Source organism: Acinetobacter sp. YH01008 (genome assembly GCF_013420435.1).
GTDB classification, from domain to species: domain Bacteria; phylum Pseudomonadota; class Gammaproteobacteria; order Pseudomonadales; family Moraxellaceae; genus Acinetobacter; species Acinetobacter pseudolwoffii.
The window spans coordinates 1-57,248 of the sequence record NZ_VOYD01000013.1 but is presented as its reverse complement, the minus strand read 5'-3'; the positions used below and the strand labels follow the sequence as shown (position 1 = coordinate 57,248).

At 43.5% G+C, this 57,248-nt stretch carries 59 protein-coding genes, 7 tRNA genes and 1 pseudogene (1 of these 67 running past the window's edge); 24 read left to right on the top strand and 43 right to left on the bottom strand.

Annotation, left to right across the window (positions count from 1 at the left end):
- Both FTT75_RS15980 and gloB read left to right on the top strand, forming a co-directional pair.
- Window positions 1–289, top strand: a pseudogene (locus tag FTT75_RS15980) (flavin reductase); its annotated part reaches 54 nt to the left of the window's first position; the annotation flags it as partial.
- 115 nt (window positions 290–404) lie between these two features.
- On the top strand, window positions 405–1,139 hold the full coding sequence (gloB, locus tag FTT75_RS09125; RefSeq protein ID WP_100329732.1) for a hydroxyacylglutathione hydrolase: 735 nt from the start codon (window positions 405–407) through the stop codon (window positions 1,137–1,139).
- A gap of 15 nt (window positions 1,140–1,154) precedes the next feature.
- Here the strand turns inward: gloB and FTT75_RS09120 are convergent, their stop codons facing one another.
- Window positions 1,155–1,427 (bottom strand): hypothetical protein, encoded by a 273-nt coding sequence (locus tag FTT75_RS09120; RefSeq protein WP_074383176.1) that lies wholly within the window; start codon window positions 1,425–1,427, stop codon window positions 1,155–1,157.
- Between the two features lie 437 nt (window positions 1,428–1,864).
- Here FTT75_RS09120 and FTT75_RS09115 point away from each other — a divergent pair, with 437 nt between their 5' ends.
- Complete coding sequence (locus tag FTT75_RS09115) at window positions 1,865–2,068, top strand: hypothetical protein (protein ID WP_005096596.1); 204 nt, start codon at window positions 1,865–1,867, stop codon at window positions 2,066–2,068.
- 159 nt (window positions 2,069–2,227) lie between these two features.
- On the opposite strand, the gene FTT75_RS09110 is transcribed toward FTT75_RS09115, so the two are convergent.
- The 9 genes from FTT75_RS09110 to FTT75_RS09070 form a co-directional block, all read right to left on the bottom strand.
- Window positions 2,228–2,312 (bottom strand) — tRNA-Leu (locus FTT75_RS09110).
- 38 nt (window positions 2,313–2,350) lie between these two features.
- Window positions 2,351–2,424: transfer RNA gene (locus tag FTT75_RS09105), tRNA-Trp, on the bottom strand.
- Between the two features lie 33 nt (window positions 2,425–2,457).
- A tRNA-Leu gene (locus FTT75_RS09100) sits at window positions 2,458–2,542 on the bottom strand.
- A 405-nt stretch (window positions 2,543–2,947) separates the two neighbouring features.
- Window positions 2,948–3,033 (bottom strand) — tRNA-Leu (locus tag FTT75_RS09095).
- Between the two features lie 402 nt (window positions 3,034–3,435).
- Window positions 3,436–3,520: transfer RNA gene (locus FTT75_RS09090), tRNA-Leu, on the bottom strand.
- Window positions 3,521–3,558: 38 nt separating this feature from the next.
- Window positions 3,559–3,632, bottom strand: a tRNA-Trp gene (locus tag FTT75_RS09085).
- Between the two features lie 33 nt (window positions 3,633–3,665).
- Window positions 3,666–3,750: transfer RNA gene (locus FTT75_RS09080), tRNA-Leu, on the bottom strand.
- A 107-nt stretch (window positions 3,751–3,857) separates the two neighbouring features.
- Window positions 3,858–4,682: a protein kinase gene (locus FTT75_RS09075; RefSeq protein ID WP_180186283.1), complete on the bottom strand. Its 825-nt coding sequence runs from the start codon at window positions 4,680–4,682 to the stop codon at window positions 3,858–3,860.
- Complete coding sequence (locus FTT75_RS09070; protein ID WP_180072554.1) at window positions 4,669–6,180, bottom strand: DUF3336 domain-containing protein; 1,512 nt, start codon at window positions 6,178–6,180, stop codon at window positions 4,669–4,671. Before FTT75_RS09070 ends, FTT75_RS09075 begins: the two co-directional genes overlap by 14 nt.
- Window positions 6,181–6,368: 188 nt before the next feature.
- Here FTT75_RS09070 and FTT75_RS09065 point away from each other — a divergent pair, with 188 nt between their 5' ends.
- On the top strand, window positions 6,369–7,247 hold the full coding sequence (locus FTT75_RS09065; RefSeq protein WP_100329777.1) for an ATP-binding protein: 879 nt from the start codon (window positions 6,369–6,371) through the stop codon (window positions 7,245–7,247).
- Between the two features lie 389 nt (window positions 7,248–7,636).
- Here FTT75_RS09065 and FTT75_RS15855 read toward each other — a convergent pair whose 3' ends face one another.
- The 3 genes from FTT75_RS15855 to FTT75_RS09055 form a co-directional block, all read right to left on the bottom strand.
- Window positions 7,637–7,771, bottom strand: coding sequence for a hypothetical protein (locus tag FTT75_RS15855; protein WP_257222781.1), 135 nt, complete (start codon window positions 7,769–7,771; stop codon window positions 7,637–7,639).
- 6 nt (window positions 7,772–7,777) lie between these two features.
- The gene (locus tag FTT75_RS09060) at window positions 7,778–7,915 is read right to left on the bottom strand and encodes a hypothetical protein (protein WP_157797501.1); all 138 of its coding nucleotides are present in this window, start codon (window positions 7,913–7,915) and stop codon (window positions 7,778–7,780) included.
- A gap of 166 nt (window positions 7,916–8,081) precedes the next feature.
- A complete protein-coding gene (locus FTT75_RS09055; RefSeq protein ID WP_100329778.1) occupies window positions 8,082–8,717 on the bottom strand; it encodes a hypothetical protein in 636 nt (211 codons plus the stop codon).
- A 199-nt stretch (window positions 8,718–8,916) separates the two neighbouring features.
- Here FTT75_RS09055 and FTT75_RS09050 point away from each other — a divergent pair, with 199 nt between their 5' ends.
- The gene (locus FTT75_RS09050) at window positions 8,917–9,456 is read left to right on the top strand and encodes a hypothetical protein (protein WP_074382963.1); all 540 of its coding nucleotides are present in this window, start codon (window positions 8,917–8,919) and stop codon (window positions 9,454–9,456) included.
- Window positions 9,457–9,495: 39 nt separating this feature from the next.
- Here FTT75_RS09050 and FTT75_RS09045 read toward each other — a convergent pair whose 3' ends face one another.
- Together FTT75_RS09045 and tsaD are read right to left on the bottom strand one after the other, a co-directional pair.
- A complete protein-coding gene (locus FTT75_RS09045) occupies window positions 9,496–9,810 on the bottom strand; it encodes a hypothetical protein (RefSeq protein WP_141667071.1) in 315 nt (104 codons plus the stop codon).
- 336 nt (window positions 9,811–10,146) lie between these two features.
- The gene (tsaD, locus tag FTT75_RS09040; RefSeq protein WP_074382964.1) at window positions 10,147–11,163 is read right to left on the bottom strand and encodes a tRNA (adenosine(37)-N6)-threonylcarbamoyltransferase complex transferase subunit TsaD; all 1,017 of its coding nucleotides are present in this window, start codon (window positions 11,161–11,163) and stop codon (window positions 10,147–10,149) included.
- Window positions 11,164–11,309: 146 nt separating this feature from the next.
- On the opposite strand from tsaD, the gene rpsU reads away from it, so the two are divergent.
- Together rpsU and FTT75_RS09030 are read left to right on the top strand one after the other, a co-directional pair.
- A complete protein-coding gene (gene rpsU / locus FTT75_RS09035; RefSeq protein ID WP_001136722.1) occupies window positions 11,310–11,525 on the top strand; it encodes a 30S ribosomal protein S21 in 216 nt (71 codons plus the stop codon).
- A gap of 33 nt (window positions 11,526–11,558) precedes the next feature.
- Window positions 11,559–12,005, top strand: coding sequence for a GatB/YqeY domain-containing protein (locus FTT75_RS09030; RefSeq protein ID WP_004729943.1), 447 nt, complete (start codon window positions 11,559–11,561; stop codon window positions 12,003–12,005).
- Window positions 12,006–12,075: 70 nt separating this feature from the next.
- Here the strand turns inward: FTT75_RS09030 and FTT75_RS09025 are convergent, their stop codons facing one another.
- The 13 genes from FTT75_RS09025 to FTT75_RS08965 all read right to left on the bottom strand — a co-directional run bounded on the left by FTT75_RS09025 (window position 12,076) and on the right by FTT75_RS08965 (window position 25,027).
- Window positions 12,076–12,435: a hypothetical protein gene (locus FTT75_RS09025; RefSeq protein WP_180186282.1), complete on the bottom strand. Its 360-nt coding sequence runs from the start codon at window positions 12,433–12,435 to the stop codon at window positions 12,076–12,078.
- A gap of 107 nt (window positions 12,436–12,542) precedes the next feature.
- Entirely contained in the window at window positions 12,543–13,985 is a 1,443-nt protein-coding gene (locus FTT75_RS09020; protein WP_218954455.1) for a M48 family metalloprotease, read from the bottom strand.
- Between the two features lie 116 nt (window positions 13,986–14,101).
- Window positions 14,102–15,067, bottom strand: coding sequence for a D-glycerate dehydrogenase (locus tag FTT75_RS09015; protein WP_180186281.1), 966 nt, complete (start codon window positions 15,065–15,067; stop codon window positions 14,102–14,104).
- Between the two features lie 21 nt (window positions 15,068–15,088).
- Window positions 15,089–15,733 carry a hypothetical protein gene (locus FTT75_RS09010; protein ID WP_180186280.1) on the bottom strand — a complete coding sequence of 215 codons (645 nt, stop codon included), beginning with the start codon at window positions 15,731–15,733 and terminating at the stop codon, window positions 15,089–15,091.
- A gap of 204 nt (window positions 15,734–15,937) precedes the next feature.
- On the bottom strand, window positions 15,938–17,827 hold the full coding sequence (locus tag FTT75_RS09005; RefSeq protein ID WP_180186279.1) for a M48 family metalloprotease: 1,890 nt from the start codon (window positions 17,825–17,827) through the stop codon (window positions 15,938–15,940).
- A 90-nt stretch (window positions 17,828–17,917) separates the two neighbouring features.
- Complete coding sequence (gene purF / locus FTT75_RS09000) at window positions 17,918–19,453, bottom strand: amidophosphoribosyltransferase (protein ID WP_005096582.1); 1,536 nt, start codon at window positions 19,451–19,453, stop codon at window positions 17,918–17,920.
- Window positions 19,454–19,477: 24 nt separating this feature from the next.
- Window positions 19,478–20,059, bottom strand: coding sequence for a CvpA family protein (locus FTT75_RS08995; protein ID WP_005096581.1), 582 nt, complete (start codon window positions 20,057–20,059; stop codon window positions 19,478–19,480).
- A gap of 5 nt (window positions 20,060–20,064) precedes the next feature.
- Entirely contained in the window at window positions 20,065–21,066 is a 1,002-nt protein-coding gene (locus tag FTT75_RS08990) for a quinone-dependent dihydroorotate dehydrogenase (RefSeq protein ID WP_180049987.1), read from the bottom strand.
- 90 nt (window positions 21,067–21,156) lie between these two features.
- Complete coding sequence (gene gspM / locus FTT75_RS08985; protein ID WP_100355082.1) at window positions 21,157–21,636, bottom strand: type II secretion system protein GspM; 480 nt, start codon at window positions 21,634–21,636, stop codon at window positions 21,157–21,159.
- The gene (gspL, locus tag FTT75_RS08980) at window positions 21,636–22,775 is read right to left on the bottom strand and encodes a type II secretion system protein GspL (protein WP_180186278.1); all 1,140 of its coding nucleotides are present in this window, start codon (window positions 22,773–22,775) and stop codon (window positions 21,636–21,638) included. The genes gspM and gspL overlap by 1 nt, the downstream gene beginning before the upstream one ends.
- Window positions 22,776–22,804: 29 nt before the next feature.
- Window positions 22,805–23,260 carry a phosphohistidine phosphatase SixA gene (gene sixA / locus FTT75_RS08975; RefSeq protein ID WP_005096577.1) on the bottom strand — a complete coding sequence of 152 codons (456 nt, stop codon included), beginning with the start codon at window positions 23,258–23,260 and terminating at the stop codon, window positions 22,805–22,807.
- Window positions 23,261–23,338: 78 nt separating this feature from the next.
- A complete protein-coding gene (locus FTT75_RS08970; protein ID WP_074382969.1) occupies window positions 23,339–24,412 on the bottom strand; it encodes an NAD(P)H-dependent glycerol-3-phosphate dehydrogenase in 1,074 nt (357 codons plus the stop codon).
- A gap of 33 nt (window positions 24,413–24,445) precedes the next feature.
- Window positions 24,446–25,027 carry a nitroreductase family protein gene (locus FTT75_RS08965; RefSeq protein WP_005096574.1) on the bottom strand — a complete coding sequence of 194 codons (582 nt, stop codon included), beginning with the start codon at window positions 25,025–25,027 and terminating at the stop codon, window positions 24,446–24,448.
- Window positions 25,028–25,291: 264 nt separating this feature from the next.
- On the opposite strand from FTT75_RS08965, the gene FTT75_RS08960 reads away from it, so the two are divergent.
- Window positions 25,292–25,669, top strand: coding sequence for a hypothetical protein (locus FTT75_RS08960; protein WP_005171568.1), 378 nt, complete (start codon window positions 25,292–25,294; stop codon window positions 25,667–25,669).
- Window positions 25,670–25,727: 58 nt separating this feature from the next.
- Here the strand turns inward: FTT75_RS08960 and rhlB are convergent, their stop codons facing one another.
- Both rhlB and FTT75_RS08950 read right to left on the bottom strand, forming a co-directional pair.
- Window positions 25,728–26,879 (bottom strand): ATP-dependent RNA helicase RhlB, encoded by a 1,152-nt coding sequence (gene rhlB, locus FTT75_RS08955; RefSeq protein ID WP_005096570.1) that lies wholly within the window; start codon window positions 26,877–26,879, stop codon window positions 25,728–25,730.
- A 101-nt stretch (window positions 26,880–26,980) separates the two neighbouring features.
- Window positions 26,981–27,196 (bottom strand): cold-shock protein, encoded by a 216-nt coding sequence (locus FTT75_RS08950; protein WP_004280099.1) that lies wholly within the window; start codon window positions 27,194–27,196, stop codon window positions 26,981–26,983.
- A gap of 385 nt (window positions 27,197–27,581) precedes the next feature.
- Between FTT75_RS08950 and FTT75_RS08945 the strand changes: the two genes are divergently transcribed.
- From FTT75_RS08945 to FTT75_RS08925, 5 genes are all read left to right on the top strand, one after another.
- Window positions 27,582–27,815, top strand: a complete 234-nt coding sequence (locus FTT75_RS08945; RefSeq protein ID WP_227523618.1) for a sulfurtransferase TusA family protein — start codon at window positions 27,582–27,584, stop codon at window positions 27,813–27,815.
- A 136-nt stretch (window positions 27,816–27,951) separates the two neighbouring features.
- Window positions 27,952–28,821, top strand: a complete 870-nt coding sequence (gene rpoH / locus FTT75_RS08940; RefSeq protein WP_005096567.1) for an RNA polymerase sigma factor RpoH — start codon at window positions 27,952–27,954, stop codon at window positions 28,819–28,821.
- A gap of 119 nt (window positions 28,822–28,940) precedes the next feature.
- Window positions 28,941–29,306: a DUF423 domain-containing protein gene (locus tag FTT75_RS08935; protein ID WP_180186277.1), complete on the top strand. Its 366-nt coding sequence runs from the start codon at window positions 28,941–28,943 to the stop codon at window positions 29,304–29,306.
- A gap of 35 nt (window positions 29,307–29,341) precedes the next feature.
- Complete coding sequence (gene thiS, locus FTT75_RS08930) at window positions 29,342–29,539, top strand: sulfur carrier protein ThiS (protein ID WP_100329788.1); 198 nt, start codon at window positions 29,342–29,344, stop codon at window positions 29,537–29,539.
- A 14-nt stretch (window positions 29,540–29,553) separates the two neighbouring features.
- Window positions 29,554–30,336 carry a thiazole synthase gene (locus FTT75_RS08925; RefSeq protein WP_180186276.1) on the top strand — a complete coding sequence of 261 codons (783 nt, stop codon included), beginning with the start codon at window positions 29,554–29,556 and terminating at the stop codon, window positions 30,334–30,336.
- A 64-nt stretch (window positions 30,337–30,400) separates the two neighbouring features.
- Here the strand turns inward: FTT75_RS08925 and FTT75_RS08920 are convergent, their stop codons facing one another.
- From FTT75_RS08920 to FTT75_RS08910, 3 genes are all read right to left on the bottom strand, one after another.
- Window positions 30,401–30,988 (bottom strand): YiiX/YebB-like N1pC/P60 family cysteine hydrolase, encoded by a 588-nt coding sequence (locus tag FTT75_RS08920; RefSeq protein WP_180186275.1) that lies wholly within the window; start codon window positions 30,986–30,988, stop codon window positions 30,401–30,403.
- Between the two features lie 16 nt (window positions 30,989–31,004).
- The gene (locus tag FTT75_RS08915) at window positions 31,005–31,415 is read right to left on the bottom strand and encodes a DUF4878 domain-containing protein (protein ID WP_100329791.1); all 411 of its coding nucleotides are present in this window, start codon (window positions 31,413–31,415) and stop codon (window positions 31,005–31,007) included.
- 73 nt (window positions 31,416–31,488) lie between these two features.
- Window positions 31,489–32,100, bottom strand: coding sequence for a glutathione binding-like protein (locus FTT75_RS08910; RefSeq protein ID WP_005171574.1), 612 nt, complete (start codon window positions 32,098–32,100; stop codon window positions 31,489–31,491).
- A 215-nt stretch (window positions 32,101–32,315) separates the two neighbouring features.
- Here FTT75_RS08910 and FTT75_RS08905 point away from each other — a divergent pair, with 215 nt between their 5' ends.
- Window positions 32,316–33,761: a SulP family inorganic anion transporter gene (locus FTT75_RS08905; RefSeq protein ID WP_180186274.1), complete on the top strand. Its 1,446-nt coding sequence runs from the start codon at window positions 32,316–32,318 to the stop codon at window positions 33,759–33,761.
- Between the two features lie 151 nt (window positions 33,762–33,912).
- On the top strand, window positions 33,913–34,629 hold the full coding sequence (trmB, locus tag FTT75_RS08900) for a tRNA (guanosine(46)-N7)-methyltransferase TrmB (protein WP_005096556.1): 717 nt from the start codon (window positions 33,913–33,915) through the stop codon (window positions 34,627–34,629).
- 174 nt (window positions 34,630–34,803) lie between these two features.
- Here trmB and FTT75_RS08895 read toward each other — a convergent pair whose 3' ends face one another.
- The 5 genes from FTT75_RS08895 to FTT75_RS08875 all read right to left on the bottom strand — a co-directional run bounded on the left by FTT75_RS08895 (window position 34,804) and on the right by FTT75_RS08875 (window position 39,982).
- Window positions 34,804–35,577, bottom strand: a complete 774-nt coding sequence (locus FTT75_RS08895; RefSeq protein WP_180075855.1) for a Rossmann-like and DUF2520 domain-containing protein — start codon at window positions 35,575–35,577, stop codon at window positions 34,804–34,806.
- An 82-nt stretch (window positions 35,578–35,659) separates the two neighbouring features.
- Window positions 35,660–36,457, bottom strand: a complete 798-nt coding sequence (locus FTT75_RS08890; protein ID WP_180101220.1) for a thioesterase family protein — start codon at window positions 36,455–36,457, stop codon at window positions 35,660–35,662.
- Window positions 36,458–36,520: 63 nt separating this feature from the next.
- On the bottom strand, window positions 36,521–37,192 hold the full coding sequence (locus FTT75_RS08885) for a class I SAM-dependent methyltransferase (RefSeq protein WP_180186273.1): 672 nt from the start codon (window positions 37,190–37,192) through the stop codon (window positions 36,521–36,523).
- A 369-nt stretch (window positions 37,193–37,561) separates the two neighbouring features.
- The gene (locus FTT75_RS08880) at window positions 37,562–39,250 is read right to left on the bottom strand and encodes an AMP-binding protein (protein ID WP_005171582.1); all 1,689 of its coding nucleotides are present in this window, start codon (window positions 39,248–39,250) and stop codon (window positions 37,562–37,564) included.
- Between the two features lie 96 nt (window positions 39,251–39,346).
- Window positions 39,347–39,982, bottom strand: coding sequence for a TetR/AcrR family transcriptional regulator (locus tag FTT75_RS08875; protein ID WP_035337915.1), 636 nt, complete (start codon window positions 39,980–39,982; stop codon window positions 39,347–39,349).
- A 148-nt stretch (window positions 39,983–40,130) separates the two neighbouring features.
- On the opposite strand from FTT75_RS08875, the gene FTT75_RS08870 reads away from it, so the two are divergent.
- From FTT75_RS08870 to FTT75_RS08835, 8 genes are all read left to right on the top strand, one after another.
- A complete protein-coding gene (locus FTT75_RS08870; protein ID WP_005096545.1) occupies window positions 40,131–41,303 on the top strand; it encodes an isovaleryl-CoA dehydrogenase in 1,173 nt (390 codons plus the stop codon).
- 35 nt (window positions 41,304–41,338) lie between these two features.
- Window positions 41,339–42,940, top strand: coding sequence for a carboxyl transferase domain-containing protein (locus tag FTT75_RS08865; RefSeq protein WP_179999576.1), 1,602 nt, complete (start codon window positions 41,339–41,341; stop codon window positions 42,938–42,940).
- A gap of 12 nt (window positions 42,941–42,952) precedes the next feature.
- Window positions 42,953–43,747: an enoyl-CoA hydratase/isomerase family protein gene (locus FTT75_RS08860; protein WP_180186272.1), complete on the top strand. Its 795-nt coding sequence runs from the start codon at window positions 42,953–42,955 to the stop codon at window positions 43,745–43,747.
- A 19-nt stretch (window positions 43,748–43,766) separates the two neighbouring features.
- Window positions 43,767–45,761: an acetyl/propionyl/methylcrotonyl-CoA carboxylase subunit alpha gene (locus FTT75_RS08855; RefSeq protein WP_180186271.1), complete on the top strand. Its 1,995-nt coding sequence runs from the start codon at window positions 43,767–43,769 to the stop codon at window positions 45,759–45,761.
- On the top strand, window positions 45,758–46,660 hold the full coding sequence (locus tag FTT75_RS08850; protein WP_005171595.1) for a hydroxymethylglutaryl-CoA lyase: 903 nt from the start codon (window positions 45,758–45,760) through the stop codon (window positions 46,658–46,660). The genes FTT75_RS08855 and FTT75_RS08850 overlap by 4 nt, the downstream gene beginning before the upstream one ends.
- Window positions 46,661–46,761: 101 nt before the next feature.
- A complete protein-coding gene (locus tag FTT75_RS08845; protein WP_180096480.1) occupies window positions 46,762–47,466 on the top strand; it encodes a CoA transferase subunit A in 705 nt (234 codons plus the stop codon).
- Window positions 47,467–47,468: 2 nt separating this feature from the next.
- Window positions 47,469–48,107: a CoA transferase subunit B gene (locus tag FTT75_RS08840; RefSeq protein ID WP_100358076.1), complete on the top strand. Its 639-nt coding sequence runs from the start codon at window positions 47,469–47,471 to the stop codon at window positions 48,105–48,107.
- Between the two features lie 97 nt (window positions 48,108–48,204).
- A complete protein-coding gene (locus tag FTT75_RS08835; protein WP_005171604.1) occupies window positions 48,205–49,617 on the top strand; it encodes a short-chain fatty acid transporter in 1,413 nt (470 codons plus the stop codon).
- A gap of 55 nt (window positions 49,618–49,672) precedes the next feature.
- Here FTT75_RS08835 and FTT75_RS08830 read toward each other — a convergent pair whose 3' ends face one another.
- The 4 genes from FTT75_RS08830 to FTT75_RS08815 form a co-directional block, all read right to left on the bottom strand.
- Entirely contained in the window at window positions 49,673–51,157 is a 1,485-nt protein-coding gene (locus FTT75_RS08830; protein ID WP_180072102.1) for an OmpA family protein, read from the bottom strand.
- A 192-nt stretch (window positions 51,158–51,349) separates the two neighbouring features.
- The gene (locus FTT75_RS08825; RefSeq protein WP_180186270.1) at window positions 51,350–52,585 is read right to left on the bottom strand and encodes a dihydroorotase; all 1,236 of its coding nucleotides are present in this window, start codon (window positions 52,583–52,585) and stop codon (window positions 51,350–51,352) included.
- Between the two features lie 10 nt (window positions 52,586–52,595).
- Window positions 52,596–53,612, bottom strand: coding sequence for an aspartate carbamoyltransferase catalytic subunit (locus FTT75_RS08820; RefSeq protein ID WP_005171612.1), 1,017 nt, complete (start codon window positions 53,610–53,612; stop codon window positions 52,596–52,598).
- 219 nt (window positions 53,613–53,831) lie between these two features.
- Complete coding sequence (locus FTT75_RS08815; RefSeq protein WP_159137940.1) at window positions 53,832–54,176, bottom strand: hypothetical protein; 345 nt, start codon at window positions 54,174–54,176, stop codon at window positions 53,832–53,834.
- 232 nt (window positions 54,177–54,408) lie between these two features.
- On the opposite strand from FTT75_RS08815, the gene rlmKL reads away from it, so the two are divergent.
- A complete protein-coding gene (gene rlmKL, locus FTT75_RS08810; protein ID WP_005096529.1) occupies window positions 54,409–56,613 on the top strand; it encodes a bifunctional 23S rRNA (guanine(2069)-N(7))-methyltransferase RlmK/23S rRNA (guanine(2445)-N(2))-methyltransferase RlmL in 2,205 nt (734 codons plus the stop codon).
- Between the two features lie 90 nt (window positions 56,614–56,703).
- Here rlmKL and FTT75_RS08805 read toward each other — a convergent pair whose 3' ends face one another.
- Entirely contained in the window at window positions 56,704–57,135 is a 432-nt protein-coding gene (locus FTT75_RS08805) for a YdgA family protein (protein WP_257230352.1), read from the bottom strand.
- Window positions 57,136–57,248: the final 113 nt, after the last annotated feature.

The window sequence follows — 57,248 nt, the reverse complement described above, 5'->3', positions numbered from 1 at the left end:
TTGGCACCATCTGGCCTAAGGTTATTTAAATTCTCTGGTTTTGATATTTCTCTGGGCAAGGCTGTGCTGCATAAATACTCTGCGAGCTGATTCCCGGGCCGCATAACCAGCAAATGCATGATCTGTTTATTGGCAAGCTGATTGCGGCCTATGCCGATGATCAGTCTTCCGCGACAGTCACTGGCATTATCATGTAGTGAGTGAAGAATGGAAAAGTACTCATCATGTGACTGGTGTACAATTTTATAGCATTGGCAAGGCGGTAAGCGTTGATGATTCGGACTTATGATTTTTTAAATGGGACATAAACAAAAATTATCCCGGATGAGCAGATAATATCTGCAAGCCCAGAGCATCTGAAATTATGCTACTTTATTCTCAATCTTCATTTGGTCTGATGCGCTATGATGCCTTTTAAAATTCACTGTATTGATGTCCAGAACTCGCTGCAAAATTATATCTGGTTGCTGGAACATACGGCTTCTCATCAGGTCGTAGTCATTGACCCGACCGAAGCAGGATTGGTGCAAGATTATTGTGCCGAACACGGTTTAATCTTAAGTCAAATCTGGTTAACGCACTGGCATAAAGACCATATTGGCGGTGTGCCCGGCTTAATTCAGGGACAAAATCTGCCTGTTTATGGCCCGCGTGCAGAACTCAGTAAAATTCCGTTTATCACGCATCCACTTGAGCATGAAGAACAGTTCAGCTTTCATGGGGCAGATGTTCAAGTGATCGCAGTACCAGGCCATACATTAGGCCATATCGTTTACTTCATTGATGCGATTGATGTGCTGTTCTGTGGCGATACTTTATTTGCCATGGGCTGTGGCCGGGTTTTTGAAGGTACTTATTCACAGATGTATCATTCACTGTCACGTCTGGCAGCCTTACCGCCGCGTACGCAGGTCTATTGCACACATGAATACACCCTCTCGAATGCCCAGTTTGCCAAACATGTCGAACCGGACAATCAGGCAATTCTGGAACGCTTCGAGCATATCGAACGCTTGCGTATGTTAGGCCAGTGCACGCTGCCAAGCAGCATTGAAGATGAATTACAAACCAATCCTTTCCTGCGTGCGGATAGTGTGGAAGAGTTTCAGCGCTTGAGAACCCTGAAGGATCAGTTCTAGAGTTAAAGATCCATATTAAAGAATCTGGTGACTTTGCGCATAAGCATCCAGTTCGTCTTGAGTGACGACACGCACTGCCTGCATTTCGTCAACACGTACCAGCAGCAAACCAGCTAAGGCCGGTTGATAACGACGTGCACTACCAAACGGCGTATAGGCTACTTTCGATTGCACTGTAAAATTCAACCAGTCCTCATGTCCCAGCATCACAGCAACCGGATCTAAGCCCTGTTGCTGCATCCATTCAATTTTCTGATTCACATTGTGTTCAATCGTCAGTTCAGTCATGGCAATCGTATTTAATTCAAGAATTACATTTTTGATAGTATAGGGCATGCATCTCAAACGATAGCTCAGAAAACCAGCAGCTGCTAATGATCCGATTAAATAATCAATGCAAGCTTAATATGCCGATGCTTCGGCATTCCCTTATTCTTACATTTTATGGCGTTGATAAAGTTCAAATTTAGATCAATAGCAAAATAAGCCTTTGAAATTAAAGTATAATTAAGTTTATTTACATGCTATAAAAACTTAATATTTAGTTACAACCTATTCAATATGATAAAAATCATTTACTTAAGTCATAAACTGCTTCTTTAGCGAGCATACGATGTTCACTAAACATTCAAATTAGATTAAATTAATTAAATATGGGAATTTGCCCTTTAAAACAAAATTTCTCACCCTTATTTAAGATAGAACAATGATGAAGGAGTGATCTCGTGAAAAAAGTGGTTAAAGCTAAAAATCTGATTGCATTTCGACTATGGTTAGAAAAATTAGGATATTCCGTACGCACCCTGGCTGATGATCGTGGTTTCAGTTTCAGTTTCAAAAAAGAATACGGTCTGGTCACCTGTGATCTGGCCGGCAATGCACTCGCGATCCAGCTGGGTGAGGAATTTGAAGATCATTTAAAAGCCTGATTCAGGTTATTTTCAATCAGAAAAATAAATAAATTATTCCACTGATTTAGCAACTCTATTCTCCAATCTTTAGTCCGTTTCGACGGACTTTTCTTTTTATCTTGATTAAATAAATTTCAGGCAATAAAAAAGCAAGGCATCAGCCTTGCTTTAATATGATGGTGGGGACGGAGAGACTCGAACTCTCACACCTCGCGGCGCTGGAACCTAAATCCAGTGCGTCTACCAATTTCGCCACGTCCCCATCGGGGTACCAACTTAGCGTTGGATTTTTTCAAACTTTGGCAGAGGATCAAGGACTCGAACCTTGACGAACGGTTTTGGAGACCGTCATGCTACCATTACACCAATCCTCTACTCGGCCAGTTTACTCAATTGCTTAAGTAAATTGGTGGGGACGGAGAGACTCGAACTCTCACACCTCGCGGCGCTGGAACCTAAATCCAGTGCGTCTACCAATTTCGCCACGTCCCCAATGGCTGTGTATATTATAGAGATAGACCGTCATTGACAAGCGATTTTACAAGCAATCACATTCTATTCCGCTAGAAATTAAACAGTTAATTATATTTTTTTACTTTTGATAAAATTTATCAAGACAATTTGACTCTTTGAAGACGAAACCACAAATTCAGTATTTTAAAAGGTCTCAGCTTTATTTTGTGTCATAAAAACCAAAATGTATAAAAAACAAACTACAGATCAAGCCTTATATTTTATGGCCTCGGCATTCAAAATAATGCAACCATGCTTTTTATATAACTTCCGTCACACACGTTCTATCAAGCAAAATAAGGATTTAAGAATAAGATCAATGAAAATTGCTGTATAAAATTTCAGGCAATAAAAAAGCAAGGCATTAGCCTTGCTTCAATATAATGGTGGGGATAGAGAGACTCGAACTCTCACGCCCAGAAGGCGCTGCGACCTGAACACAGTGCGTCTACCAATTCCGCCATATCCCCATGGCTGTGTATATTATAGCGATCAGACCCGATTCACAAGCAATTCTGTAGCAGGAAAATACTTTTATATCAAAATTTAAACAATTAATTCAGTGTTGCGTAAATACTGACCTATTTGCACTGTTGTCGCCTAGTTTCATCGAAACAGATAAGATCAATACGCACCACAGGAGAATCACATATTCAAATTTAGACTTTAGCTGACTTGGATAATATCAATTATTGCATCTAATAAAACAAAGTTTCCTGAAGTTCTGCCCTTTCCTGAGCATTGACCCGTTTTCTAACGTTCTTTAACAGACTAAACCTATGCGTAAAAGACAGCAAAATTTTACAGCTTAAAAAAGCTGGTATAAATTTCAGGCAATAAAAAAGCAAGGCACCAGCCTTGCTTTAATATGATGGTGGGGACGGAGAGACTCGAACTCTCACACCTCGCGGCGCTGGAACCTAAATCCAGTGCGTCTACCAATTTCGCCACGTCCCCATCGGGGTACCAACTTAGCGTTGGATTTTTTCAAACTTTGGCAGAGGATCAAGGACTCGAACCTTGACGAACGGTTTTGGAGACCGTCATGCTACCATTACACCAATCCTCTACTCGGCCAGTTTACTCAATTGCTTAAGTAAATTGGTGGGGACGGAGAGACTCGAACTCTCACACCTCGCGGCGCTGGAACCTAAATCCAGTGCGTCTACCAATTTCGCCACGTCCCCAATGGCTGTGTATATTATAGAGATCATTTCCAGCTGACAAGCCGTTTATAAGAAAAAAACACTCGTTTGATTAAATAAGAAACAATCCCGATTTTATTGTATTTTTCTCATTCGATTTCAGTCACTAAGTAGTGTTTAACCGCTTTAAAATCTGCCAACCGATGCTGTTTTTGCTTGCCTAGCATCAGCGCTAACAACTTTTCAAAAATCTGAATTTGTTCAGGCAACTCAACTTTTAGGCGCTGACAATGTAAAAACGCCCAATCCAGATAGTCAGTTGCCTGCAAGCGCTGTCCACTCAGCCATTCATAAAAAATCACGCCCAAAGCATAAACTTCGCTCTGCAAGCTTTTGGCTTTTCCTTGGAATAATTCCGGTGCCATATAACGTGGTGTCGCATTAAGCTTATGAACTTCAAGCTGATCCAGAGCTTGCACTTGTTCAAAATCAAGCAGACATACCCTGCCCTGAGCATCAACAAAATGCTCGCGCTTTAAATCCGCATGCAAATAACCCAGCTGTTGCAGGCAGATTAAAGGTTCTACCGCTTGCAGCAAATGTTGTCGAATCTGCGTTACAGAAAGTTGATCTGGCATGATCTGAAAATGTGCTGGTGCATCGACCAGAATCAAAGCCTGTTCAAATTGTTCATGTTGAATGGTGAATGGCTGTTGAATGATTTGATGCGGAAGGAAAAAGTTCAGATCACTCGAACGGCTATGCGTTTGATAAAAATTCAGCTCCTGCTGCCAGCCCAGCTCTGCATGCGGAGATGATATTGAGCTGTCAGATTTAGTCGACACTTGAGTTTTTAGCCAGAATGCGGGCTGACCCGCAGCATAATACAGGCGCCGGCCAAAACCCAGACTGCGGGTTTTGGTTCTTGGTTGAAAATCGAAAGTATCAAGATGATCTAAATTAAGTGGTTGCAATATATTCAGGCTTTGGATCAGCAGTATATTGATAATTTAGCAGTTCCAGACAATGCTGAATAGTTTTCCCCACCCGTTCCTGAGTCTCGATTAAGGAAATTTTTGGCCAAGTGGCCCGTTCGCCTTCGCGCTGCAAGATTTTAAAGAGATAGGGCCGTGGATTTTGCAGCATATAGCTATAGTGGCGCAGGCTATATTTACCGACAATATTCACATCGCCATAATAACGCTGATCGACCACCCCATAGCCGTGATCGAGTATACGGCGTACAGGTGGCAAGCTTCCGGCATGTTCCCGGGCAAAATCCATCATTCCTTTGGTAATCACCGCACCCTGACGGCGTACAATCCGTTGTGGCCAGCTTAAGGTACCTTTGCGGAAACGTGCAACATCATCTTGCATAAATGGCACGATATGCGGATTGACCTGGCTGGCAATGGTGTAATTGATATTGTATAACCGGGCCATTTTTTCCTGCGGGAAATCACTGCGTACACTGCCATCGACCCAACGTGTTGCTCCCATATAAGGGGTATATTCACCATCATAACGCTTACTGGTCAGGCGTACTGGCGGAAACAGAATAGGGACTGCACAAGAGGCCAATACCGCACTCCAGACCAGCACATCCGGAGAAGTATAGGCATTTAAAATACGGGCATCCTGCGCCGAATCATAGGGGGCAACAGCAATATTGATATGCAGACCTGAGGTTTTGAGTGCTTCTTCAAAGGTCAGATCGCCTAAATTTTCGACCAGAAATTTTTTCAGGTATTTGACATCTGCCAGACCTCCATTGCCTTTCAGCAATTCACCCATGGTTCGGAAATGAAAAGCCTCATGAAAAAAATTATGCCCCTTCAAAAGATCGACATACTGCGAGGGTTTGGATACACCCAACATTGCCGTCATGATGGCACCTGCACTAGAACCTGACATGACCTTTGGCAATAAATCCTGCTCCATCATAGCCTTACAAACGCCGGTATGAAACAGACCCAAGGTCGAGCCACCGGAAAACATCAGGGCCGGCTGACCATAGGCACGCTGACAGCCTTTAAAAAATTCAATTTTTTCTTCAATATTTAAACAGCTACAGTCTGTTGAAGCGATATGTGCCAGCCCCTGACTAACCTGCTCCACATAATCTTCAATAATTCTTTTGGTGCCGACATAGGCTTCGGTGAACAATAAAGGATGGGCAATATTGGCGATATCGTAGCTTAGACCTTCGCGCAGAATATACATCAGGTCGTGGGTACGTTTCTGTTGTCTATAGCGTCTTAATTTACCCAAACGATGCGCAATAACTTCTGCATCAAAATAGGGAGAACTATTGTCGAATTTCCATTCTTGCGCCCCGGATTCTTCATCTATTTTTAGCGCAATATATTTCCATTCCTCATAGGACTCAGCTTGTTGCAGCTGCTGCTTGAGTTTTTTAATACGATAGGCCTGATGTGGATTAATGTCCTGAGTAAAATCTTTAAACAGCATCTGCCTTCTTCCCTATATTGTATTTTTCATTCATCTTGCACTGCGTAGAAAATATGCACCGATCTGTTCATAACAACAATAGCGAAAATTCTCTGCTTTAAGCAAATTATCACACTTTTCAGGCTTTGACTGTGAATTTTAGGGTGATAGTATCCTAGACATAATTTTAAATCTGTAATGCTGAGATCATGGCGAAAATTGAGTTACCTGACAATATCTTGAATACCCTTTCGACTGTTCTGCTGCAACTTCAGCAAAGCCTACCCGAGCTGAAACATGCTCCTGATTTTTCTGCACATGCCTATAAATGGCAACAGGGTGAACTCAAGCCCATTCATCAGCTTAGACAGATGGAACTGGCCGATTTAAAAGGGATTGAGCGACAAAAAGAAAAAGTCATCCAGAATACTTTACAGTTCTTAAATGGCTTGCCTGCCAATGATGTCTTGCTGACTGGTTCGCGTGGTACCGGTAAATCCTCTATCGTTCGTGCTCTGCTGACCGAATACGCAGCGCAAGGTTTACGCCTGATTGAGATTGAACGCGATGACTTGTCAGAACTTCCGGAAATTCAGAAACTGATTGCAGACCGTCCTGAAAAGTTTATTGTCTATTGTGATGATCTGGCCTTTAATGCAGAAGATGAAAATTATCGCAGTTTAAAAAGTGTATTAGATGGTTCATTGCAATCGGGTTCGAGTAATTTTGTGATTTATGCGACCAGTAACCGCCGCCATTTACTGCCAGAATTTATGCATGAAAATACGCCTGTCACCCGGGTCGATGTTCCGCAATATACTGAGCTACATCCTCAGGAAGCAATTGAAGAGAAGATTTCGCTATCTGACCGTTTCGGCTTATGGCTGTCTTTTTATCCAATGGATCAGAATTTATATCTGGAAATTGTAGAGCATTATCTTAAAAAGGCTGAGATGGAATTGACCCCGGAAACCCGAGCCGAAGCCTTGCGCTGGTGTCAGGCACGCGGTCAACGCTCAGGCCGTGCCGCTTATCAGTTCTCGAAACACTGGATTGGGGCAACTCAGTTGAATAATCTGGAACAATAGAAAATTCAAAAGATCAGGCTCAACGTAAATATCGCTTTGGGCCTTCTTAGATTCGCATTTGAAGTGCAACACCATGTTGTTGCCATAATACCTGACTCGGACTTTTAAAGCCGAGTCTTTTATCTTGTGTATCATGCAATTTTTACTCTGAATCTACTAAATCAAACCATCTAAATCAGCAAATGCATCGCGGTCCCATAGATATGTAGAACCTTGAGATTTTTACCTTCATTGCTAACATCTTCAGCAGTAATGCATTTTGCTCTCATATGTTCATCAAACTGACAGACTGGGTTCTGATCATAAACATTGAGTAAAATCTATGGATATTGCATTGGGTGAATATCTTTTAATGCCTCTTTAAACAAGACTCGACCAATCCTACGCTTTTATGCAGCTTTCAATACATATAACGCTATAATTTTGGCAATGCCTTTTGCTTCACTTAGCGAAACATCAATAAAGCCCTGAATATGCCCTGCTCCTTCTGTAACCAATAGAATATGGTTATTGAGCTTGAGCACCTGCAATCATAAAGCAAGCCGTGTATCTAGCTTATATTCCGCCAAAATAGGTAGATAGAGCATCTGCTGACAGGTTTCTTGCCCGCTCTGCACATGCGCTTGTGCAATAACTGCCACATCTTCAATTGTCGCAGGACGAATCATTCTTGATCCCTTTATCATTCATTTTATTTTTAAATTCTCCAATACTTCTTTGAAAAACACTATCTTATTAATCAAAACCTTGAAACTAAACATGATACATAGATTTGCCATTCCTCATAAAATGAGTTGACAGATAAAAGCTGAATATTGTGCTACTGGATATAACTTAGTGAATATCACAGCTAAATTGTGTTGGTCGCACTTCAACTTGTTCAGCATCACAGTGAACATTTACTATTACGTCATCACCAATACCAATACATGCATTACTTAAGACCCATAAATTATTTGTATAAAATTGCCAATTTCCTTCACCACGACAACGATACTGTACCTGCTTCAAACGGCAATCCGAATACACGTGATCTGGTCGTGTTGCACGTCCAACTACACCCACCAAATGCACACGTGGACGCCCTGAACTCCCACAACGAAGTACACCTACACTGGTTCCATTACGTACTGCATTACGATATTGTAATAACTCAATTTTCTTTCTTGCTTCTTGCTCTTCTTTCTCGACTTGAGCCAGTTTACGTTTAAGCTCCTTTTCTTTTTCACTTAAACTTAACTGTTCTTTTTTAATTTCTGATTTTTTTTGATCATTATTTTTAATTACTGAATCAGTATTCTCACCTCTTGCCTTACGCGCTGCGTCTGCAAGATCCACCATTTTTTGAGCTTCTGCTGTCCGGTGTTTACCCAACAAATCGACCTGTTTTTGAATTTCTTTTTGTTTTACCGAGTTTTGATAAGTTTCACCATAGGTTCGCCCCCACTCTCCAGAAGGAGGTCCAATCATTACATATTCTGCAGAAAGACCTGTGGTGGTAAAGAACGATATATAAATTAAATATTTCTTCATTTGAAAATCAAAAAATCAAGCTTTTAAGTTGTATTTATATATTACCTAATACTGCTAAAAAAAGAAAAATACTAATCTTTAAAGTAGAGGAGTTTTATTTTAAAATAAAACGATTTATTTATTTGGCTTTTTATACATGAATTACCTAAAGTCTCTGACTATTATGTCCAGCTGTTTTTTATTTACAACACCACTTATAGCAGCAGAGCAAACTGTAGCAAATGCACAAAAATTTTTAACGATTATATTACCAGACAAAGGTATCCAATCTGGAGATTTAAAAAAATATTTTTCAGATATGGCTGATGAGCATGATGGATCAGCACGACTCGAAGGCTATAGTAAAATTACCAACGTAACTACTATTGATCGTTGTATTAGCAAAATAAATTATGATAATAATAGCTTATCTTTGAGAGTTTATCATGGTGGTTCAATGGTTGAACCGGTAGTATCCCTAAGACCTGACTTACGACTAGGGAGTACCGAAAATGGAATTGATTGGGGAAAGGTTTTAGAAGTTAAACAATCTAAAGAACTTGTTTCTATACGCTTAAAAAATAATGAACCATACACTATTTTTTCATTAGGAAGTGAAGATATAGCGACACGTGTAAACTATGCCATGACATTTCTTAAGCAAAAATGTGATCCAGCGAATGGAACAGGTTTTTAAGTTTAAAAGGCACTATGTTAAACATAGTGCCTTTTTTACTTATAACACACCTGGTGCACTGAAATTATATGAGCGTCGTGTAGGAGCAGGTGCTTGATAAATCGGAGGTGCAGTATATACAACTGGCTTAGGCTTATCATAGTTTATTTTACAAACCCAATAGGTTTGTTGAATATTTGAACATATACAACCTGAAGTAGTCGAACCACGTTGAATTTTCTCATCAGCTTGATTACATGCTTTACTTCTGTCTGCACCCACCCCTTTTGATGTATAATTGTATGCTTGGGTTTCAAAGCTAACAATAGCAGACAAACCAAGACCTAAAATAAAAAAATATTTAGATATATTCATTTAAACTACTCTAATCTTTGCTTAAAAGCGAAGATAACCAATAAAAACACTCACTCTCCCTATTTTAATTTTATTCTATTTATTTAAAACCATAAATGATCAAAAATAAGACAAATAAAAAATATTTTTTATTTGTACACTTTTATAAAAAATTAAATTTATTCTTAATTCCGCCTATCATAGAGCGGGATTCCTATATGATTAAACCATTTTACGGTATCTGTAAGAAAACACTTACTATGGCAGAGTCAAAATAATTTATTATTTGTTGAAAATTTCTACTCAATAAAACCAAGACAATAAAAAAGAGGCTTTCCGCCCCTTTCCTATCTATCTTTAAACCGCTTCAGGATTTTTTAACTCCGTCATCGGCCAACGTGGCGTTGTGGTTACCGCCAAGCCATCCTGCTGCCCTGCTTTCAGACGCTGATAACCTGCAAATGCAATCATCGCACCATTATCGGTACACAGTGCTGGCTCAGCGTAGTAAACCGTTGCCTTGATTTTTGCCAAATCTGCTTCCAGACGTTCGCGTAAACGTTTATTGGCACTGACACCACCTGCAATCACCAGACGTTTTAAGCCAGTCTGCTTCAATGCCTTCACGGATTTTTTTACCAAGGTATCGACAATCGCTTCCTGGAAACTTGCTGCGATATCTGCATCACGGTTTTCATCACCCAGTTTTTTCATTTGAACGGAAACTGCAGTTTTTAAACCGCTGAATGAAAACTCTAGGCCTTGATGCAGCATTGGACGTGGGAAAGCAAAAGCAGCAGGATTGCCTTGTTCAGCCAGTTTGGAAATGTTTGGCCCACCTGGATAGGGCAGACCCATCATTTTCGCCACTTTATCGAATGCTTCTCCGGCTGCATCATCAATCGATTCACCCAGCAATTCATACTGGCCAATGCCATAGGCTGCCATCAGTTGTGAATGCCCACCAGAGACCAACAGCGCCACAAATGGAAATTCTGGCGCTGTTTCAGACAACAATGGTGCGAGCATATGCCCCTCCATATGATGAACACCAATTGCCGGTTTGTTCAATGCAAAGGCCAAAGTTCGACCAAACAACGCACCTGTCATTAATGCGCCCATTAAACCTGGCCCACGTGTATAGGCAATGGCATCAATTTCCGATTTTTTGACGTCAGTTTGCTCCAATAATTCATTCATTAATGGAATTAGTTTACGCACATGATCACGTGACGCCAGCTCTGGAACCACACCGCCATATTCTGCATGCAGTTTAATCTGGCTATAAAGCACCTGCCCGCGTAAACCCAACTCGCTGTCATACAGCGCAAGTCCTGTTTCATCACACGACGTTTCCAAGCCTAAAACGATCATTAAACTGCCTATAACCTGTATCAATTCTATTGCAGTCACTATTATATGCTTGTGGTATGAGATGTAAATGAGTAAAATACTGACCTTCACTTGTGATCACAGGCATTCGGCCTGCGATCTTATCCATAACTTTATGAGGATTCTTCATGCCACAAGTTAAATTGAAAGAAGGCGAACCAGTAGACGTAGCTATCCGTCGTTTCAAACGTTCATGCGAAAAAGCGGGTGTTCTAGCTGACGTACGTAAGCGTGAATTCTACGAGAAACCAACTCAAGAACGTAAGCGCAAAAAAGCTGCTGCTGTTAAACGCTACCAAAAGAAATTGGCACGTGAATCAGTACGTACGACTCGCCTTTACTAAGATTAATTTGTGATTGACTGCCTGGATTAAATAATGACGACTTTAAAAGACCAAATCACGGATGTTTTGAAAGCAACAATGCGTGCAAAAGAAATGTCCAAGCTGACGGTCATACGTGGTCTACAGGCGGCAATTAAGCAAATAGAAGTCGATGAGCGCAAAGAACTTGACGACGCTCAAGTTCTTGCGGTCATTGAAAAACAAATTAAACAACGTAAAGAATCGATCAAGGCCTTTGATGGTGCTGGTCGAGAAGATTTAGCTAGTAAGGAACAAGCCGAGGTTGAGGTGTTATCTCAATTTCTACCAGAAGCTATGACTGAGGAAGAACTTGATTCCATCATTGCGCAAACGATTGCAGCGCAAGAAGCTACTAGCATGAAAGATATGGGTAAGGTGATGAATTCTCTGCGTCCGCTCATAGCCGGGCGCGCCGATCCTGCACAAGTTTCAGCTAAAATTAAAGCGAAACTTGCTTAATCCCACTTCTCTAATATTCGATCTTTAACGTTGAACTGACTTTTTATAAAAGACAGTTCTTAACGTATTCTTATTGCAAATAACAGTCAACCTGATAACGTTTCAGCAATTGCATCTCTTTTGAAGATTTCACTTCTATAATCACATCCTGTTTAGTTATCTTCTGAAACTGACGATCCAGATAAGCACGATTTTGGTCAGCGGCTTGATATAAACGATCAACATAGCGTCCTACAATTCCACAAAATTTTGCATTCTGCTCAGGACTAAATCCCTGTTGCTGCGGATTTAAACCACTTAAAAACTGACGCGATTCCTTTTTATAATCCGCATTAATTCGTTCTATCGTTTCCACATATTCAACTGCACTCGCAGCAAAAACCCCATAACTCCACCCCAGTAGACACACGCCCAATAGTATTTTTTTCATATTATGCTTCAATTTGATTCACGCTGATCTTTCAAAAATATTGTAGCCTGATTGAATATATTCTTGCTATATCATCCTGATACAAAAACTTAAAACCCAGTTCAGCTTTAAATCTTATATTGATGTGCCTGCTGCATCTGTTTCAGACGTTGGCGAATAGTTGACGACAAAGATTGATTATTTTTCACGCTACGCTGAGCATGTAATAATGATTTGATCGCAGTTTCTTCATATCCCGACCAGTATTCTACTTCTGCACGATAGCGCAGCACATTAGCAGCCTTGATCGGCGAATCTGGCTCTGCATTAGCAGCCACTTGCATTAGTCGCCAGCCACTGACATCACGTGAATTGGCATTTAGAAATCGCTGTACCAAGACTTTTGCCTGATCCGGTTGCTTGGCACGAATTAACACTTCTGCATATTTATAATTGAGCGCTCGATTCTCCGGCATGATCCGCGCTGCTGACGCTACACTTTTCAAAGCTGCATCAAGCTGGTTCTGAGCTAAATAAATATCAGTCTGGAATAAAACCTGCAAAGGATGCATCTGATTATGCTTTTTTGCTCGATCTAAAGTAGCCTGCGCGGCCTGAAAATCGCTCTGCTGTATTTGATAGGCAGTTAAGGCAAGCTGGCCTGCAAAATTATTTTGCCGGTCCATCAGGATAAGCTGCTCTGCATTGGTCTGACCAGACAATACCCTGCTATACCATTTGATAATTTCAAAGTCTTGGTCATTGAGATTGCGTTTTACTGCAGGAAGCTGGTTGGCACGTAAACGTGCTTCACTCATACGCTCGGTGGTCAGCGGATGTGTAAACCAGAAATCCGGCAGAAAGCTTAATCGGCTGGTCGAGCGATGCATGACCTCAAAGAAATCTGCCATACTATGTGGGTTATAGCCGGAACGATACATATATTGCATACCAATCCGGTCTGCCTCACGTTCCTGATTACGACTATAAGTGAGCTGTTTATCCAGAAGTGCTGCCTGTGAACCCATCATGACCGCTGTGCCGACATCACCATCTGCCTGAGAAGCGACCAAAGCACCGACGAGAATTCCGGCTAGCGCCAGTAAACCTTGCCCTTTAAAGGCATCTTGAGAGCGACTGTAATGACGTTGTGTGACATGTGCAATTTCATGTGCCATGACTCCTGCCACTTCATCCATGTTTCGGGCTGAATTAATCAGACCGGCATTAAGTGCAAAGAGACCACCCGGTACAGCAAACGCATTAATTTGCGGATCATTAATGACCAGCAAACCGATCGGCTGTTGTAACTGAGTCTGACTCAGGATATGAGAAAATACTGAAAGCAGCTGATCTTCAAGCCATGGATTTTGCATCACTGGCATTTGTTTATGCACTTCACGATAGACTTTTTCACCGATCATTTTTTCTTTTTGTTGATCGAGTAAGCCGACGCCTGTACCAATATCAGGCACAGAAAATTGTACATTTGCTTGATTAAAATCATGGTTAGAGCCGTGCCCTGCCACCATACACAGACTTAAGCCACACGCCAGCGCCAATCGTTTCAATGAAAAATCTCTAATCCTGCCAATCTAATCTCTCTTGAATATAGCATTGAACAATGAGCAGAGACGCAAGAAAATGTTATTTTTTAACACTATTTAAACGACGAATGAGATGCTTTTTAAAATTCTGGATTGACCACATAACGGGGCACTCGTCCCTCTAAAGCATCGACCAGATTCTGATAGGCCAGTTCTGCCATTTTTTTACGGGTGGCAGCCGTCGCAGAACCCACATGTGGCAATGTAACCACATTGTCCAACTGAAATAATTCCGATTCCTTTAACGGCTCTTTCTGATACACGTCCAGACCCGCAGCAAAAATTTGCTTGGCTTTTAAAGCTTCAATCAATGCCTGTTCATCAATGACCGAGCCACGTGAAATATTGATCAATACTGCATGGGGTTGCATTTTTGCCAATTCCGCTGCTGCAATCAGCGCTTTGGAATCCGCATTCAAATCTACCGCAACGACCACAAAGTCAGAACGCTGTAACAGTTCCTCAAGCTGGCAATATTGCGCACTCAACCCTTGAGCGAGTTCTGGCTTTTCCCGGCGATTATGATACAGAATATTCATATTAAAACCGTAAAAACCACGACGTGCGATTGCCGCTCCAATATGACCGAGACCAATAATTCCCAGAGTTTTTCCAAAAATATCCATGCCAAATTGTGCTTCACCCACGGTACGCTGCCATTGTCCCTGCTTTGTCCATTGATCCAGGTAAGCCACTTTGCGTGCTGCTGACATCAGTAAAGTAAAAGCCAGATCAGCAGTGGTTTCAGTCAGCACATGCGGCGTATTGCTCAGATAAATTTTCTTTTCATTTAAATAACCCAGATCATAGTTGTCATAACCGACACTGACACTGGAGATAATTTTTAATCGGGTGGCACTAGCCAGATTATCACGATTCAGCAAACGCCCTGCGCCAATCATGCCATCAGCATCTTGAACCTGCTGCAAAAGCTGTTGATTCACATCGCCCAGCTTGGGTTGTATATAACTAACCTGATAATTTTGTTCCAGCTTGTTTTGAATATCAGCATCAATTTGACTAAATACAACCACTTTTTGTTTCATCTATTTTATTCCACAGCAAGATTATTCCAGACTGGCAGTCCTATTTTGCATAAACTGCCATAAACGTTTTTTTAGAATTGGTTGATCCAGCATTTCTTGTAAAGATGCCAACTGGATCATTTTCGTATTTGATATATGCGCTACAGGCCCGAGGAAAATAATATTTTTCTCTGCACTCATCCCATCCAGAAAACCCTGAATATAGGATTCTACACCACGTCCATCCTGAACATTGGCCCATGGAAATGGCCAGTTCAGCTCATGAAATTCTCTCGGGACTGCACGCTGGATATTGCCCCATAAATTCTGGGTGTCTTCGGTCATTGCAGTTGCATCAATCACGATACTGCAATGCGCCAGACTTAAGGCTTGCAAACTGAATGGCGGGATCTGTACGATTTCACGCTGTTCCTGAATAGGTGCAATGTGAGTCGGTGCCGCAGGTGGTGTATCAACCTTAAGCGTAACAATTGGCTCTAGCTCAGGAATCGGTATATCAGCCAACGCCTCTATTGAAGAAGGCTGAGGCAAGACGATATCGGTGTGAAATTCAGGTGCAGCCTGATCACGCCAGATCGAAACCTGATGCGGCTGACATGCGCTGTCCCTAGGAATCCAGAGATCGATCCCTAATGTTGCCAGTATGTCACGCTGATGCCCAATCATCTTTTCATCATCACCAATTTCAGGCTGAACATTTTAGCCGGATTGCCTGTGCTTTGCCGAACTTTTTCAGCTTTTCTTTTTTATCCTGATGGATTCTAGTACAAAGTTTAGCTGCGTGCTAAAAACCGTGTTTTTAATACACAATTAAACCATCCCTGCTGTTATAACAGATTCAGACTAAAGCTGCGCATTCTCATTTATTTTCTATAAAATGGTTAAACTGTTCTTCTTTAACATTTGCTGAACGACCTGCTCTGCTTCAAAACCCAAGCGCCAATACAACAGCTCCATCACATCCAGCTCATCCTGAGTCACGATACGGTCACTCCACAAACAGGCCTCTGCAATACCTAAAATACTAAGGCGATCACGTAACAACAGCCCCGCAATATCATTCAGGATTTCTGCAAGATCAATCGGCTCATCTGAAATTTCATTATATACGTCTAGTTCCTGAGCCGTCAGAATCCGGTTTAAAATCCGCTCCCGTACCTCAAGCTGGTTGCCGCTATTAATCTGCTGTACATGCAGCAAGGCATCAATCAAACGCACAATCTGTGGTTTGACTTCATCGAGTGCGGTAGGCGTATGTGCAGGAAGCAGATTTAACTCATATTTCACACATTCCAGTAATAATGCATCCAGCAGGCCAATTTCGCCATCTTCCTGAATAATCCGTGCCAGCTTCATCAAAAACTGCCGTGCGACAGTTGTCGGCATGCCACCAATATTGTTACAGGCTTGCTGGAAAATCGAAATATGCACACGCCCGTCCAGATTGAGCAATGAATCTACAATGGCACGGCTGACTTCAGCCTCAGTCGGAATAAATTCACGATATTGACGAATCATTAAAATGGCGACCATCACTTCACGAGAGCCGGTTGCCGTTTGTAATGCACGCTCAATCAGTTCCGGACGTGGCATCTTGAGCCGAAGTTCCGGATTCAGTGGCTTGATCGCATCTTTAATCGCAAAACTGATCGGAGATAGCCGCAATAATGGCAAAGGTTGTGGCGAGCTCCAGCTCATTGCAGTTTCAGGCACAACCTCTTCCAAAGAACGAAACAAACTAAATAAAGGCTGATTTTTGAGTTTTTTCAGATTCTCAAGCTGTAAATCCTGAATCAAGGCAGGATTTAATTCATAAATCCGCTGATTGATATTTGGATGAATATTCAGCCAGTTTTGTGGGCTCAAAGAATTGGCAAAGCACATATGTGAAATCGATTCAGCATATTCACTATAAATCTGGGATCCGGAATGATGCACATGAATTCTCAGTAAAGTCTGGATATTGGCATCATTTTGAATCAGGCGACGGGTCTTCTGATCATTTTTATAGGTTCGGCCACCCAGTGAAATATATTTAATAAAGCGAGAAATCAATACACCCAAACTACCAATCAGCCAGATCACCGCGCCAACTGCCACATAGAAGGTTTCGAACTTGTTTTCACGGGAACTACCCGCTCGATAAAAACCGGACTTGGCAATCTTACTGCCACACTGACTAAAAGTGGTTAAACTGCTATACAGGATTTTCAAACGGGTATTTTCCGCAGCTTCACCAGACAGGATTTTATTGAATTCATGGCTGAGCAAGCCATACAGCTCGACTTTATCCAGTGTTTGTATTGCACCCCAAGTCAGAATAATCGCGGTATCTCGCGGGCTAAAACCCGCCGTCAGCGTATTAACTCCAACTTCATCGGGCAGTACATACACCGCCGGAGGTTCAATTAAAAAGGTATCGGCCAGCTGCTGGGTAATTTGCAGTGCCGCACTTTCCTCAGGAATACTTTCCATCGGGCTGAGACGGCGCGCACCCATCTGTTTTGCCAGCGAATAACCGCCATTCCGGAAAAGATAAAATTCATAGATGACCGAGATCATCATGGCACATAACAGCAAAGCAATCAGATAAGGACTGAGCATATGCCAGAAAATAGACTGGGTAGAATCAACATAAAAAACGAATAGACCAACAACGGTATTGATAATAAAAATAGTTAACAGCACAGCAATCAAGCAGAAGCTTACAGGCAATACGATATTCTTGTTTTTTATAAAATCATATCCTACGTTGCGCAATGTAGAACCCTAGTTAAGATTATTTTCAATGGGTTCATCATAAAACAAAAAAGCGGGAAATTCCCGCTTTTTCATGATGATTTTAAGCGCTTAGACTTCACGTACGCCAGTTAAATCCACAGAAGCTGCATCGATATTCACATCGATGTAATTCCCTTCTTTCATGGCACTGTCACTACGTTTTTGCTGTAGATCATCCAGATACTGCGCATCAATACCACCCGCGACATAAACGCCGTCAAATACCGAACAGTCAAAATCTTTCAGATCTGGCACTTTGGTGGTTCGAACTGCATCTTTTAAATCTTCCAGATCCTGGAACACCAAACGGTCTGCACCAATAATTTCACGAATTTCTTCAACGCTACGATCTGAGGCAATTAGCTCTGATTTTGCCGGCATATCGATACCGTACACGTTTGGATATTTCACCATCGGTGCTGCGGAAGCAAAGAAGACTTTTTTCGCACCAGAATCACGTGCCATCTGGATAATTTCATTACAGGTCGTACCACGCACAATCGAGTCATCGACCAATAGTACGTTTTTACCCTTAAATTCAAGCTCAACCGGGTTCAGTTTTTGACGTACCGATTTTTTACGTAGTTGCTGACCTGGCATAATAAAAGTACGACCGATATAACGGTTTTTCATGAAACCTTCACGGAATTTCACACCCAGCATATTGGCAAGTTCCAATGCAGAAGTACGTGAAGTATCCGGAATCGGAATCACCACATCGATATCATGCTCTTCACCCCACTCGCGCAGAATTTTTTGCGCCAGCTTCTCACCCATTTTCAGACGTGCTTTATACACCGAGATTCCATCAATAATGGCATCCGGACGGGCAAAATACACATATTCAAAAATACATGGACGATATTCAGGATTGCTCGCACATTGCTTGGTAAAGAAATTACCTTGTAAATCGATAAATACCGCTTCACCTGGCTGAATATCACGCTCAACTTTGAAGCCCAGCGCAGTAATCGCAACCGATTCAGAAGCTATGATATATTCCATGCCCTGTTCAGTTTCACGTGAACCGTAAATCAGTGGACGGATACCATTCGGATCACGGAAGCCCACCAGACCTTGTCCGGTAATCATTGCTACCACACCATAAGCGCCTTTACAACGCTCATGCACACGTGTTACCGCATGGAAAATATCTTCCGAAGTCGGCACCAATTTGCCATGTTTTTGCAATTCATGCGCTAGCACGTTTAGCAGCACTTCTGAATCAGAATCCGTGTTCATATGACGCAAGTCAGTTTTGAACAGGTCATCGTGAATTTCTTCGGCATTGGTCAAATTACCGTTATGCGCCAAGGTAATTCCATACGGCGAGTTCACATAAAATGGCTGTGCTTCTGCACTGCTCGATGAACCGGCTGTTGGATAACGCACATGACCAATCCCGTAATTTCCTTTCAAGGCACGCATATGACGGGTATGAAATACATCACGCACCATCCCATTGTCTTTACGAAGGAACAGACGCCCTTCATCACATGTCACGATCCCAGCTGCATCTTGTCCACGATGTTGTAACATCGTTAATGCATCAAACAACATTTGGTTAACGGGTGATTTACCAGCTATACCAACTACTCCACACATAGCAACCTCGCAGACAAGCTAGGATTAATAAAAAGGATTATTTGTAGACTCATCTGCAGCTCCAGATTTGGACGATGTTTCAGATGATACAGCTGAAGGTTTCGATGTCCCTTCAGGCTTGATATGTTGTAGTGCGCCATTCGCGGCGTCTTTCGACATTTGAGTCGCCCAAGGCGCATAAGGCAATAAGGCTTGAATAAACTTGGACTGTTTCCAGTGCGGTGAGCTTTCTACCCATGGGCCAATGCCTTGCATGGTAATCAGTACAATCAGCAAGCCTTTCAGGCTACCAAAGACACCACCTGCCAGACGGTTAAGCGGACCCAGTTTAAGACTCTTTAAAATACGGTTTAAAAGCGCAGTGACGATCCAGGTCAGAACCACAATTAACAGGACGATAAAGGCGAAGGCTGCTATCTTTTGTACGACTGGATCTGTACTCAGAGCAACCATAGACGGCGCAAGTAGCGTTGAATATTTTGCCGCAACAATCAGGGCAAAGATCCATCCCACTAAGTTCGCAAAGGCTTTAATAAATCCTTGACGCAAACCGTTGAGCCCTCCAATGAGCAAGATAATCAGCAGAAAGATATCAATGGCATTCATAGGATTTAAAGTGCGTCTACACAATCTTTTACAAGTTCAGGTCCAGTATAGATGAGGCCACTATAAACTTGTACAAGGCTGGCACCTGCCTGTTTCTTGGCAACAGCATCTGCGCCTGAAAGAATACCACCCACACCAATCAAGGGAATTTGTCCTTTTAACACCTGAGCAAATGCAGCCAGACATGCGGTACTTTTCTCAAAGACTGGCGCGCCAGATAGACCACCTGCCTCCTCTGCATGCGCCAGACCTTCCACCCCTTCACGTGACAGTGTGGTATTGGTCACGATCAGACCATCAATCTTGAATTGCAGTAACTGCTTGGCAATAAAGGCAATATCGGTTTCGTCCAGATCAGGCGCTACTTTAAGGACCAAAGGTACATAATGCTGGTATTCCTGCGCCAATTCAAGCTGACGGTTTTTCAATGTTTCAAGCAGTTCGGTCAGTGCATCACCACTTTGCAGGCTGCGCAGGTTTTTGGTATTGGGAGAAGAAATGTTGACGGTAATATAAGAAGCATAATTATAGACTTTTTCTAAACAGATGAGGTAATCATCTACTGCTTTTTCTACCGGAGTATCAGCGTTTTTACCGATATTGATACCGAGAATGCCTTTAAATTTGGCCGCTTTGACATTTTCAACCAGCTGATCCACGCCATCATTGTTAAAGCCCATACGGTTAATAATAGCTTTGGCCTGCGGCAGACGGAACAAACGCGGATGAGGGTTGCCTGCTTGCGGTCGCGGCGTAATGGTACCAATTTCAATAAAACCAAAACCTTGACCAGCAAGGGCATCAATATAAGCACCATTTTTGTCTAAACCTGCCGCAAGCCCTACTGGATTGGGAAATTCGATTCCCATACAGGTTACAGGTTTTGCAGTAACATTTTGACGCATCAAGCCCATTTTATGGGATGATTTTAATAGTGATAGTGTCAGCTCATGTGCACGCTCTGGTGCTAAAGAAAACAACAAAGGGCGGGCTAGAGAATACAACATATCTAGAAAAGTCTACTGCTTTTTAAGTCGGCATATTATAGGCATAGGCTGACAAAAAAACCATGCTTTGCAAATCTTTATTTTTACCGTTTATTGCACGGTCGCGGTTAATTTAATCTGTCCTGCTTCATTATTTAGTTCCATTTTCTCAACACTTAGACCCATTTGTGCCAGTTGAGTCAGGAAGTTTGCCAAAACTGCATAATTTTCATGCATGACCGCCAATTGAATTTTTCCATCTATTTGCTGGGATGCAACCGAAAGACCTTGTTGCTGTGCCACCCGCTGTACTTTCTCTGCGGCATCCAGCTGCATGTCTCCAGCAGGCTTTATGGTGACTGCATTACTTTGCATCCAGACAATGGTATCTTTCAGCTGATTTAAACGTTTCTGCTGGGTGTCTGCTGCCTGATGCATATACCAGAGTGCTGAACTGACCGCAGCCACAACTACAAAAATAGTGGTAAAAATCACCAATACCCGTTCACGTGCCGAGAGACTGTCCAGATAATCCCTCAGTTTTTCAAAAGATTGATCCATGCGATTTTGTAGCGCTTCGATGGCTTTCATTATTGCACCCTCACCAGCCCAATGGCACCTGTTCCGCTGGCCTGAATATTCCCCAGCTCCACTTTAAAGCCTTGCTGACTCAATTGCTTGGTCAATGCATTTAGCATATCTGATGAATTGGCTTTAAGCTCCATACTCAACACAGACGCATCATAATTGATCCGTTGTGCCACAATCTGGTTCTGCATCAAGACTGGTCCAATCCGACTAATCAGCTGTAATGCCTGTGTATCGGCGATCTGGCTTTGACGCAACTGCCCTTCAAACTGGCTTTTGATATTCTGCTCAGTGACCGGATAATTTTGCCCAAACCAGTACTTGAACTGATCAACGGCCTGTGCAGTGGTCTGATTTGCCACTTTTTTATATTGATACCAGCGCACCGCATCATAACTAAACTGTAAGACTAATATGCCCAGAAATACAGCTGCGCATGCTTTCCAGTAACCGGAAATGGCACCTTCAGATTTAGCTTTGGGCAATACATTAAACGCATGTTGTTTGGGTTTTTTCAATACAGGAAGGACATACTGAAAAGATTCTAACTGCTCCTGTGTGACCAGTGCTTCTAGGCTACTTAACTGATCCTGATTCAGATTACTAACTTTATAATGCAAATCTTTGGGCTGATAATCCAGATACAGACTCAGATCATCCAATGACTGGCCGATATATTCTGCCTCTCGTACCAACAAGCGCCCACCAATTTGGGTAATCACCCGCTGATTGGCTTCAGGAACCGGCAGCACCAAAAAGTCTGGCAGCAAAGCCGCCAGCTTGACGGGAATCAGGTTGAGAGAATACTGCAAGGTCTCGAGGGTAGAATTCGCAATCCCCATAATACTGACCTGATCAGGCTGCTGAAAATAATGCAGCACTTTCATGGCATCGACGGGCAGCACCACATATTCTTCAAGCAGATACTTGATGCCCTCATTGCCCATTTTTTTATATTGGCTCTTGGGCAAAGTCTGCTGCAAAATTTGCACATGACGGCTCGGGAAAAACACTACTGCTTCTTCGCCATGATGAGCCTGAATCTCCTGAATCAACTGCTCAAGTGTGGCCGCAGTGTTCCAGAATTCCCCAGTTGACCATTGCCAAACCCCATTGGCCTCAGGCATCCATAAATACAACATCGATTGTGTACTACCGTTTTAATTGGTTTTTATAATGTAGGAATAAAACTTTTAACTGTTGTCGACAAACCCGCGGCAATGACTGGCTGCGCATAGATACGTGCTTCTGCCAATGCATAGGGATGAAAAGACTCCGCCAGCAAAATAGAAGAAATGTGTGCCACCACATTCATATGACACACCACGGCAATCGATTCATAAGGCAGTTGCGACAACCATTCAACCGCGACCTTGGCATCATCATCGGGTTTAATCGCATTACAGATCACCACGGGTACATCTTGAAAATACTGCTGCAGATGAGCCAGGGTCTCTTGTGCACGCAATAAGGGACTGACCACAAACACTTCAGGTTTAATCATATTTTTTAAGAACTGTGCAGTTTGCTCAGCCTGCTGATGACCACGCTCCGTCAATGGACGCTTGCTATCATTGCCATTGACTGGTGGAGCAGCCTCACCATGTCGCACTAAAGTCAGTTGCATTGGATTTCCTTATTTTCTTTTGCCTGCATGATAACTGGCCAATATGACAATTCACATACAGTCCCTTTGTGTTATAGATCAGACTTGATGATGTGGCAAGACAAATTCCACATCACTGCGATGACCGTTTTTCATCAATGACAATGCAATGCTGAGTGGTGGTGCACCTTCAAAAATCACATCATACAAGGCAGAAGTAATTGGCATATAGACATCCAGTTCTTCGGAACGCGCCTTGACCTGTACGATGGTATTGATCCCTTCTGCAGTTTGACCCAGTTCAGTAGTAGCCTGCTCCAAAGTCTTGCCTTTGCCCAAGGCAAAACCAACCTGATAATTACGACTCAGCGGACTGCTACAAGTCGCAAATAAATCACCCACACCGGAAAGCCCGAGGAAAGTCAGCGGATTCGCGCCCAATTTTACCGCAAAACGGCTCATTTCGGCCAGTGCACGGGTCAGGATCATACTCTTGGTATTTTCACCCACGTTATACGCGGCTGCCATCCCCATCGCGACGGCATAAATATTTTTTAAGGCACCACCGAGTTCTACACCATGTACATCATCACTGGCAAAAACACGGAACAAGGCACTATGTAAGGCTTGCTGTACGGCATAACGTACCAGCTCAGACTCGCTGGCAATCACGGTTCCTGCCGGCTGACCTGCCACAATTTCCTTGGCGAGATTCGGTCCGGACAACACTCCATAAGGCACTTCTGGCAACACTTCCCGAATAATATCACTCATGAAGCTAAAAGTTTTGGCTTCAATCCCTTTGGTGAGTGAAATCACGGCTTGTGAGGTGATAAAAGGCTTGATTTGTTGCAGGACATCCCGAAAAGAATGACTTGGAATCGCGACTAAAATAATATCGCGATCACGCACAGCCAGTTCCAGATCCGACACAGCCAGTAAGTTTTCTTCCAGCTGGAAATCGGGCAAATAACGTTTATTGATATGCGTGGCATTAATATCTGCCGCAACGGCTTCGTCACGAATCCAGATCATGGTATTACAACCATTACGCACTGCAGTATTGGCCATTGCGGTACCAAAACTGCCCCCACCCAACACCGTGACTCTTAAAGCGGTCTTATGATCGACTGCAACCGGCTCGACCAGTGCTGAAAAATTTAATTCTGACATGTTATTTTTTAATACCCTGTTATACCGTGCAAATTAACCGTTCTGATTCCAATAACTTACAAAATTACTGGTCTGAATCTCTGCGCGTGCTGGAATTGCTTTTGCTGCAGTGCCAATATAAATAATACCCGAGACCAAATCATCTTTTGAAATTCCTAATGCCTGCTTAAACAGGCCAGACTCGACTACAGCACCACTGCGCCACATGGTCGAGAAACCCTGAATCTGGAGTGATAACAGAAAATTCTGTATGGCGGCGCCTGAACTGAGAATCTGTTCAAAATGTGGAACTTTAGGATGATCCTGCAAACGCGTTAAAGCCAGCACCAATAGTGGCGCACGGAATGGATGATTCTTGACCCGTTCAATCTGTGCCGTTTCAGTTTCACCCAGATCGACCAGTGCCTGAGACAACAGCTCCCCAAATGCTTCACGCTGTGCATCAGGTATCACCACAAAGGTGGTGGGTTTCAACCGATGATGATCTGGTGCTGTCAATGCCGCCTGAAAAGCCAGCTCCAGCTGTTCTGCATTCGGTGCCGGTGCCAGCAAATGTCCTATTGATTGACGTTGGTGAATATTTTGATGAACGATGTCGACCACGGATTCCGTCATTGCTTTGTAGATCTATACTTAAAAACTGTTTTCAAGATTAGCATATTCCAGCTGTAATACTCTATAAACTTCACCGCGACTTAGCCGCAAAAATTACTCAAGAACATTACAATATTTTTATTTTAATCAATGAAATACTCAGTTGAATTACTTTTTTAGCATAGAGTCACACTAAAAATTTCCAAACTTATACAACAGCTCCAAATTCTGTGCGCTTTACTATGCTCAAATAAGCTTAATTCTGTTTTCACCCGAGATTTTATCATGAAAAAAACAATTGCGATCAGCGGATTAGCAGCTTCAGCTCTACTTTTAACTGCCTGTGCTTCCAACCCAACCTCACTGGCAATTCAGAAAGAAAATAATCAGTTTGAGGTCACCGGATTAGGTAAAAATCAATTAACTGCCAAAAATAATGCCATTAATGCTGCCAGCAAAACCTGTGGTTCGAAAGCTACTGCGATTATTATCGATGAAAAGACGGGTTATAACGGGGCATTAAAAGGTGTCGTTGATGATCAGACTGGACAGATGATTCAGGCAGCAGCGACTGTTTTAGGTAATATCGCAGGCACCAATACCGGTTTAAACCAGAATGATGACTATCAAACCATTTTGACTTTCCGTTGTCAGGCCAAATAAGTCCAGATCACATGGTCATAAAAAAACCGCTCTTCAAGAGCGGTTTTTTTAATCTGGATTAGCAATAACCTTCCAGACGGGTCAAAGGCAATTTCTGTCCAATCGCCTTCTCAATTTCTGGTAGATAGAACGCATCATCTTCGGCAAGGAAACTAATACTCACACCACGTGTTCCCGCACGGCCAGTACGTCCAATACGATGTACATAATCATCTGACTGTTCAGGTAAAGTGAAGTTCACCACATGTGAAACACCATCCACATGAATACCACGACCCGCAACATCTGTTGCAATCATAATGTTGTGCTTACCATTTTTGAACTGGTCTAGCATTTTTAGACGCTTGTCTTGAGCAATCTCACCAGACAGCATGACCACCTTATAACCATCACGTTTTAAATGATCATAAAGCTTACGCACCTGATCACGACGGTTGGCGAAAATCATCACCTTTTCAATCGGCTCATCACGCAAGATTTCTTGCAACAGTTTATATTTATCGGCCTTAGCCACCATATACACCCGTTGCTCGACATCGGCATTGGTTTTCTTTTCCGGTTCAATTTCAACTGTGACCGGTTCAAATAACCATTGCTGGGCCAAATTTAGTACATCATAGCTGAATGTTGCAGAGAACATTAAAGTCTGACGTTGCTCCTTACGCGGCGAAAAACGCACAATGCGTTTCACTGAAGGAATAAAGCCCATATCGAGTAGACGATCCGCTTCATCAATGACCAGAAATTCAATCTGATCCAGCCAGACTTCTTTTTGCTCGACAAAATCGATCAAACGACCGGGTGTCGCGACCATAATATCGACAGGTGCTTTATTTAGTTGATTCTTTTGCTTGTCAAAATCTACACCACCCAGCAAAGTCACGACATTGAGACCGGCATATTTGGCCAGATCCTGTGCATCGCTTTCAATTTGCAGTGCCAGTTCACGGGTCGGTGCCAAAATCAGGGCGCGCGGTTCACCACGATAACGCTGTTCCTGAATCGGATTATTTAATAGATCATTCATGATACTAATTAAAAAGGCCGCAGTTTTACCGGTACCTGTCTGTGCACGGCCAATGGCATCATGTCCTGCCAGCGTGAATTTTAAAACCTTCTGCTGGATAGGCGTCATGGTGGTAAAGCCTAAAGCATCAATCGCTTTTTTTAGATTGGGATGTAAATTTAAGGTTTCAAAACCAGATGACATAAAGCGGTGCTCTACTTGGGTAATCACTAAGATGGGGATAGTATAAACAAAAAACGCCCCAAGTTATATTGGAGCGTTTTCTTTTTAGCTTAATCCGAAGATTAGTCTAATGGTTGAACTTCTTCAGCTTGAAAGCCTTTTTGACCTTTAACAACACTGAATTCAACGCGTTGACCATCACGAAGTGAACGGTGGCCGTCACCTTGGATAGCACGGAAATGAACAAATACGTCATCACCGCCGTTACGTTGAATAAAGCCGAAGCCTTTAGTATCGTTAAACCACTTAACTACGCCTTGTTCGCGAGCAGCTGTCATAAGTTAATCCTCATTGAAACTAAAAGAAGGACCACCCGGTGTTGCAAACAGCAGAGCAAACAAGTTTGAAAATATTATTTTTAAGCTTGTAATCATTCTGTAAAACTATCAACAAAATCCCGGTTACATCCATTTATGTAATAGGGTGAAAAACAATCACTTTGTTTATTCAAAGTCCCAAATACGCAACGAGCTTAACATGGGTTTATCACAATTAATAGATTTTTTTTAGCATGTTCTGTTTGATTTAGTTATTTTTTTCATGAAAATTGTCAAAAGACTTTATATCTTCTTTTAGATCCTGATTTTTATTAAAGCAGTTTGGTTCTATACGCTTCTTTGTTACTATTTATTGTCATTTTTTTGCTATATGAATGAAACCCTAATGTCGCAAAATCCAGAGCAGTATTGTCTTATCGATGCCATGGGAAAACCCTGCCCGATGCCGCTTTTAATGTTAAAACGGGCACTAAAGGCCGGTAATCAGAAAACTTTCTTGCTCAAATCCTCTGATCCACATAGTCAGACGGATGTCAGCCGTTATTGCCAGATTCATCAACTCAAGCTTGAATCAAGAAAAGTTTCTGATTCAGAATTTCACTACTTGATTGAATCTTAAAAATTTTCAATTAAACTGTTTATCTTAGTTTCGTATACTTTTTTACATTTCTCTACCCAAATATCCATTATTTGCGGAGAGATTGGATTAAGATAAAACCTATGTTTAGGGTTATCCCGCACTTCAAGGAGAACACATGAGTGACAGCCGCAATCAGTTGATGCCCCTGTCATTATCGGCGCCAGGGGTCAACCTCGGTGCTTATATCAGCACTGTCAATCAGATTCCGATTTTAACGGCCGAACAAGAAAAAGAGTTGGCTGAACGCTATTACTATGACCAGGATTTAGATGCAGCAAAAATGCTGGTCATGTCACATTTGCGTTTTGTGGTGCATATTGCACGCAGTTATGCAGGTTATGGTCTGCCACAAGGCGACCTGATTCAGGAAGGCAACCTGGGTCTGATGAAAGCTGTAAAACGTTTTGACCCGAATATGGGCGTACGTTTGGTGTCATTTGCTGTGCACTGGATTAAGGCGGAAATTCATGAATATGTGATCCGTAACTGGCGTATTGTTAAAATCGCCACCACCAAAGCGCAACGTAAACTGTTTTTTAATCTGCGTAGCCTGAAAAAATCATCGAAAAAGTTGACCCTCGCAGAAGCACAGTCGATTGCCAATGATTTAAATGTCACACCAGAACAAGTTCTGGAGATGGAAGGCCGTTTGACGGCATATGATGCTGCTTTTGATGCTTCCGGCGATGACGATGATGAAGGTTCAACTTATGTTGCACCGGCTTTATATCTTGAAGATAACCGTTATGATCCGGCCCGTCTGATTGAAAATGAGGATTATGAGGAACAAAGTACTTCTGCTCTGCACGAAGCCATGGATCAGCTCGATGATCGTTCACGTAATATCTTGCAGCGTCGCTGGCTAGACGATGAGAAATCAACCCTGCATGAGCTGGCCGCCGAATATAACGTTTCCGCGGAACGTATTCGCCAACTCGAAAAAAATGCCATGGAAAAAATTAAAGTGGCGATGTCCTCCAATTAACACCAAATTCTGTTATTAATTTAATCTGAAAAAGCCTTCATCAAAGAAGGCTTTTTTATGCCCGAATTTTGAATTTATGCTAAGGTTGAGCGCAAACTTTATCAGGAAGATCAATTCAAATGTGGGTTGCGATTTCAGCATTCAACTTGGCGCTTGCCGTGATGCTCGGTGCCTTTGGTGCACATGGTTTAAAAGCGCGCGCGACTGAAGCCCAGCTCGGCTGGTGGCAAACGGCAACGGATTATTTTTTCTATCATGCCTTAGGTTTGCTTATTCTAGCCTTGCTCGCGAAAGTCATTCCGACACTCCCGATTCAATGGAGTTTTTGGCTGATTCAGGTCGGTATTTTATTATTTTCTGGTTCACTGTATATCATGGCCTTGGGTTTACCACGTGGATTAGGCGCAATTACGCCAATTGGTGGTGCTTTAATGATTGCAGGATGGTTAATTCTGGCCTGGAATGCTTTAAAATACGCCAGATAAGTCTGAAAATCACTTAATCATGGAGGGTAGCTAGAATGATGATTTATATCAATGGCGAACAACAGGAAACTCACTGCAAGAATCTGCTGGAACTGATTCAGAGTATGGCGCTTGAGGGTAAGCGTTTTGCAGTTGAAGTCAATGAAATGATTATTCCTAAAAGCAAATTAGGCGATACGCCGATTTGCGATACAGACAAAATAGAAATTATTCACGCGGTCGGTGGCGGCTAATACTCGGGACAATTATGCAAGATTTATTACAGATTGGTTCACGCCAATTCCAGTCTCGCCTTTTGGTAGGCACAGGCAAATATAAAGATTTAAATGAAACTCAGCAAGCCATTCAAACCAGTGGCGCAGAGATTGTTACTGTCGCGATTCGTCGGGTCAATATTGGACAGCATCCAGATCAGCCGAATCTGCTGTCAGTCATTCCTCCGGAAAAATATACCATTTTGCCAAATACCGCAGGTTGCTTCGATGCCAATAGTGCCGTTCGCACCTGTATGCTGGCGCGTGAACTCCTTGATGGCCATAATCTGGTCAAGCTTGAAGTTTTAGGCGATGAAAGAACCTTATATCCGAATGTGACTGAAACCTTGAAAGCTGCACGTACCTTGATTGACGATGGCTTTGAAATCATGGTCTATACTTCGGATGATCCAATCGTGGCACAAGAGCTGGAAAGCATGGGCTGTGTGGCAATTATGCCTTTGGGCAGCCTGATTGGTTCGGGCTTGGGAATTCTCAATCCACATACCCTGTCGATTATTAAAGAAAATGCCAAAGTGCCTGTACTGGTCGATGCCGGTGTTGGTACTGCAAGTGATGCCGCAATTGCGATGGAACTGGGCTGTGATGGTGTACTGATGAATACGGCGATTGCGGCTGCACAGAATCCGGTACTCATGGCCTCAGCCATGAAAAAAGCAGTCGAAGCTGGCCGTGAAGCTTTTCTGGCCGGCCGTATGCCACGCAAACGTATGGCCAATGCCAGCTCGCCGGAAACTGGTTATTTCTTTAAATAAATCTCATCGTAGTCAAAGGATTGTATGATTCTTTGACTATCATTTAGCTTTTACTCATCCTAAATTATCTATTTTTATAAATCAGCTCGACGGATTCAAGCTTTAATAAAGCATCAGGAAAAAGCAGCTCCCCCTGCAAGCCTGGCAATTCAATCTTGCTCCAGACCAGTTTATTACGTAAAGACAATGGAAGTTTCTCTGCAATAATCGTAGTGCAATAACGATGCGTCTCACCTCTTGATCCTAAAATAAATTGCTCTCCTACCTGCCTTGTCACGGCCCTAGCAATATCTTTTCTTTTATATGGCTCTAAACTGCTTTCTCTATAAACTGCCCACTTTTTTGCTCGTTTTGAGTCAATAAAATCACTGATATCTGATTGAATCACTTGATTTACATGTGAGGGATCATCATCTGTGGTCGCATGCACCACCAAAATATTCGGTTGAGTTTCTGCAATCACGCCAATATGTGAGTATTCACTCCCACTCAGTTTTTTGATTAAAAAACTTTCGTAACCCACCCCTTCCCGAACAATCCAATCACCCACTTGAAATGCGTGCTCGGGCATATAAATCTGTTTATCTTGCTTTATAGTATCTTGGGGGGGAAACCCAATAAAAAGGCAGATTAGAATAACTAATCTGCCCAAAATCAAACTAAACCGATTATAAATCAACTTTCCATTTATCTTCATTTTTGATAAGTTTTACTCGATCTGTTACAGAATTAGAGCCTTCATTTTTAAAGCTGACTCCGATAGTCACCCGTCCTTTTCCATTTGCTTCATCGATATTTTTGTCTACCACACTAATTTCTTTGACTCCGCCTTTACGTTCAGCTTGCTCTTTAGCCTTTGCCGCGCCAGCTTTTATTTTGCCTTGAATCATTTCTTCAGAACCTGCTTGGGCTTTAACATTTTCAGGTATATAAATATAAGAGAGCATTTTTTCTGAATCGCCTTTATAGGCTGCTGTAACATATTCTTGAGCTACATTTTCTGGATTTTTAACACTACTACATGCAACCAGCATTCCCGTTAAACCGAAACTTAATACTAAATTCAGTATTCTCTTCATCTTATTTATTCCAATAGCAATTATTAAATGAAAGTCAAAAAAAAAGCATAATAATTATGCTTTTTTTTAAATTTTATGGAATTAGACCTTCATCTCGCATTGCAATCTGTACAGACTGACGCTCTGCGACTTTATTGCGGATATGAATAATATTCTTATACGGACTTAAATCATGCTCAATATGATTCGACCAATTGGTCAACACAAACAGATAAGCATCGGCTGGGCCAAAGTTATCATCAACCAGATAGTCATTGTCTGATTCAGCAATCGCTTTGTCGATATAACTCAATAGACGATCGACTTCTGCATAGGCTTTTTTCTTTTCATCATCGGATAACTTGCCACCAAAGAACACCGCATAAGCATCATGCAATTCTGAGTTGAGATAACCCAGCCATTCCAGAACTTTGGCACGTCCCATACCAGATGGCGGAATCAGATCTTGTTTTGGATCGTGTTGAGCCAGAAAAGGTAAAATGGCTACGTTTTCTGTCAGGATCAGACCAGGATTAATTTCTAAGGCTGGTACATAGCCTTTAGGATTAATTTCGTAATAATCCGTACCTTTCTCTGTTTTATGTGTTTTTAAGTCAACACGTTCCAAATCAAAATCGACATTAATTTCATTTAAAATAATATGAGCTGCCAGTGAGCATGCACCCGGCGAATAGTAAAGCTTCATTTCTGATCCTTGTTATACACTTCTCTATGTTTTAAATCGCTTCTGTCAAACTTTCAAGTGATCAAACCTGTAAATTGCAAAAAAGCGTAACTGCCCCTCAGGACATTTACTCATTCAATATTCAGGAAATTAACGGCTTTTTCAAGCCCATCTCTGTAGATTTTTGACCGCATCTGTTTAAGATACCCAGGTTTTCCAAATTTAGATGATATTTCGTGATTAGCCTTAAAAAAGAAGAATGGTTTTCCAATGTTCGGACTGATGTACTCGCAGGTTTGGTGGTTGGACTGGCCTTGATTCCCGAGTCGATTGCCTTCTCTGCAATTGCTGGCGTCGATCCGCAGGTCGGTCTCTATGCTTCGTTTTGTATTGCTGTGACGATTGCTTTTTTTGGCGGCCGCCCTGCCATGATCTCAGCGGCTACGGGTGCGATGGCACTGCTGATGATTACGCTGGTAAAAGACCATGGACTGCAATATCTGCTGGTAGCGACTATTCTGACCGGAATTATTCAGGTCATTGCCGGTTATTTTAAAGTGGCCAAGTTGATGCGCTTTGTTTCGCAAGCTGTGGTGTATGGATTTTTGAATGCATTGGCAATTCTGATTTTTGTCGCACAGCTTCCCGAGATGCAAAAAATGGATGGGATGGGCTATCTGTTTATTGCCATGGGTCTGGCGATTATCTATCTATTTCCTTATCTGCCTAAAATTGGTAAAGCCATTCCTTCTCCGCTAATTTGCATCATCGTGCTGAGTGGACTGGTGCTGTTCTTGGGTACAGATATGCGAACCGTGAGTGATCTGGGGCAATTTCCGGACACCTTACCAGTGTTCCTGCTGCCGGAGATTCCGCTCAATCTGGAAACCCTACAAATTGTACTGCCTTATTCATTGACGCTGGCGACTGTCGGTTTGCTGGAAAGCATGATGACCACGACTGTAATTGATGAAGTCACCGGAACTGAAGGTGACCGTCATCAGGAATGTCGTGGTCAGGGTATGGCCAATATTGTCAGTGGTTTTATGGGTGGCATGGCCGGTTGTGCCATGATCGGTCAATCGATTATTAATGTGTCTTCCGGTGCACGAACCCGTTTATCAACGCTGATTGCCGGTGTATTTTTGCTGTGCCTGGTGGTGTTTCTGAAAGACTGGCTGGCTTATATTCCGATGGCGGCTTTGGTGGCGATTATGGTGATGGTCGCCTTTACCACTTTCCAGTGGGGTTCAGTCAAACAATTCAATAAACATCCGCTGGAATTTAATGTGGTTATGATTGCGGTGGTGCTGGTGGTTTTAGCCACCCATAATCTGGCACTGGGTGTATTTGTTGGCGTGCTGCTTTCTGCCCTGTTCTTTATTAATAAACTGGAAAGAACCGTACATGTTTATACGCATTTGAATTCGGCTCATTCACGCAGCTACTTTATTTCTGGACAGATTTTCTTTAGCAGTTCAGAGAAGTTCTATCAGTTCTTTGATTTTAAAGAAAAGCTTGAACATGTTGAACTAGATCTGACCCATGCGCATATTTGGGATGTGACCTCAGTGAATATGCTGAATAACGTCATCCAGAAATTTAAAGCTCAAGGTATAGAGGTGACCGTGATTGGTTTAAATGAAGCCAGCAGCACCTTGATTGACCGTTTTAGGAGCTGAGGCATGATGATTAATAAAAGAGCCTCGCTTGGCTCTTTTATTGTATCTGGAAGATCTTGCCGATTTTTATGGAGAAATACCGAGAAAAGTTTGACTTGCTCGGCTCAGGACTTAAAATACCGCATTCTGAATTTTTAGATTTGCCAAAGTTATGTCGAACGATCAATTAGACCAGCAAGTCGTGGAGCTGGACAATTTAAGCGAGCACCGTGAAATCGTGACGTTTATGCGCCGCTCAATGCCGCTGAACACCTCTCAACGTACTGCGCTTGAACAATATGGTCACTTAATTTTGGAATATCCGGTGGGCGATTTACGTCAACACTTTGAACATCCTGAGCGTCCTTTAACGGTAGAAATCGGTTTTGGTATGGGCCGTTCTCTGGTGCTGATGGCCAAGGCCAATCCCGAGCGTAACTTTGTCGGGATTGAAGTTCATGTACCAGGCATTGCGCAGTGTATCTATGAAGCAGGTATGGCCGGCGTAACCAACTTACGTGTACTGGATGCCGATGCGATTCAAGTGCTGCGTGAAATGCCGGACAATAGTATCAATACGGTTCAGCTTTACTTCCCTGATCCATGGCAGAAAAAACGTCATTTTAAACGCCGTTTTGTTTCACATGAACGTATGCCACTGGTTGAGCAAAAGCTGGAGCTGGGCGGCACCTTCCATGCTGCAACAGATTGGGAACCATATGCAGAATGGATGCTTGAAGTTTTGGAAGAACGTCCACGTCTGGAAAACCTCGCAGGTAAAGGCAACAGCTATCCTCGTCCTGACTGGCGTCCACAAACCAAGTTTGAGCGTCGCGGCATTGAAGCCGGTCACAAGATTAATGACTTTATCTTTAAAAAAATTTCTTAATCTAGGTCTAAAAAAGCGCTGACATCTCAGCGCTTTTTTATAAAAAAACTTTATCTTTCAATCAAAGATATACTAACGAGCACTGTACCTCTAATCGAACTTAAAAAGAAAAACAGCCCTTCATCTTTATGCCATGTCCATTTTTTATCCAGATTGAAAAATTCAGCGCATTTATTATTGATGACGTTCTAAAATCTGCTGGCTCAACAACTGATAGACATTTTGTAAATCTGCTCGCTGCCGATTCGCCAGCATCTGCTGATGCATATTCAGGATATTTTGATCACCACGCATGGCGGGGCCAGTCTGCATTTGCCTTGGATCATTTTCGGTAGCTTTATGGGCAGTTTCTAGTATTAAGGGATACAGCAGACTGAAATCGACCTGCTCAGCATCTACAATCTGTTTGGCCATATCATAACAATAATTACTGAAATTACAGGCAAATACTGCGGCCAGATGCAAACTTAAGCGTTGTTCAGAGCTATAGTGATAGACTCTATTGCTTAGGCTATTTGCTAGATCATGCAGTTTTTCTTGATCTTCAGCATTATCCGCTTCAATAAATAAAGGCGTATTTGACCAGTCGATGTCACGCTCCAGACTAAAAGTCTGTAAAGGATAAAATACGCCTGAACGTGGGTGAACATCCTGCAAAACGTTTAAGTGGGTACTGCCAGAAGTATGTACGATCAACACATCAGGAAGATAGGCATGTACCTGCTCGATGACAGATCGAATGAATTGGTCACTGACGGCAATGATTAAAAGATCAATTTCGGAATGCAGTAATTCAGGAGCGTTGATCGCCTGAGCCTTAAATTTAGATGCCAGCTGTTCTGCCTTGGCAAAACTGCGGCTATAGATTTGTACAAGCTCATGCTGTCCATTTAAGCCTTGGGCAAGATGAAAGGCAACTCGACCTGCCCCAATAATACTAATCCGCATCTGCTGATCTTCCTGAATAATTGCGCACAGCATGCCAATAAAAAAAGGACGAAGCAATTCGTCCTTTTGTGTAAATCAGATTTTAAAATTTACGTAAGGTTAAAATCTGCTCACTGCGACCAAAAGGCCCATGAAGATCATGTAAAATTCCACTAGTTAAACCAATGCCATCTTCACCATATTGCTGTAGCACTTCTAGTCCTAGCCATGTGCCTTTAGGCAAACGATGCAAATGAATCTGCAAGTCCAGATTTGGGAAACCCCATCCCGCATTTGGGTCCTGACGCGGCACCACACCGTTGGCTGTATCCACCATTCCCATCAAGCGGCTAAAGTCGCTGGTCGTCTGACCTTCTACCATTTCCAGGGCATTGGATAACCAGACAATACCTTTGCCCGCACGATGATCGACATGGGCACGGGTATTAATACTTTGAATATAACCACCTGGCCAGCAACGCATCCCTTCCCACATCGGCAGGTCTTCAGGGTGCTGAACCGGAAAATCTTCCAGACCAGCGATCGCACGGGTATCCGAAGTCATCATTTTCCAGGCACGTGCCACAATACAGGTTTTCCCGTTGGCACACATTTCTGCTTCAATAAGTTCGATGGTTTTACCCGGACGAATCATGCGCGTAGTAATGGAAAATTCACCAAAAGCAATCAGTCCAAAGATATCCAGACTCACCCGGCCAATGCGCATCTCTGCACGTGGCTGAAACTGTTCCAGTTCTGCACAAATAATGCCAGTCGCGGGCGCCATATGCTGCTCATGCGGATTCCATGCACCTTGCGCATGAATATTAGATTCATAATAAGCAGTGCTGCTGCCATCGGCATGCTGTTCGCGGTTGATGAAACGATAGTAGGCTGACATTGTTTTTACACTTCCTTGAATCTTATATTTAAATTTCTAGTTAACTGTTTCAGTTAGCTATGCTTATTTCTGTATAAAAAAAGCATAATAATTCATGATTTGACAGTAAATTTTGCTATGTTTAAATCCGACTTTGGTTAAAAGCGCTGCTAAATCTTGGGCAGAGATTAAATGAAAATCCTGCTGTAATCGTTCAATCATTTTTTCGCTTTGTTGAATACTGAGTCCTGTCTGCTGTGCCATTTTTTGCAAGATTTTTAATTCAGTTTCATTTTCAGGTTGCATCAAGTCATAGGTTAACAGGATTCCATCAGTCTTAAGACTATCGGATATATCCTGAAAAAATTCAGCTTTATTTTCTGATGGAATAAAATGTGCCACCAAAATTGCTAGAGCCGCATCAAACTGATTATCTTGATTTAAGCTTTGTGTATCTGTCTGAATAAAACGAATCCGCTGCGATCCCAGGCCTAACCCAATATTTTTCTGCGCCTGTTCCAGCATAGTCGCCGATGGATCAATTGCAGTAAATGTCCAGTTTGGGTGGCGTTGCAACAGATAAGATAGCTCATAGCCTGTCCCGCAACCAACCACCAATATATGGGCAATTTCAGGTAAATGAGTGGTTAGAATGGCATCAATTTGCTGATGTACCAGTTCATAGCCGGGAATCAGTTTACGGATGTGCTCATCATAATTAGCGACGACGAGTTCACTATGAAAGTTTTTTGCCATATTTTCACTTTACCTCACACCATTCAACAGACTAAAGAGCATTCGGTTTATCAGTTATTACAATATTGATAAAGATTCCATCTAAAGGTTTTAAATTTTCGACCATTATCCTAAATCTAATCACATGACAGGCGACATGAATGTCGCCATTTTGCTGAAGGGACATGGATGTCACTTCAGCAAAATAAAGGGCTTTTGTTTACTTTTAGCCCATCGAAAGTCAAAGCATGGCCTACACGTTAAAATTAAAATCTTTCTTTCTAAGTGAGGCTGTGCAGATCTTTCGCTTTTTCTTAATAGTTTCTCTTCAACTTTTTTTAATGATAAAAAAAGTTGAAGAATTCACCAATCTCAAAAACTAAACAATACTTAAGCTATTTCCTTTAAGTTCAACTCTTCACGCATAAATTCACGTAATTTAAACTTCTGCGCCTTACCGGAAGCTGTCATCGGGAACTCATGGAAGAAACGCACATAGCGCGGCACTTTATTGTGTGAGATATGCTCGGCACAATACTGGCGAATAGTTTCTTCAGTACACGGATCGTTTTCATGCAAAATGATGCAGGCACAGAGTTCTTCACCATACTTATGATCTGGCACACCAATCACCTGAACATCTGAAACCGCAGGATGGGTATAAAGGAAGTCTTCAATTTCTTTGGGGAACAGGTTTTCACCGCCACGAATGACGACATCCTTGATTCGCCCCTTGATTTTGACAAAGCCTTCATCATCCATTTCAGCAATATCACCCGTATGCATCCAGCGCGCATTATCAATTACTTCTGCAGTTTTATCCTGATCTTCCCAATAACCGAGCATCACCGAATAACCACGCACACAGAGTTCACCGAGTTGTCCGCGCGGCACCACCTTGCCATCTTCATCGACAATTTTCACTTCCAGATGCGGATGTACCCGGCCGACTGTCGTAACACGCTGTTCAATGGAGTCTGCGGTAGAGCTTTGCGCACTGACCGGTGCGGTTTCAGTCATGCCATAGCAAATGGTGATATCTGACATATGCATCCGCTCAATCACACGCTGCATGATTTCCTGTGGACATGGACTGCCGGCCATAATGCCGGTACGTAAACTGCTCAGATCAAATTCATCAAACTGTTCATGCTCAAGAATGGCAATAAACATGGTCGGCACCCCATAAGCCGCCGTACATTTTTCTTGTTGAATGGCTTTGAGGGTTTCCAGAGGATTGAAAACGGCAGATGGATAAATCATGGCTGAACCATGGGTAATACAGGCCAGATTTCCCATCACCATACCAAAGCAGTGGAACAGTGGTACCGAAATACAAACCCGATCTTCTGGACTTAAATGAATGGCTTCACCGACAAAATAGCCATTATTTAAAATATTGTTATGGGTCAACATAGTACCTTTCGGATTCCCCGTTGTACCCGAGGTGAACTGAATATTGATGGTTTCATCAAACTGCAATTCACTCGAAATTTGCTGCAATTTTTCTAAGGCGTTTGCGCTTGGTTCCACCAATAAGTCCTGAAAACGATGTAGACCCGGATGTTCCTGTTCATCAATTTTAATCACATGCTTCAAATGCGGCAGACGCTCTGCATTGAGTAATTTACTTTCAGTCTGTGTTAGCTCAGGAGCAATTTTAGTCAGAATTTCCTGATAGTCAGTGGTTTTAAACTGCGCTGCAATCACCAGTCCCTTACAGGAGACCTTGTTTAAGACATATTCCAGTTCATTACTTTTATAAGCTGGATTCAAGTTCACCAGAATAATTCCCGCCTTAAATGCAGCAAACTGGGTAATGGTCCATTCCACACAGTTCGGCGACCAGATGGCCAGACGGTCACCTTTTTTCAGGCCCAGTTTTTGCAAACTACAGGCAAAAGCATTCACTTGCTGCTGCAACTGCTGATAGCTCAGACGCACATTCTGGTGCAAGCTGACGATTGCATCAGAATGTGCATACTGTTCGCATGCCTGATCAAATTTTTCGCCAATTGTCATGCCCAATAAGGGTTGGCTGCTTGTTCCGTAGGCATAGCTTAACCGTACTTGTGTCATTGAATCGATCTCCTTGATTCTTTGTAATTCTGATTTTCAACTCTATTAATTGTTTTTGACCACGACAACCCTGTCTTCCTGCCTGTTTTTTGTGTTTTATGCTCCTGCTACTCCCTCCTGTCGACGTACTGCGTTGACACAAAAATCGGCAATCTGTTTGACAAAGTGATCCTTATAATTTTGATCAAACCTGATATTCCGAGATGGATTCAAAGGTTCAATTACCACAAAGGTCATGGAACCAACCACACCCAGCGCTGCGGTATTTAAATCTTCAAATTCAAACTCGCCATTGACTTTTCCTTCAGCCAAAATTTCCTTAATGCTTTGCTTGATTAGCTGTTTACTGTGAAAACGCTCATGTTCCATTTCCGGATCGACCGGTTCGAACATCAGCGAATACGCCAACTGTGGGCTGTTCATGGCTCGCTTCACAAAAGTTGTAACAGATTTTTGCAATTTCTGTTTTGGCGATAAATCCGAGGCAGCAATGTGATTTAAAATCTCAATCTCAAGCCGAATTGCTTCTGACAAAACCTGAATCAAAATCTGATTCTTGTTTTCGAAATATCGATATACCAAGCCTGTAGAAACGCCTGCACGTTCTGCAATCGCCTGAATCGACGCCTCTTTAAAGCCCCCTTGAGTAATCAGCTCACGAGCAGATTGCAAGATCGCCAAGCGATTTTGCTCCATTCGTTCCTGCATCAATGATGATCTTTTATAACTCATAAAATTAATCTCAACAAGATAAAATGAATTGTAAATCATTTTGTGAATATTGATTCACTTTTTTAAATTTTCGATGTATGTTAAATAACAAGCACAACAAAAATGCTTTTTTTGGATACAACAAATAGAACCACAGGATGGATGAACAATGAATTTACAAAGCTTGGATTTCGGTTTGGACGAAACACTTATTGCACTTCGTGATTCAGTGGCTGCATTTTGCGCCAAGGAAATTGCTCCAATTGCTCAACAAGTGGACCGTGACAATGAATTCCCTGCTCACCTTTGGAAAAAATTTGGCGAGATGGGCCTGCTCGGTCTGACGGTCAGTGAGGAATATGGCGGTTCAAATTTCGGTTATCTGGCACACATCATTGCCATGCAGGAAATTTCCCGCGCTTCAGCATCGATTGGTTTGTCCTATGGCGCACATTCTAACCTATGTGTAAACCAGATTAAGCGTAATGGCAGTGAAGAACAGAAACAGCGCTATCTGCCCAAACTGGTATCTGGTGATTATGTCGGTGCATTGGCCATGTCCGAACCCAATGCCGGATCCGATGTGGTCAGCATGAAACTCAAAGCTGAAGACAAAGGTGATCATTACCTGCTGAATGGTTCGAAAATGTGGATCACCAATGGCGGCGATGCCGATGTACTGGTGGTCTACGCAAAAACCGATTTACAAGCCGGTGCCAAAGGCATGACCGCTTTTCTGGTTGAAAAAAATATGCCGGGGTTTAGTCACGGTACGCACCTAGACAAACTCGGCATGCGTGGCTCAAACACTTATCCACTATTTTTTGACAATGTCGCAGTGCCAAAAGAAAACGTGCTCGGCGGTGTCGGCAATGGCACCAAAGTGCTGATGAGCGGTCTGGACTATGAACGTGCTGTTTTAAGTGCAGGCCCACTCGGCATTATGGATGCCTGTATGGATACCGTGATTCCGTATATTCATGATCGTAAACAGTTTGGTCAGGCGCTGGGTGAATTCCAGTTGATGCAGGGCAAAATTGCTGACATGTATTCCACCTGGCTGGCCTGTAAAGCCCTGGTCTATGCAGTTGGCGCAGAATGTGACAAGGCAGAGCATAGCCGTAGCCTGCGTAAAGATGCCGCCAGTGCGATTTTATATGCAGCTGAAAAAGCCACCTGGATGGCGGGCGAAACCATTCAAACCTTGGGTGGCAACGGTTATATCAACGAGTTTGCTGCGGGACGTCTATGGCGCGATGCCAAACTGTATGAAATTGGCGCAGGCACCTCAGAAATTCGCCGCATGCTGATTGGCCGCGAACTGTTTAATGAAACTGCCTAAAAAATAAATCACAAGAATAGACAAGGATGTTCGGCATGAATCAATTAAAGAGCAAAATTAATATTCGCAGCGACGAATTTAAAAACAACCAGACGGCGATGCAAAATCTGGTCGAAGACCTGAAACAGAAAGTCCAAAAAATTGCCTTGGGTGGGGGTGAAACTGCCCGTCAAAAACATTTGGATCGCGGTAAATTACTAGCCAGAGAACGTATTGATCATCTGATTGATCCTGGCACGGCATTTATTGAAATTGGACAACTGGCTGCCTATCAGGTCTATCAGGACGATGTGCCTGCTGCGGGCGTGGTCGCTGGCGTTGGTCAGGTCAATGGCGTAACCTGCATGATCATTGCCAATGATGCGACTGTTAAAGGGGGCACTTATTATCCACTGACCGTAAAAAAACATTTGCGTGCTCAGGAAATTGCCGAGCAGAATCATTTGACCTGTATTTATCTGGTCGATTCTGGCGGTGCCTATTTGCCGCTACAAGATGAAGTCTTCCCGGATCGTGATCACTTCGGACGTATTTTCTATAATCAGGCGCGTATGTCGAGCCAAGGCATTGCCCAGATTGCCGTGGTAATGGGCAGTTGTACGGCGGGTGGTGCCTATGTGCCTGCCATGTCGGATGAAACTATTATTGTGCGCAATCAGGGAACCATTTTCCTCGGTGGCCCGCCACTGGTCAAAGCAGCAACCGGTGAAGTGGTTTCCAGTGAAGACCTTGGCGGTGGTGATGTGCATACCCGCCTCTCCGGTGTAGCCGATCATCTGGCTGAAAATGATCAGCATGCCCTGGAAATTGCCCGCAATATTGTGGCCAATTTAAATAAAAAACCAAATCCGTTGCCTGAACATGTGGAAGCGCCTTTGTTTGATGCTTCAGAGTTGTACGGTATCGTGCCAACAGATTCGCGTAAACCTTTTGATGTCCGTGAAGTGATTGCCCGGATTGTCGATGGTTCGCGTTTTGATGAATTTAAGGCTCGATTTGGTACTACCTTGATTACCGGATTTGCCAGCCTATACGGTATGCCAGTCGGGATTATTGCCAATAACGGCATTCTGTTTTCCGAATCTGCACAAAAAGGTGCGCATTTTATTGAACTTTGCTGTCAGCGCAATATTCCCCTGCTATTTATTCAGAATATCACTGGCTTTATGGTCGGTCGCCAGTATGAAAATGAAGGCATTGCCAAAAATGGCGCCAAACTGGTGATGGCTGTGGCCAATGCCAATGTGCCTAAACTGACCATGGTGATTGGCGGCTCATTTGGTGCCGGCAACTATGGTATGTGTGGCCGCGCGTATTCACCACGCTTTATGTGGACTTGGCCAAACTCACGTATTTCAGTGATGGGCGGTGAACAGGCCTCCAGCGTATTGTCGACCTTAAAACGTGATCAGATTGAAGCCAAAGGCGCTAACTGGTCTGCGGAAGAAGAAGACCAGTTTAAACAGCCAATTCGTGATCAGTACGAACGCCAAGGTCATCCTTATTATGCCTCTGCACGTTTATGGGATGACGGTGTCATTGACCCTGCCCAGTCTCGTGAAGTGTTAGGTCTTAGTTTAGCTGCGGCACTGAATGCGCCAATCCAGCCGACCAAGTTTGGCGTGTTCCGCATGTAAGAGGTGAAAAAAATGACATATCAATTTTTACAGCTCGAACAGCAAAATCAAGTGGCAACGGTTTGGATTAATCGCGCTGAACTGCACAATGCCTTTAATACTCAGGTCATTGAAGAATTGTATCGCTGCTTCCAGTCTTTAAATAGCCGTGATGATGTGCGTGTGGTGATTCTGGCAGGGCGCGGCAAGAGCTTTTCGGCTGGTGCCGATTTGAACTGGATGAAACAGGCCGGTCAGGCTTCTCAAGCAGACAACGAAGCAGATGCATTAAAACTGGCGAAAATGCTGCAAAGCCTAGCGACTTTAAAGCAGCCAACCATCGCCCGGGTGCATGGCATTGCTTTTGGCGGTGGTATGGGTCTGGCATCAGCTTGTGATATTTGCGTGGCCAGCACCGATGCCAAGTTTGCGACGTCGGAAGTACGCCTAGGTCTGGCGCCTTCGACCATCAGCCCGTATGTGATTCGTGCGATTGGTGCGCGTCAGGCTTCACGTTACTTCCTGACTGCCGAGCGAATTTCTGCGGAACAGGCCAAAACCATTGGACTGGCGCATGAAGTCACTCCACCGGAACATTTAGATAGCAAAATTAATGAAATTGTTGAAGCCCTGTTACTCGGTGGCCCTGCTGCACAAAATTCCTCAAAACAACTGATTCAACTGGTCGACCAACAGGTTTTGACCGAAGATTTACTGCTCAAGACTGCACAGCATATTGCCTATATTCGCCAGGGAGATGAGGCGAAAAATGGACTAAATGCATTTTTAAACAAACAAAGCCCGGCCTGGATCAAGACCACGGCATAACAACAAGAAGGATGCTACGATGTTTGAAAAGATTTTAATTGCCAACCGTGGTGAAATTGCCTGCCGTGTGATTCGTACAGCAAAAAAACTCGGTATTGCCACCGTTGCCGTATACTCCGATGCCGATGCACAGGCACAGCATGTCAAACTGGCGGATGAAGCGATCTATATTGGTGAATCTCCAGCAGCACAAAGCTATTTACAGATCGAACGTATTATTCAGGCCGCCAAAAAAACCGGTGCGCAAGCAATTCACCCAGGTTATGGCTTTTTGTCAGAAAATGACCAGTTTGCCCTGGCCTGTCAGGACAATAATATTGTCTTTATTGGCCCGCCAGTCGATGCCATTTTGGCGATGGGTCTCAAAGCCACCTCTAAAGCGTTGATGGAAAAAGCTGGTGTGCCTTTAACCCCGGGCTATCACGGTAGCAATCAGGATGCCGACTTCCTGAAACAGCAGGCTGACAGCATCGGCTATCCGGTGCTAATCAAAGCCAGTGCTGGCGGTGGCGGTAAAGGCATGCGTCTGGTCGAGCGCAGTGAAGATTTTCTGAGTTCGCTGGCTTCATGTAAAAGCGAAGCGCGTTCCAGTTTTGGCAATGAAGATGTGCTAATTGAACGCTATGTGATTCAGCCACGTCATATTGAAGTACAGGTTTTTGGCGATACCCACGGCAATTATGTGCATTTATTTGAACGTGATTGCTCGGTACAACGTCGTCATCAAAAAGTCCTTGAAGAAGCGCCTGCACCAAAAATGCCAGAAGACAAACTTGAAGCGATGCGCCAGGCCGCGATTGATGCCGCACGTGCGGTCGATTATGTCGGTGCCGGTACGGTAGAGTTTATCGTCGAGCAAGATGGTACTGCCTATTTCATGGAAATGAATACCCGTTTGCAGGTTGAGCACCCGGTCACTGAAATGATTACAGGTCAGGATCTGGTGGAATGGCAACTGCGCGTAGCTTTTGGTGAGCCTTTACCCAAACAGCAGCATGAATTACAGATCCACGGGCATGCACTGGAAGCACGTGTCTATGCCGAAGAACCAGAGAAAGGCTTTATTCCTGCGATTGGCCAGATCAGCTATTTACACTATCCAGAGCAAAATGACTGTGTACGTGTGGATAGTGGCATTGTCGAAGGTGATGAAATCAGCACCTATTATGATCCGATGATTGCCAAACTGATTGTCTGGGGCAAAAACCGCGAAGCTGCTTTAACGCAAATGCATCATGCCCTGGGCCATTTCCATGTGGATGGTTTGGGCAATAATATTGCATTCCTCGACCGTTTGGTGCTGTGTGATTCGTTTAAAAATGCCCATCTGGATACCGGCCTGATTCAACGTGAAGAAGAGTTCTTATTAAAACCTTCGACTGAGATCAATGCTGAACTGATCGTTAGTGCTGCATTCATCGAATTATTATCACGCCAAGCTCAAAACCCGGTTGCGAATAACTCAGTCTGGCAACAACACGCTTTCTGGCGCCTGAATCAGCAAAATGCATATACAGTGCAATTACAACGCAATGGCATTATGCTTAAAGTTCAGTTCAGTACGCAAGAGCAAGGTTTTATCGCCACTTATAATGGTCAGCAGATTCAGCTACAAGGTCAGTTGATTGATGCACATACTTTAGCTTTGCAACTGGCAGGCAAACAGCAAAAACTGGCCTTTAGCCAGACTGAACATGGCATTACCCTGTTCCAGAATGGTCAGACACATAAATTCGAGTCTATCCAGCCGGATTATGATCAGCATGATGATCAAGGGACAGAAAACAACCTCACTGCACCAATGCCAGGTGTGATCACGCAAGTACTGGTCGCTGCCAATGACAAGGTCAAAAAAGACGATGTCTTGATGACGCTGGAAGCGATGAAAATTGAATACTCGATTCGTGCACCACATGACGGCATCATCGCCAGTTCATATTTCCAGAAAGGTGATCAGGTCAAAGCCGGTGATGAACTGCTTGAGTTCCAGCCACTGACGGAGGATGTTGCATGACCGAATTTGTCAAAATTGTAGAAGTCGGGCCACGCGATGGCCTGCAAAATGAAAAAACGCCATTAACGCTGGATGATCGGAAAAATCTGATTCTGGATCTGATGAAAACCGGTTTACAGGCGATTGAAGTCGGTTCCTGTGTTTCAGCCAAATGGGTGCCACAAATGGCAGACAGCGATCAGCTGTTTGCCGGCTTGCCCAAAGACCCAAATATTCAGTTCAGTTTACTCACGCCAAACCTGAAGGGCTTTGAAGCAGCACTGGCGGTGGGTTGCAAGGAAGTTGCGGTCTTTACCGCAGCGTCCGAAAGCTTTACCCGCAAAAATATCAATTGCTCGATTGATGAAAGCTTGGAGAAGTTTGCCGATGTGATGGCGGCCGCCAAAGCCAATGATATTCGGGTACGCGGTTATGTGTCCTGTATGGTGGACTGCCCTTATGAAGGTGCGATTGATCCGAAACAGGTGGTCAAAGTCACCCAACGTTTGCTGGATATGGGCTGCTATGAAGTGTCGTTGGGTGAAACCATTGGTACAGCCACACCGGATCGGGTGCAAAAAGTCTGGGATGCTTGCCTGGCTCAGATCGATACCAAGGTTTTGGCAGGTCATTTCCATAATACCTATGGCATGGCCATCGCCAATATTTACCAGTCGCTGTTACAAGGCATCCGGGTATTTGATTCATCCATTGCCGGTCTGGGTGGCTGTCCTTATGCCAAGGGTGCTTCAGGCAATGTTTCAACTGAAGACCTGTATTACCTGCTCTCGAATATGGGCTTTGAAACCGGTATTCAACTGGATGCCCTGATGCAGGCCAGCCGTAATATCAGTGAGGTGTTGCAGCGCAATAATCCCTCCAATTATGCCAATGCCTATTGGCAAAAAGCCTGTGCCTAACAATAGCAATACCCGGACACGATACAAGTCCTCAAGGATATACATCTGTAGTTTCCTGACCAAAAAGGAATCTGCAAGACAAGAATAAATCGAGGTAAAAAATGTCAAATAAAGTTTATGACAGTGCAGAGGCCGCTTTAGACGGCGTGGTTCAGAATGGACATACACTGGCAGTCGGAGGTTTTGGTTTATGCGGTATTCCGGAAGCATTGATTGCCGCATTGAAACAGACCGGTGCCAAAAATCTGACCTGTATTTCCAACAATGCCGGAGTCGATGGTTTTGGTTTGGGCGTTTTACTGGAAACCAAACAGATTCAAAAAATGATTTCATCTTATGTTGGTGAGAATAAAGAATTCGAACGTCAATACCTGAGTGGCGAACTGGAAGTCGAACTGACCCCACAAGGCACCTTGGCGGAGAAATTACGTGCTGGCGGTGCCGGTATTCCGGCTTTTTATACCGCCACCGGTGTCGGAACCGTGATTGCTGAAGGCAAGGATGTACGTGAGTTTAATGGCAAGTCTTATATTCTGGAAGAATCCTTGACTGCCGATATCGCCTTGGTCAAAGCCTATAAGGCCGATAAAGCAGGTAATCTGATTTTCCGTAAAACTGCACAAAACTTTAATCCGGTCTGCGCTATGGCTGGCAAAGTCACCGTGGCTGAAGTAGAAGAAATTGTCGAGATTGGTGCGCTGGATCCCGATGACATTCATCTGCCCGGTATTTATGTGAATCGAATTGTCTTAAATACCCAACCGGAAAAACGTATTGAACAGATGACCTTAAAGGCGGAGGCTTGATCATGGCTTGGACACGTAATCAAATGGCGCAGCGCGCTGCACAAGAGCTGGAAGATGGTTTCTACGTTAACCTGGGGATTGGTTTACCAACGCTGGTTGCTAACTACATTCCAGAAAATATCAACGTCTGGCTGCAATCGGAAAATGGCTTGCTCGGTATTGGCGAATTTCCAACGGCTGAAACCGTCGATGCCGACCTGATCAATGCCGGTAAACAGACCGTGACTGCCCGTAAGGGCGCTTCTTTCTTTTCCAGTGCCGATTCCTTTGCCATGATCCGTGGCGGTCATGTCAATATCGCCATTTTAGGTGCCATGGAAGTGTCCGAAACTGGCGATCTGGCCAACTGGATGATTCCGGGCAAAAAAGTCAAAGGTATGGGCGGTGCCATGGATCTGGTCGCAGGGGTACAAAAAGTCGTGGTGTTGATGGAACACTGCGCCAAAGATGGCACGCCTAAAGTTGTTGCGCAATGTAGTCTGCCCCTTACCGGACAGGCTGTGGTCAACCGGATCATTACCGATTTAGGTGTGCTGGATGTCACTCCAGATGGTATTCAACTTGTTGAGCTGGCACCAGAGGTCAGTTTTGAGGAGATTCAGAAAGTCACGGGTGTGGCTTTACAAAAAATAGCAGCTTGATTTTCCCGACCCTTAAAATGAAAAATTTTAAGGGTTTCTTTTCGACCAAAGAAAACTTTAATTTTAAAAATGAATGCAGAATAAATGGATTTTAATCATGCAAACAGAACAAAATATCTTACAACGCTTCGCCCTGCGCGTCAGTGACTGGTCAGAAAAATGGTTTCCCGATTCTTATATTTTTGCCCTGCTCGGTGTCATCATTGTCGCAATTGCCGCTATCGGAATTGGCGCGCCGGCACAGGACGTTGCCATTTCCTTTGGTGACGGGTTCTGGAGCCTGATTCCCTTTACCTTGCAGATGTGCATGCTGATCGTGGTCGGTTATGTGGTTTCGGTTTCAAAACCAATGCAGCTTCTGATCCGAAAAATGGCACGTCTGCCCCATTCAGGGCGCGGTGCGATTGTATTGGTCGCGACAGTCAGCCTGCTCATTTCCCTGATTAACTGGGCCATGAGCACAGTTCTAACTGCATTACTCGTGATTGCACTGGCACAACGTAAAGAACTTAATATGGATTACCGCGCTGCAGCCGCAGCAGCGATTATCGGGATGGGAGCCACCTGGGCACTCGGCATCAGTTCCTCTGCTGCACAATTACAGGCCAATAAAAGCAGCCTGCCTGAACCGATTTACAATCTGACCGGTGTCATTCCATTTACCGAAACGATTTTCCTGCCGCAATCCATGATCATGACGGCGGTTCTAATCATTGCCTCGATTGCCATTGCCTACTGGTCAGCGCCGAAAGGCAGTCATATTAAAACCATTGAACATTTTCCTGTTCAGATTGAAGAAGGAAAACCGGAAGAATCTTCATCAAAACGTCCGGGCGACTGGCTGGAAAACTCACCTATTTTAAGTATTCTGATTGTAGTGCTAGGTGCTGTATGGATGTTTAACGAATTTTCCGAAAGCAATCCTATTCTGGCCATCTCCAGTTTAAATACCTATAACTTTATCTTCCTGATTTTGGGTGTCGCACTACATGGTACGCCACGGAATTTCCTCAATGCCGTTTCCAAGGCTGTGCCAGCAATTTCAGGTGTGCTGATCCAGTTTCCTTTATATGGCAGCATTGCCTTTATGATGACCAATGCGCTGAATTCTGCGGATCTGTCCCTATCACACTATATTGCCGAATTTTTCGTTTCGATTGCTTCACAGGAAACCTTTGCTATCGTGATGGGTCTCTATTCGGCAATCCTGGGTTTCTTCATTCCTTCCGGTGGAGGTAAATGGATTATTGAAGCCCCTTATGTAATGCAGGCTGCGCATGATCTGAAAGTTCATCTGGGCTGGTCAGTGCAGATTTATAATGCTGCCGAAGCCTTGCCTAATCTGATCAATCCTTTCTTTATGTTGCCGATGCTGGGCATCCTGAAGTTAAAGGCCAAAGATGTGATCGGTTTTACCGTGACCCAACTGGTTTTTCATATCCCGCTGGTGCTGTTTTTACTCTGGTTCCTCGGCCGAACTTTGACCTATAGTCCACCGGTCTTTTCTTAATTTAAGCCATATAAAAAGGACGAATCATTCGTCCTTTTTCATCTGGAAAATTATTTCAGCTGGCTTTCTTTTCTACAACACCCTCGCTATCCACTGCGCGTATAGTACCTGTTTCAGTATTAACCACTTCAAAAGCTACGCGGCGGTTCTGAAACTGTCCGGCAGGTGTCGCATTCGGTTCAACAGGCTGGCCCTCTCCCACGCCTACAGCTTGCAATTGCGCAGGATCAACCCCCTTTTCAATCAGATAACCCACAATTGCTTGCGCGCGTTGCACAGACAGCACTTTATTCTCGGCCTCACTTCCTTGCGCATCGGTATGTCCTTTGACCTTGAGAATAACATGCGGTGCACGCTGCAATAATGCAGCAGCCTGATCCAATAGCGATTTATTCACTTCCGGTACGGCAGTCGATGCAGTATCAAAATTAATAATCTGCAAATTCAGTGCAGTCGCAACATCTAAGGCCTGAACATGATCAGTTTCGATACTCGCCAATGCTTGTTCTGCATCGCTATTGGCAGCCTGAATCGCCTCACTCCTATTGACCGGCTGTTGAGTCACAACAGTGACATTTTTGGCCAGATTACGAATTTGTGTTGCCAGACGTTCTGCTTCTGCATTACTCGCTGCACGTATAGCAACCTGATTACCAATCCAGTCTAGTGAGACATTTGGCATGCCTTGAATCAGTTTCAAAACGGAAGGAATGCTATCCTGATCAATAAATTCCGAATGATAAACCTCACTGCTGAGCGCGCCACAACCAATATTATAATTAAAGATCTGTTTAATCTCGGTTTGCAAAATTTGCATATACTGGGGATTATTCAGCTGTAACTGACAACTGATAATTTCACCATTAGTGCCGGTACTCAACTGTAAAGAAGCGGGTTGGACTGCGGCAATTTCACGGGTCGTTTGGGGGTTTGCCGAATCCTCAGCATCATCCTGCATACAGCTACGAACAAAAAACAGGATTAAAGCTGCCAGAATCAGAAAAATAATAAACGGCCATAAAAAACCGGTTTTTTTCTGCTGCTGTACCACAACAGCATGTTCTGGTTCTAGTTCAGGCGCCTGATTCAAATGCTGCCCCGCCAATGGAGAAACACCTAATGCCGCTAAAATCGATCCGGCCCAAACAGGTAATGCACGCTGGATCGAGTCGGCGTGGGTTTCCAGCAAATGACTAATCGCTTCTGGACTTGAAGCACCGGCTTCGGTCTGTAAAAAATTGAGGGTCGGTACAATGGCCCGATTCAGGGTCTGCTCTATTTGATCTTGTGGCGCGCTCTGATCAAGTTGATCCAGAAACTGCTGCTTGAGTGCCGAATTTCCATTAAACAGTTCATGGATTTTTGGATTGAGTTGCTGGCTTAAACTTTCAATCCATGCAGGACGTGCACGCAATATACTTAAGAATATGGGATAGAACTGACTCAGTGCCTGATCTTTGGCAAATAGATGTTCGGTTTCACCTTGTAGCACAATCGCTGTAACATCGCTTTTTAAGCGTTCCATCAGATCTACATTCATATTGTCACCATTCTTTTGATTTTTCTAATGTTTAATATTCAATCAGTGTAACGATGCCAGTTTTTTGAAAATGTAAATAATTGTATGAATATCATAAAGTTTCACTGTTTTTGTTGAGTACTCATTTTACTGACACAGAATTCAAAAAACAAAAAAGCCAGCCGAAGCTGACTTTTATAAAAGCTGGATCTATTAAGCGACGAAAGTTTTTAAAACTTTAGCTCGCACTTTTTGATTGATCAGCGGGGTATTTTTACCTTGAGACACGATGCTTTCTTTGCTCAGCGTCCATTCCAGCTCTGGATCTACCAGTACCCAACCCGCCTCGTCTGCCCAGCGATCTGCCATTTGTGCAACACGTGCCGGAGCTAAAGTCACTTTTTCTATCCATTCCAGTGGTGTAAACAAACCTTCATTGACCAGTTGAATCCCAAAAGGTACATAAGTATCAAAAGCGCTAAAGCCAGGCTGGGTTTCAGCAAATGGCGCCATTTTCGCAGAGCTGCTCAGCGGTTCATGATGGGTACAAATCGCATCAATCACCCCAGATTTTACTCCTTGGCGTAGCAATTCTTTGTCTTGTTCAGCACGCAGTGGCGGACGTACATGTGCCAGCGAATTAAAACCATCAATTAAGGCATCGGTCAGATGTAATTGGTGCATGGCCACATCACAGGTGACAGGCAAGCCTTTTTCCTTGGCAATCCGGATCAGCTCTACTGACGCACCACAAGATAATAAACCGAAATGCGCGCGAACTTTGGTCACTTCAATCATTAACAGGTATTTGGCAATTGCCACGGTTTCCGCAAGTGCTGGAATCATCGGCAAGCCTTGACGCGAGGCAATAAAGCCTTCATGTACACAGCCATCTTTGGCAATTTGCGGCTCTTCTGCATAGAACACCACAGTCAGATCTAAACCTGCAGCATATTCCAGGGTACGTAATACCACGTCATCATTGGCAAAAGGCGCACTGGCATTGGACACCGCAGTACATCCGCCTTTTTTCAAACCGGCCATATTGGCAGGTTGCTGGCCTTGCAAGCCTTGGGTTTGAGCACCAATCACTTCAAGATAAATACCACCGTCCAGCATGGCTTTCTCAACCAGACCATGAATCAGTGCGCCATTGTCCTGCACGATCGGCTTTGAATCTGGTGGTGTAAACACGTGCAAAATCCCATTTTCACGTGCTGCTTTACCTTCAGATTTTAAGGTGCCATGTTGTTGCTGACCCGGTTCCCGTAAACGTGCACACAGATCGACCATGGTGGGCATCAACCATTTGCCCTGACCATCAATCGTTTCAGAAACAGCAGCCGTTTCCGCAACGAACTTACCATTTTCCAGATACACGGTCTGAACAGAATCAGTGTTTTGGATCGGATCGAGCACACGAACATTTTCAATTTTTACAATAGTCATGACTTATTCCTTAACCCGCAATCGCTGCAATCAAACCCTGTTCCTGAAGCTGGCCTTGCATTGACAAAGCCAACACCGCCATACGTACCGCAATACCATTGGTCACCTGATTCAGAATCACCGACTGCGGTCCATCGGCAATACTGGAGTCAATCTCCACCCCACGGTTCATTGGACCCGGATGCATCACGATACAATCCGGTTTTGCCATCGCTAAACGTTCTTTGTTCAGGCCATACATCTTGTAGAATTCAGCTTGCGATGCCAGTGCCGGAGAATCAATCCGCTCATTTTGAATACGCAGGGTAATGATCACGTCGCAATCTTTGATGCCATCTTCCATGTTGTTAAATAGACGAATACCATCACCATATTCTTCAAAACCGTATGGCAGCAAGGTATTTGGTGCAATCACCCGAATATCTTCGCAGCCTAAGGTTTGCAAAGCCGCTACATCTGAACGCGCGACACGTGAATGTTTGATATCGCCAATAATGGCAATCGACATCTCTTCAAATTTTTTATGGGTTTCCCGGCGAATGGTGAGCATGTCCAGCATCGCCTGGGTTGGATGCGCATGACGGCCATCACCGGCATTAATAATCGCCACTGTTGGGCAGACATCTTTGGCAATAAAATGCGCCGCACCTGAAGATGAATGACGCACCACGAAAATATCGGCGGCCATCGCTTCAAGGTTCCATAAGGTGTCACGCAAGGTTTCACCTTTAGAGGTACTCGAACGGGCAATATCGATATTCAGAACGTTGGCAGAAAGGCGCTTGGCAGCGGCTTCAAAAGTAGTGCGGGTACGGGTAGAGTTCTCGAAAAACAGGTTCATCACCGTTTTGCCTTCCAGCAAATTATTGGTGATGAGCTGATTTTGGTCATTAAAAAAGGACTGCGCAGTGTCCAATATTTTTGTCAGGGTTTCTTTGGAAAGACCTTCGATGGTCAAGAAGTGTTTTAGATTACCTTCTTTATTGAGTTGAATCTGGCTCGGTGTATGCAATGCCGCCAAGTGCATGAGAGATTCCTTATGCGTTAAGTCAACATATTATACAGAGATTGGCCAGTCTGAGTAGTTGGCAATGTGACTACTTGTACAAAAACCACCTCGATAATAAAAATAGAAATTGAAATTCCTATGTATTTTTTCAATAAGATAATTTAACCATTTTCCATCCTGCTGACTTTCAGTACAAAATTATGGGTGCTTCAGTCTGGCACATTCACACCCATCGTTTTATCGCAGCGCACCGATATAATGATGTGCAACCTGTGCACGGTAGATATCGTCCTGATCGGGTTCAACCGAGACCAATACCTCCTGCTGTGGCAGATGTGCAGATTTTTCAAACTGTTGCTGCCGAACCACAGGCAGATCCCAAACCTGTTTTAAACGCTCGATTAAACGCTGCAACTCTGGATCTTGGGTCTGTTCTACCAGCTCAATCACATGCCGCGCATAGTCCAGATTTTCTGCCAGATAAAGCGCATCCACGACCCGGCCTGACACACGTCTCAAACGTGTATAAATTAAAGTGGCCACTGAAAAAGCGTCATGGTTGCGTAACTGATTCTCTAACATTTTAACCCCCATTATAAAATTGAAAAATCAGGCAGCCATCGCTCTCCTCCGACTGACTGCCTGATTTGCTGTGTATAGAGCAAAATGCGTACCAGTTCATCAATTTATCATGTGAATATTATTTTTCACTCGTACACGGCAAGGCCTTTCAGAGAATTTAAAAAGCTTTCAATATAAAAATACGGTAAACTTGGCGCAGTTTTTTATTTATCTTTTTTGGTCTCTCTATTATATGAATACCTCTCCACGTTTAAGCAATTATTGGGTCACCTGTGCCGATGGTCTGGAAACCTTATTAGAAGAAGAACTACAAGGCTTAGGTGTTCAGAATATTGAGCGTTTTCCCGGTCGTTTAATCTTTAAAGGCAGTCTGGAAAATGCTTATCGGATTTGTATGTGGTCACGTCTGGCTTCACGTGTGCTCATGCCAATTCATACCCATGAAATTGAATTTTCTCACGATGCCCGTGATGTGGCAGAAGAGCTATATGAAGGTGCAATCAGCTTTGACTGGTCGCTCATTTTTGCACCACAAAGTACCTTTGCGATTCGCTTGCATGTCGAGCGTGACATCAAGGTCAATACCCAGTTCGCAACTTTGCGTGCCAAAGATGGTGTCGTAGATTCCTTCATGGAAGCTGTGGGTAAACGCCCAAGTATCGATACCAAACAGCCAGAAATTACCATGTATATTCTGGCTGGGAAGAAAGAACATACCTATTGTCTGGACTTGTCCGGCGACTCATTACATAAACGTGGTTATCGCCACTTTATGACCGATGCACCAATCAAGGAAAATCTGGCTGCTGCAATTTTGCAAAAAGGTCAGCTTAAACAGATTAATCCGGACATCATTGTCGATCCAATGTGTGGTTCAGGTACCTTTATCATTGAATCACTGATGATCCTGACCGACCGTGCGCCGGGTCTGGTGCGTCGTTTCGGTTTTAATGGCTGGAATGGCCATGACCATGAACTCTGGATGGGCATTAAAGCTGAAGCAGCTGAACGCCACCAAGCGGCAATGGAAAATCCATTACCGCAATTCTATGCCTTCGATGCAGACTGGGAAGCTGTAAAAGCGACACGTCAAAATATCATCGCGGCAGGTTTTGAAGCTGCTCTCGACAATATCATGATCGAAGAGCGTACTTTAAATGACTGGCCGGATTTTCAGGCTGAAGGCAAGAAAGTCTTCTTCGTAACCAACCCGCCTTATGGTGAGCGTCTCGGTGATAAAGCGCAGAACCGTTCTTTATATCTTGGTTTATCGGCTTTACTGCAAAAGAATTTCCCGAATCAAAAAGCGGCGGTGATTGCCTCTCAAGTCGAACAGGCTGACGTGCTGGCCTTTAATGATCCGCAAATCCTGCGTTTGATGAATGGTAAATTGCCGATCTATATCCGCTTTGGTACGGTTAAACCTGCGGCTGTGGTGCGTCCGTTTCTGGAAGGTTGGCAGCCGCAACAATTCGAACCAATCGAAGGTGCGATGGAGTTTGCCAACCGTCTGACCAAAAATATGCAAGCCCTGAAAAAATGGGCAGTCAAAGAAGGCGTACACTGTTTACGTCTGTATGATGCCGATTTACCAGACTTTAATGTCGCGGTGGATCTGTATGGTGAGCGCCTGCATGTGCAAGAATATGCTCCACCTAAAACGATTGACCCTGAAAAAGCCAAGAAACGCTTTAACCTGGCACTGCAAGCCATTCGCGCTGTGACCGGTCTGGGCCGTGATGCGATCTTTATCAAGACCCGCGCACGTCAGGAAGGTAAAAACCAGTACACCAAACAAAGTACCGCATCGAAGCGTTTTATCGTACAGGAAGGTAAGGCCAAGATTCTGGTTAACCTGACCGATTATCTGGATACCGGTCTGTTCCTGGATCATCGTCAAATGCGTTTGCGTATTGCCCGTGAGGCCAAAGGCAAACACTTCCTGAACCTCTACAGCTATACCTCTACGGCGAGCCTACATGCTGCCTTGGGTGGTGCTGCAAGTACCACCAGTGTCGATCTTTCCAATACCTATTTGAACTGGTCGAAGGAAAACTTCGTGCTGAACGGTTTAACCGTAGATCACGCCGATGAACAACATCAGTTCTTTGCATCTGACTGTTTTGAATGGCTCAAAGAAGGTCATGAGCAATATGAGCTGATCTTTATTGATCCACCCACTTTCTCAAACTCGAAAAAATTCTACGGGACGTTTGACGTACAGCGCGACCATCTATCCTTGCTTAAACGCGCCATGAACCGTTTAACCAGCGATGGTACCCTGTACTTCTCGAACAACTATCGTGGTTTCGAGATGGATGAAGAAATTCTGGCGTTCTATGATGTCGAAGAAATTACTCAAGAAACCATTGGGCCTGATTTCAAGCGTAACCAGAAGATTCACCGTGCCTGGAAAATCGGCCATCCTAAAGTGTAATCACTGGTATTAGATTGTGATAAAACAAAAGCCTGTTCAGTTGAACAGGCTTTTTCTTCTTAGATTCGCTGTTAAAAAGCGACTTACAACTTATTGTGCAGTTAAGAACTTCTTTTCACCATACAGATAATGCATGGATAGTTTAAACACATCACCATCTCGCTGAATTTGCTGATTAGCTTGCATCGCACTCAGCATTTGCTCCAGCTCTTGATCGGACATATTTTTACCTGCGGCACGCATATAATGATGAGTGAAGGTTTTTACTACCTGTTTATTGAAACTGATATTGGTTTGCACTTCTAACAGATTTGGGAACATTTTTGCCAAGCTTTCCAAGGTGGTTTGATGGCCTGGCATTACTTTTCCGACTAAATCTGCCTGAATACTGCCTGTGCCTAACTTTAACTGATTCTGCTTCGATTCAAACTTGAAGCCATCATTAATCACCGCCAGCATAGCTTGTATCGCATCTTTTTCAAAATTTCCTGCTTCCAGACAAGAGTTATAGGACTTACGCATTGACGGATTCAAAAAAGTATTAAAATACTTTATAAAGTATCTGTGATCAGACGAATTAAACATGCTTCTACAGCAACTTGTACATTACCCATTTATATGGGCTTTCTCATGAC

Coding starts and splice junctions, on each gene's coding strand:
- gloB (WP_100329732.1), top strand. CDS start 405: ATGATGCCTTTTAAAATTCACTGTATTGATGTCCAGAACTCGCTGCAA.
- FTT75_RS09120 (WP_074383176.1), bottom strand. CDS start 1,427: ATGACTGAACTGACGATTGAACACAATGTGAATCAGAAAATTGAATGG.
- FTT75_RS09070 (WP_180072554.1), bottom strand. CDS start 6,180: ATGCTGTTTAAAGATTTTACTCAGGACATTAATCCACATCAGGCCTAT.
- FTT75_RS09065 (WP_100329777.1), top strand. CDS start 6,369: ATGGCGAAAATTGAGTTACCTGACAATATCTTGAATACCCTTTCGACT.
- FTT75_RS09060 (WP_157797501.1), bottom strand. CDS start 7,915: ATGATTCGTCCTGCGACAATTGAAGATGTGGCAGTTATTGCACAAGCG.
- FTT75_RS09055 (WP_100329778.1), bottom strand. CDS start 8,717: ATGATTGGACCTCCTTCTGGAGAGTGGGGGCGAACCTATGGTGAAACT.
- FTT75_RS09050 (WP_074382963.1), top strand. CDS start 8,917: ATGAATTACCTAAAGTCTCTGACTATTATGTCCAGCTGTTTTTTATTT.
- FTT75_RS09045 (WP_141667071.1), bottom strand. CDS start 9,810: ATGAATATATCTAAATATTTTTTTATTTTAGGTCTTGGTTTGTCTGCT.
- tsaD (WP_074382964.1), bottom strand. CDS start 11,163: ATGATCGTTTTAGGCTTGGAAACGTCGTGTGATGAAACAGGACTTGCG.
- rpsU (WP_001136722.1), top strand. CDS start 11,310: ATGCCACAAGTTAAATTGAAAGAAGGCGAACCAGTAGACGTAGCTATC.
- FTT75_RS09030 (WP_004729943.1), top strand. CDS start 11,559: ATGACGACTTTAAAAGACCAAATCACGGATGTTTTGAAAGCAACAATG.
- FTT75_RS09025 (WP_180186282.1), bottom strand. CDS start 12,435: ATGAAAAAAATACTATTGGGCGTGTGTCTACTGGGGTGGAGTTATGGG.
- FTT75_RS09015 (WP_180186281.1), bottom strand. CDS start 15,067: ATGAAACAAAAAGTGGTTGTATTTAGTCAAATTGATGCTGATATTCAA.
- FTT75_RS09010 (WP_180186280.1), bottom strand. CDS start 15,733: ATGATTGGGCATCAGCGTGACATACTGGCAACATTAGGGATCGATCTC.
- purF (WP_005096582.1), bottom strand. CDS start 19,453: ATGTGTGGAGTAGTTGGTATAGCTGGTAAATCACCCGTTAACCAAATG.
- FTT75_RS08995 (WP_005096581.1), bottom strand. CDS start 20,059: ATGAATGCCATTGATATCTTTCTGCTGATTATCTTGCTCATTGGAGGG.
- FTT75_RS08990 (WP_180049987.1), bottom strand. CDS start 21,066: ATGTTGTATTCTCTAGCCCGCCCTTTGTTGTTTTCTTTAGCACCAGAG.
- gspM (WP_100355082.1), bottom strand. CDS start 21,636: ATGAAAGCCATCGAAGCGCTACAAAATCGCATGGATCAATCTTTTGAA.
- gspL (WP_180186278.1), bottom strand. CDS start 22,775: ATGTTGTATTTATGGATGCCTGAGGCCAATGGGGTTTGGCAATGGTCA.
- sixA (WP_005096577.1), bottom strand. CDS start 23,260: ATGCAACTGACTTTAGTGCGACATGGTGAGGCTGCTCCACCAGTCAAT.
- FTT75_RS08970 (WP_074382969.1), bottom strand. CDS start 24,412: ATGTCAGAATTAAATTTTTCAGCACTGGTCGAGCCGGTTGCAGTCGAT.
- FTT75_RS08965 (WP_005096574.1), bottom strand. CDS start 25,027: ATGACGGAATCCGTGGTCGACATCGTTCATCAAAATATTCACCAACGT.
- FTT75_RS08960 (WP_005171568.1), top strand. CDS start 25,292: ATGAAAAAAACAATTGCGATCAGCGGATTAGCAGCTTCAGCTCTACTT.
- rhlB (WP_005096570.1), bottom strand. CDS start 26,879: ATGTCATCTGGTTTTGAAACCTTAAATTTACATCCCAATCTAAAAAAA.
- FTT75_RS08950 (WP_004280099.1), bottom strand. CDS start 27,196: ATGACAGCTGCTCGCGAACAAGGCGTAGTTAAGTGGTTTAACGATACT.
- FTT75_RS08945 (WP_227523618.1), top strand. CDS start 27,582: ATGTCGCAAAATCCAGAGCAGTATTGTCTTATCGATGCCATGGGAAAA.
- rpoH (WP_005096567.1), top strand. CDS start 27,952: ATGAGTGACAGCCGCAATCAGTTGATGCCCCTGTCATTATCGGCGCCA.
- FTT75_RS08935 (WP_180186277.1), top strand. CDS start 28,941: ATGTGGGTTGCGATTTCAGCATTCAACTTGGCGCTTGCCGTGATGCTC.
- thiS (WP_100329788.1), top strand. CDS start 29,342: ATGATGATTTATATCAATGGCGAACAACAGGAAACTCACTGCAAGAAT.
- FTT75_RS08925 (WP_180186276.1), top strand. CDS start 29,554: ATGCAAGATTTATTACAGATTGGTTCACGCCAATTCCAGTCTCGCCTT.
- FTT75_RS08915 (WP_100329791.1), bottom strand. CDS start 31,415: ATGAAGAGAATACTGAATTTAGTATTAAGTTTCGGTTTAACGGGAATG.
- FTT75_RS08910 (WP_005171574.1), bottom strand. CDS start 32,100: ATGAAGCTTTACTATTCGCCGGGTGCATGCTCACTGGCAGCTCATATT.
- trmB (WP_005096556.1), top strand. CDS start 33,913: ATGTCGAACGATCAATTAGACCAGCAAGTCGTGGAGCTGGACAATTTA.
- FTT75_RS08895 (WP_180075855.1), bottom strand. CDS start 35,577: ATGCGGATTAGTATTATTGGGGCAGGTCGAGTTGCCTTTCATCTTGCC.
- FTT75_RS08890 (WP_180101220.1), bottom strand. CDS start 36,457: ATGTCAGCCTACTATCGTTTCATCAACCGCGAACAGCATGCCGATGGC.
- FTT75_RS08885 (WP_180186273.1), bottom strand. CDS start 37,192: ATGGCAAAAAACTTTCATAGTGAACTCGTCGTCGCTAATTATGATGAG.
- FTT75_RS08880 (WP_005171582.1), bottom strand. CDS start 39,250: ATGACACAAGTACGGTTAAGCTATGCCTACGGAACAAGCAGCCAACCC.
- FTT75_RS08875 (WP_035337915.1), bottom strand. CDS start 39,982: ATGAGTTATAAAAGATCATCATTGATGCAGGAACGAATGGAGCAAAAT.
- FTT75_RS08870 (WP_005096545.1), top strand. CDS start 40,131: ATGAATTTACAAAGCTTGGATTTCGGTTTGGACGAAACACTTATTGCA.
- FTT75_RS08865 (WP_179999576.1), top strand. CDS start 41,339: ATGAATCAATTAAAGAGCAAAATTAATATTCGCAGCGACGAATTTAAA.
- FTT75_RS08860 (WP_180186272.1), top strand. CDS start 42,953: ATGACATATCAATTTTTACAGCTCGAACAGCAAAATCAAGTGGCAACG.
- FTT75_RS08855 (WP_180186271.1), top strand. CDS start 43,767: ATGTTTGAAAAGATTTTAATTGCCAACCGTGGTGAAATTGCCTGCCGT.
- FTT75_RS08850 (WP_005171595.1), top strand. CDS start 45,758: ATGACCGAATTTGTCAAAATTGTAGAAGTCGGGCCACGCGATGGCCTG.
- FTT75_RS08845 (WP_180096480.1), top strand. CDS start 46,762: ATGTCAAATAAAGTTTATGACAGTGCAGAGGCCGCTTTAGACGGCGTG.
- FTT75_RS08840 (WP_100358076.1), top strand. CDS start 47,469: ATGGCTTGGACACGTAATCAAATGGCGCAGCGCGCTGCACAAGAGCTG.
- FTT75_RS08835 (WP_005171604.1), top strand. CDS start 48,205: ATGCAAACAGAACAAAATATCTTACAACGCTTCGCCCTGCGCGTCAGT.
- FTT75_RS08830 (WP_180072102.1), bottom strand. CDS start 51,157: ATGAATGTAGATCTGATGGAACGCTTAAAAAGCGATGTTACAGCGATT.
- FTT75_RS08825 (WP_180186270.1), bottom strand. CDS start 52,585: ATGACTATTGTAAAAATTGAAAATGTTCGTGTGCTCGATCCGATCCAA.
- FTT75_RS08820 (WP_005171612.1), bottom strand. CDS start 53,612: ATGCACTTGGCGGCATTGCATACACCGAGCCAGATTCAACTCAATAAA.
- FTT75_RS08815 (WP_159137940.1), bottom strand. CDS start 54,176: ATGTTAGAGAATCAGTTACGCAACCATGACGCTTTTTCAGTGGCCACT.
- rlmKL (WP_005096529.1), top strand. CDS start 54,409: ATGAATACCTCTCCACGTTTAAGCAATTATTGGGTCACCTGTGCCGAT.
- FTT75_RS08805 (WP_257230352.1), bottom strand. CDS start 57,135: ATGCGTAAGTCCTATAACTCTTGTCTGGAAGCAGGAAATTTTGAAAAA.